Source organism: Pseudomonas sp. MLB6B (genome assembly GCF_054508135.1).
Window position 1 is genome coordinate 2,895,058 of sequence record NZ_CP199313.1, and the last position, 57,252, is coordinate 2,952,309.

The following is a 57,252-nucleotide window of genomic DNA, read 5'->3' on the forward strand; positions in this document are numbered from 1 at the left end:
AGCAGATGCGTGCCGCCGCCGGCCGCTTCGACTTCCTGCTGGATACCATCCCGGTCCAGCACGACCTCAATCCCTATCTGGAAACCCTGACCTTCGACGGTGTACACATTCTGGTCGGCCTGATCGAACCGATCGATCCACCGGTGCATGCCGCCAACCTGGTGCTCAAGCGCCGAGTGATCGCCGGTTCGCTGATCGGCGGCATCGCCGAAACCCAGGAAGTGCTGGACTTCTGCGCCGAGCACAACGTCAGCTGCGACATCGAGATGCTCGACATCCGCAACATCAACGAAGCCTACGAGCGCATGATTGCGGGCGACGTGAAGTACCGCTTCGTGATCGACATGGCTACCTTGAAAGCCTGATCGCACAGGCATGAAAAAGCCCGGGGCCATTACGGTGGCACCGGGCTTTTTGGGTTTTGGTCGACTCAGTTGGCTGCGAGCGGATCGTCCTGCGACAGAATGGCCTGGGCCAGTTCTTCGTCGCCGATCTGCAAGCCAGGGTTGGCCTGACGCACTTGCTGCAGGGCCGATTCGACGTAGGCACCGCGAATGGCGCCACCGCTGGCGACGAAGGCCGACAGGTCGTCGCGGGCCGGCAGGATGCGCTTGTCGTCCTTGAAGGTGGAGTAGAGCGACGCGGATACGCCGGCCGAAGTAGCGACGTCGCGACCATCGATACGGGCAAAGGCTGCGCCGGCAGGCAACAGAAGCATGAGAGCAGGAACGAGAATGAGCTTACGCATGGCGAAACCTCCGGAAGGAATAGGGGTGCCGAGAGTGGGCACGCCTTTTTGAGCGCCGAACGGGAGGTGAGTTCAACCGCCGTTGCCGTCCCAGGGTCGGCGTGTTAGAACCCCACCTGCCATTTGCCAGCCCGATGCCCCCATGCCTGCCATCACCCAAGCCAATAGAGCCCTGTTCGATCTCGATCTGCTGCGCGCTGTCGTGGTGGTCGCCGACTGCGGCAGCTTCACCACCGCGGCCGCGCGCCTGCATTCCACCCAATCGACCATCAGCCAGAAAGTCCGCCGCCTGGAAGACATGGTCGGCCACCGCTTGCTGGTACGTGGCAACCGCGACGTGCTGCCTACAGATGCCGGACAGACGTTGCTCGGTTACGCCCGGCACATGCTCGCGCTCAACGACCAGATGCTCGAAGCCCTGGCCGGCGTGCGGGTCGGTGTGACCGTGCGCCTGGGTGTGCCGGAAGATTTCGTCGGCGGGGCCACCACCACCGCCCTGGCGGCGTTCGCTCGGCAGCATGCGCAGGTCAAGCTCGAAGTCACCAGCGGCCTGTGCCGCGACCTCAGCCAGGCCTACGACAATGGCGAACTCGACCTGGTTCTGCTCAAGCAGCGGCGCAATGCCCGCGACAGCGTGGCGCGCTGGCCCGAGCGCCTGCAATGGGTCGACAGTGCCCACACACCGGCCTTCGGCCTCGACCCTGTGCCCTTGGTGACCTTTCCGCCGCGCGGGTTGTACCGCGACGACATGATCAACGCCCTGGAAGCCACGGGCCGTGCGTGGCGCATCAGCTTCACCAGCTCCAGCCTCAGCGGCCTGCAGGCGGCGGTGGCAGATGGCATGGGCATCAGCCTGCTGCCACCACGCGCCGCGACGGCCATGCACCGCGTGCTGGGCGTCGGGGAAGGGCTGCCCGAGGTGGACAGCTATGAGATCGTCCTGGTCCATCGCCCCACCGCCGACGTCATGGTCAAGGCCTTGGCCGAGGTGCTCGGCGATCTGCTGCAAGGCGCCGCCGGCTGATCCCGACCGCACCCCTCGGCCTGCGCAGGGTCCATCTGGAAGGTGCACGTGGCCAACGACGGGCTTCACAGCTTAGCTGGTCCATAAAACGGGCCTGACTGGCGTATGGCAGATCCTGGCCTTGACCCCCTCCGCCCAGCGCTGCGCAATCGCCATCGGGCGACACGACTCTTCGCATCGCCTGTTCAATCCCAAGGACGCCCCATGCTGCTCATCGAAAAGCTGCACAAAACCTATCCCACGGCGCAGGGCCCGTTGCCGGTGCTGCAAGGCGTCGATCTGCACCTCGACGCCCACAGCAGCCTGGCTTTGATGGGCGAGTCGGGAAGCGGCAAGAGCACCTTGCTGCACCTGATCGCCGGCCTGGACCGGGCCGACAGCGGGCGCATCCTCATCCACGGTCAGGCCCTCGATGCGCGCAGCGAAGCGGGGCTTGCGCAGTGGCGGCGCGAATCCATCGGCCTGGTGTTCCAGCAGTACAACCTCATCCCCAGCCTGGACGTGGCCAGTAACCTCAGCTTCCAGGCGCGCCTGGCCGAACGTCACGACCCCACCTGGGCTACCTATCTGGTCGAACGCCTGGGTCTGAGTACGCTGTTGCGGCGCTACCCCGAGCAGCTCTCGGGCGGGCAGCAGCAACGCGTGGCCATCGCCCGCGCGCTGGCCGGGCGTCCGGCGCTGTTGTTGGCCGACGAACCCACCGGCAGCCTCGACGAAGGCAGCAGCGAAGAAGTGCTGGCGCTGATGCTGCAATTGATCGAGGAGGCCGGCAGCAGCGTGCTGATGGTCACCCACAGCGAACGCCTGGCCGAGCGCTTGCAACTGCGTTGCCGCTTGCAGGCCGGACGGGTACTGCCCGAGCCGTGCCGATGAACGCCTTGCGCATCGCCCTGCACACGCTGCTCAGCCACTGGCGCCGGCACCGCCTGCAAGGGGTGAGCATCTTTCTCGGCCTGTGCCTGGCCACCACCTTGTGGACCGGCGTGCAGGCGCTCAACAGCCAGGCGCGCAGCGACTATGCGCGGGCCAGTGCGGTGCTGCGCACGGCCAGCCAGGTGCAACTGCTGGGGCGTACCCACGAGCGTTTCGACCAGAGCCTGTACGTACGCCTGCGCCTGCTCGGCTGGCCGGTCAGTCCGGTGCTGGAAGGGCGCGTCGCCCTGGCCGGCGACGCGCAACTGAGCGTACGCCTGATCGGTATCGAGCCGCTGAGCTTGCCCAGCGGCTTCAGCGTGGCCGGCACCCGCGCCGAAGGCTTCGACCTGCCGGCCTTCATCGGTGCTAACGGGCAGACCTGGATCGGCCCGGACACCTTGCGCCGGCTGAGACTGCGCGAGGGCGACGTCGCCAGCACCGCCGAGGGCATCCGCTTGCCACCCCTGCACGTGCAGGCGGGCCTGGCACCGGGCGTGGTGGTGGTCGACATCGGCCAGGCGCAGCGCATTCTGCAAGCGCCGGGGCAGGTCTCGCGGTTGTTGTTGGACGGTGCTGTACGGCCTTTGCCGAGCGAGTTCGAGGCGCAGCTGCGCGTGGCGCCCGCCGAAGACGACGGCGACTTGCAGCGTCTGACCGAAAGCTTCCACCTGAACCTCACGGCGCTAGGCCTGCTGGCATTCGTGGTGGGCCTGTTCATCGCCCACGCGGCCATCGGCTTGGCCTTGGAACAGCGGCGTGGCCTGACCCGCACCTTGCGCGCCTGTGGCATCAACCTGCGCACGGTGCTGGCCGCGCTGGCCCTCGAACTGGGGCTGTTCGCCGTGCTCGGCGGGCTGGCCGGCGTGGCGGGCGGCTACCTGTTGGCGGCCGCCTTGCTGCCTGATGTGGCCGCCAGCATGCGCGGCCTCTATGGCGCGCAAGTGGCCGGGCAATTGAGCCTGTCCCCGGCCTGGTGGGCCAGCGGCCTGCTGGTCAGCGTGGCCGGGGCGTTACTGGCCGGCATCAGCGCGGTCTGGCGTGCCGCGCGGCTACCGTTGCTGGCCTTGGCCCAGGCGCAGGCTTGGCGCCGGGCGCAGGGGCCATGGCTGCGTCGTCAGGCCTTGGCTGCGCTGGGGCTGGCGCTGGTCGCCGTCGGTTGCTGGGCGTGGGGGCAGGGGCTGCCCAGCGCTTTCACGTTGATGGCCTGCCTGATGCTGTCGGCGGCGCTGCTGCTGCCGCTGCTGCTCGATCGTCTGCTGGCGGGGCTGGCACGCTTGTGCAGGCGACCGCTGGCGCAGTGGTTCGTCGCCGACAGCCGGCAGCAGTTGCCTGCGCTGAGCCTGGCACTGATGGCGCTGCTGCTGGCCCTGGCCGCCAGCGTAGGCGTGGGCAGCATGACCGAAGGCTTTCGCCGCACCTTCACCGGGTGGCTAGACCAGCGCCTGTCCGCCGACCTGTACCTAACGCCGCGCGACAGCGAGCAGGCCGAGGCCATCGACCGCTGGCTGGCCGAGCAGCCCGGCGTGACCGCGCGCCTGCCTACCTGGCGCGCCGAACTGCGCCTGCAACAGTGGCCGGCGCAAGTGCAGGGGATCGTCGATGCACCTTGGTACAGCCGGCATTGGCCGCTTCTGTCGCAGCGTGACGATGCCTGGACGCAGTTGGCCGCCGGCACCGGGCTGATGCTCAGCGAGCAGTTGGCGCGACGTCTGCGCGTAGGGCTGGGCGGTAGCGTCGAGCTGCCCGTCGCGACCGGCGCCGACCCACGGCCGCTGACCGTAGTCGGGTTGTACGCCGACTACGGCAACCCCAAGGGCCATGTGCTGGTCGGCGCACCCTGGCTGCGCGCCCACGTGCCGCAAGCCAGCCTCAGCGGTATCGCCGTAGCCGTGGCGCCAGGGCAGCTCGGCACGCTGCAGGGGCAATTGCAGCAGCGCTTCGAACTGGGGCCGAGCCGCCTGGTGCAGCAGGCCACCTTGAAAGCCTGGTCGACCGAGGTGTTCAGCCGCACGTTCGCCGCCACCGCGGCGCTCAATACCCTGACCCTCGGCGTGGCAGGTCTGGCCCTGTTCATCAGCCTGCTGACCCTCGGCCAGAGCCGCCTTGGGCAACTGGCACCGCTGTGGGCATTGGGGGTAGGGCGCATGCGCCTGATCGGCCTGTCCCTTGGGCAAACGCTGCTCTTGGCCAGCCTCACCGTACTCCTGGCCATGCCCTTGGGGCTGTTGCTGGCCTGGTGCCTGGTGGCAGTGGTCAACGTGCAGGCGTTCGGCTGGCGCTTGCCGTTGATGATCTTCCCAGGGCAACTGCTGCAACTAGCAGGCCTTGGCCTGTTCACCAGCCTGGCGGCCAGCGCCTGGCCGCTCTGGCAACTGGCGCGTCGCCAGCCGGCCGACCTGTTGAGGACCTTCACCCATGAAGCGTGAATGCTGCCTGCTGCTGAGCCTGTTTTTGGCCGGATGCGACGCGCCCGAATCGACCCCGCGCAGCTACGCCGGCCTCGGCCAGGAAGCGGCCGCCTATACCCAAGTGCAACGTGGGGTCCCTCTGGTGTTCCCACGCGACCACGGCGCCCACGACGGCTTTCGCATCGAATGGTGGTACGTCACCGCCAACCTGCACGACGCCCAGGGCCGCGACTGGGGCGTGCAATGGACACTGTTCCGCTCGGCGCTGCGCCCAGGGGCGGTCGAGCCCGGCTGGAGCAGCGCCAACCTGTGGATGGCCCACGCCGCGTTGACCGGGCCTGGCGGGCACCAATCCAGCGAGCGTCTGGCCCGCGGCGGCATCGGCCAGGCCGGTGTGCAGACCGCGCCACTGCGAGCGTGGATCGACGACTGGGCGCTGACCGGCGATGCGCAGATCCGCGACCTGAACATGCGCGCCCAAGGGGAGGGGTTCGCCTACGACCTAAACCTCGCCAGCCAGAAACCCCTGGTGTTGCACGGCGACCATGGCTACAGCGAAAAGTCCGGCCAGGGCCAGGCGTCGTACTACTACAGCCAGCCGTTCTACCAGGTCAGCGGAGTCGTCGAGCGCGACGGCCAGCGCATCCCGGTTACCGGCAACGCCTGGCTCGACCGCGAGTGGAGCAGCCAACCGCTGGCGGCCGGGCAGTCGGGGTGGGACTGGTTCTCGCTGCACCTGGACGGCGGGGCCAAGCTGATGCTGTTCCAGGTGCGACAGGACCACGGCAAACCCTACCGCGCCGGCACCTGGATCGGCGCCGACGGCCAGAGCGAGCCCTTGCAGGGCGAGCAGATCCAGTTGACGCCGCAAACCTCCACGCGCCAGCGTGAAGGCCAAGTGGTACCGACCCAATGGCGCGTGCAGGTGCCGAGCAAACGACTGGACGTCCAAGTCCAGGCCTTGGAACCGCAGGCCTGGATGCACACTCGATTTCCTTACTGGGAGGGACCGGTGCGCATCGAGGGCAGTAGCGGCGGGCGCGGGTACCTGGAGATGACCGGTTACGCACCATCCGAATGATGCTTTCGGCATTCCCCATGGCGCGGCGAACATCGAAGCATGGCAATGCGCGCTTGGATCGACGCCGCCTGTCGGCTTACTATGAGTGAGCTTGAAGGCTACCAATGGTCAGGCTAATAGTTAGGCATTGCCAGGGGGGCGCCTATGCAACAACGTTTCGTCATCGTGCCGGCATTGCCCGTCGAAAAAGACATCCACAAACGTCGGGCTCGGGCGTGGGCCAGCCTGTGCAATCCGCGATTCGACCTGTACGACACCCTTGAGAAACAACGTCTGCCGCTGAGCCTGAAGGACCGGCCGGAAGCCGAGGCCGAATGCAGCCGGCGCAATTGCCTGGGCTGAGTTCGAGAGAAGTGAAGGGGCCACAACGCTCGATGGCGCGTTACCGCGAGGCAGACGGTCAACGCGTTGGAACCCCATAAAAGAACGCCCATACAGCCTGTGTATGGGCGTTCTTTTATGGGGTTCGCTTAGGGCGGCCGGGCCCCTCGCTCAGCCAGTCCATGCCGACGCGTCACAGCGCGTAATGCTTCAACTCCCGCGCAATCAGCAGCCGCTGGATCTCGCTCGACCCTTCATAGATCTGCGTGATGCGCGCATCGCGGTAATAGCGCTCGACCGGGTAGTCCTCCAGATAGCCATAGCCGCCATGCACCTGGATCGCCCTCGAACACACCCGCTCGGCCATTTCCGAAGCGAACAGCTTGGCTTGCGAGGCCTCGGACAAACAAGGCCTGCCGGCGCTGCGCAGGCGTGCGGCGTGGAGGATCAACAGGCGCGCGGCGTTGACCTGCACCTGCATGTCGGCCAGCAGGTTGGCGATGCTCTGGTGCTCGGCGATCGGCTTGCCGAACTGCACCCGCTCGCGGGCGTAGCCCAGCGCCGCCTCGAACGCCGCCCGGGCGATGCCCAGGGCCTGGGCGGCGATGCCGATGCGCCCGCCTTCGAGGTTGGAGAGGGCGATGGCCAGACCCTTGCCGCGCTCGCCGAGCAGGTTCGCCGCCGGGATGCGGCAGTCGTTCAGGCTGACTGCGCAAGTGTCGCTGGCGCGGATGCCCATCTTGTGTTCGCTGCGCTCGACATGGAAGCCGGGCGTGTCTGTAGGTACCAGAAAGGCCGACAGGCCCTTCTTGCCCAGCTCCGGGTCAGTCACGGCAAAGACGATGGCCAGGCCCGCACGACGCCCGTTGCTGACGAACTGTTTGGCGCCGTTGAGCACCCACTGGTCGCCCACGCGCTCGGCCCGGGTACGCAGGTTGTGCGCCTCGGAGCCAGCCTGGGGTTCGGTCAGGCAGAAGCAGCCGATGACCTCGCCGCTCGCCAGGCGCGCCAGCCAGGTGGCTTGCTGCTCGGCGTTGCCATGGGCCAGCAGCGGGCCGCAGCCCACCGAGTTGTGGATGCTCATCAGGGCGCCGGTGGCACCGTCGGCCACGGAGATTTCCTCTACCGCCAGGGCGTAAGCGACGTAGTCGGTGTAGCTGCCGCCTTGGGTATCGGGCACCACCATGCCGAGCAGGCCCAGCTCGCCCATCTGGCGCACCACGCCGTCGTCGATCCAGGCGGCCTTTTCCCAGGCCTGGGCATGCGGGGCGATCTCGTTGCGCGCGAAATCGCGCGCCATGTCGCGGATCATCACCTGCTCTTCGTTCAGTTCGATGTCATGCATGCGGGGCTCCGGGTCAAAGGCCTTCGAAGAATCGCGCCACCTGGGCGTCGGATACGGCTGCGGGGGTCGACGGGTTCCAGCGCGGCTGTTTGTCCTTGTCGATCAGCAGGGCACGCACGCCCTCGATGATGTCGCCGTGTTCGAACCACTGTCGATCAACGTGCAGCTCCTGGGCGAAGCACTGCTCCAGGGTCAGTTCGCGGCCGCGGCGCACCAGTTCCAAGGTCACCGCCATGGCCAGGGGCGAGCGGGTTTCCAGCAGGTCGGCGGTGGCCAGCGCCCAGGCATGGCTGTCGCCGAGGTTCACCGCGCGCAGTTGTTCGATGAACGCCGGCACGTCGGCCTGCGCGAAATAGTGGTCGATCGCCGGGCGCAGGGCCGCCAGCGGTGCGTCTTCCAGACGCTGCTGGCCGAGTTTGGCGAGTAGCCCTTGCAGGTCCTTGAGTGGGTAGCTGCCGAATTGCACACGGTCCAGACCAGCGTCCAGCTCGGCCAGGACGGCGCTGGGCAGGTACCAGTCGGCCAGCCCGCAGTACAGGGCGTCGGCCGCCTGGATCTGGTTGCCGGTGACGCCCAGATACACGCCCAACTGGCCGGGCAGGCGCGAAAGGAAATAGCTGCCGCCCACATCGGGGAAGTAACCTATGCCCACCTCGGGCATGCCCAAACGGCTGCGTTCGGTTACGACGCGAAGGTCGCAGGCCTGCGCCAGGCCCATGCCGCCACCGAGGGTGAAGCCGTCCATCAGCACCATCAAGGGCTTGGGGTAGCGGTGCAGGCACAGGTCGAGCGCGTATTCCTCTTCGAAGAACACCTCGTGCAAGGTGCTGCCGGCCTTGTAGCTGTCGTACAACGAGCGGATGTCGCCGCCGGCGCAGAAGCCTTTCGGGCCTTCGCCACGCAGCACCACGGCCAGCACCTGATCGTCATGGCGCCAGGTGTCGAGCTGGCGCTGCAGGCTGCGCACCATCTCCAGGGTCAGCGCGTTGAGGCCCTCGGGGCGGTTCAGGGTGAGGTGGCCGATGCGGTTGCGGACGCTCGCCAGCACTTGGGTGGCGGGCGGGATTGGGGCCTGTGCGGTCATCGCGATCTCCTTGCGGGGTTGTCGTTGTCCAGGAAGCGCTGCGCTACGCGGGGTCGGCCGATGCTGGCATGGGCAGAAGGCCCGGACAATCGGCAAATCTGCAGCGCGGTGCTGCATTTTTGCCGTGGCTCAGCTCGCACTCAGCACGCGTACGCGTAGGGGGTATGACAACGGTGAGGGGCCAATGACTGAGTAGGCCTGTAGGTGCAGCCTTTTGAAACGATGTTGCTCGATGTATAGCCCCATGGTGTTGAGCAGTCTAGAACACGACGTTAAGCCGATTCGTCAAGCGGCTTCTAGCTGGCTGTCGTTCAAGCGACCTGGCAGTTATGACAGTAGAGGAGTAGGGGCTGGCAGAGCACACTCGTCTAGGAAAGCACTAATTCGAATATGTCGGGAATGTCCTCATGAGTTCATTAAAACGTCCCTTCAAGACGCAGAGATTCTTTTTTCAAAACAATCGGCTGATATGTTCGTTGGGACCTATGCCTCGACGTCTACTAGGAGGCAATGGCCTCGCGCTCGCCGAGCTGGGCGAGAACACATTGTCAAGCCGGCTTCTGCAAACGGATGATGCGAAGACGCCTTTACTCAGCTACCCCGGAGACGTTCATCAGAATTATTCACCTTATGGTTTTCTGCATATAGCGCCCTCGGCATATCTTGTCGCTTACAGTGGGCGGCGACTCGATACGCTGTTGAATGCTTATGCGCTTGGCAACGGGCATCGGTTCTACAGTTCGGTGCTGATGCGATTTTTCCAGCCTGATGGGCACTCGCCTTTCGGCAAGGGCGGGCCCAACGCTTATAGCTATGGTCAAAACGATCCCATCAATAAGCACGATCCCACAGGGCAATGGTGGGAATGGTTGAGAAACAGTATCAATTGGCTAAAGGCTAGGTCCCCTCAAGTCGCCTTTTACACACCTCTATCAGCCGTAAATGATCAGGTGCTGTCAAGTCCGCATGTCTACGTCGCCGTACATAGAGCACCCACATCCCCTGCAAATGAGCCACTCGTAAGGTTTCGTATTCCATACTTGGAGGCGGCGGCTGATGTAGGTCGTTTGGTGACCAATTTTACGACCGATTTTGCGCAAGAGATTCAGGTTCTGTCTCGGTGGGGCGCAAGAGTTACCGTAGCAGGGGGCACAGGTCTTGTAGTAAATAACGGGCTACGCATGCTAGGCACGCCTGGCTTGGCAAGTTCAGCAGTTGCTCTCAGCGCCGAAGTCGCGATCCTAGGAATATGGGAAAGAGATACTTTTAGAGATGCAATTCGATACATTAGAGGGAGCGGCGGGAATATTCGTCAAGAACTTCAGTCCGTTTGATCGACGGACTTTATTCGACCCTCTGCTCGTTGAGGAGTTTATGACCCATGTCGTTTGATAATCGCGTCCGCTTTCATGTCAAGCTCAAGTCGGATAAATGGGCATTGCCTAGGCAACTCCAGCACACACGCGTCAACGGAGAGTGGCGGGACTTTTTATGATTGCTGGCTGCGCCCACGCCCGCGCAGCTTGAGCCACTGCCAACCGCGCACGGCGATGCCCAATGCAACCCCGCTCGGCCGCCAGCTGAAACAGCTCAAGCGCCAGTGCTCGATGAACCCCGTCTGCCGCTCGTGCAGTTGATGGCTGGAATTGTCCAGGCTTACCCGCGAGGCATCGATCCACGTCCAGCCTTCGTCCAGCCCCCAGTAGATCAGCGCTTCGAGCAGCACCCGGCCGCTGCCCAGGTCGCGGTGCTCGGGCAGGAAGGCCAGGTTGTAGTCGTAGAAACGCCCATCTTCGAGCAGGCCCAGGCGATAGCTGATGCAGCGTCCGTCCAGCTCCAACAGCACGGCACAGACCTGGCCCTGCTCGGCCAACGCGGTGAAGGCCTGGTACATCCACTGCCGGCGCTGTGCGCCGGAGAAGATGCCCACCGCGTCGTCGCCCTTCCAACTGGCGTCCTCCACCGCGCTGACCGCGTCGAGCAGCGCGTCGATGTTCGCCGCATCGGCCAGCACGCGGCGCTCCACTGCGCCGCAGGCAGCGATACGCTTGCGCGCCCGGCGCAATTTGTAGCGCGGGTCACCGCTGACTTCCTGGCGGTCGGCGGCGCTGATGCGGTGCACTGGCACGCGGCAGCTCAGACGCCGTTCGAAGGTCGAGCTGCGACGGGTCCAGCAGGTCAGCCAGGGCTCGTCGGCCGTCGCCGAGGACACTTCACTCAATTGCAGCAGCGCATGCGGCAGGCGCCGGCGGATACAGCGCAGTACCTGGCCGGCGGCTTGCACCGGCAACGCGTTCAGCAACCCGATACGGTCGCTCAACGGGTAGCCCAGGTGGCGCACCACCGCCACGCGTAGCGGGCCGAACGCCTCGCGGCCGCGCACCAGCGGCAGGCACAGGCGCAGCTCGCCTTCCGCGTAGCCCAGCAGCACCGCCAGTTCCTGGCCCGGTCCCAGCGCCTGGGCGGCGGCGCGCAGCCAGCCCAGATGGTTGAATGGCGTACTGCCGGCCACGCGCTGGCGCAGCGCTTCGTATTCGGTGGCAGGAAAGTCGGCCTCGCTCAGTGAATGGCACCAGCGCAGCTCCACGGCCATGCTCAGACCGCCGTCGCGGGAGGGGTGGCCGTGGGCTTGCGCAGCCAGTCCAGGCGCGAGCCGTGATAACGGCTCTGCCGGTAAAACTTGTAGCCGAACAGGTGGTACACGTGCTGGATGCGCCCTTGCTCGTGGTAGCCCATGCGCAAGTGCAAGCGCAACGCCGGGACGTTGTGCAGCGCACACACGTCGACCACCTTCACGCAACCCTGGGCACGCATCACCTGCCACAGGCACAGCTGCGCCTCGGTGGAAATCGGCGTGCCCCAGTAACGGCGTATCGACTCGCCGCCGAACTGGAAGAACTCGCCAGGTCCTACCGGGAACCAGCAGCCGAAGTGATGGCGGTCGTGGTAGTCGCGGGTGCTGCCCCAGACGAAAGCGCAGGCGTCGCCGTCCTCGTCCAGCCACATCAGCCCCACGTGGCCCTCGGCGGCCAGTTCGCGCATGGTCTGCACGCGGTCGCCGAAGTGCCGGGCGAAGGCAGACGCGTTGTGCACCGTGATGCGCTCCATGTGCAAGGGCGGCGCAGGCTTGGTGCTGTGCGGGGGCACGGGCGTCACCAGGTCGCGCTCCATCCACAGCAGTTGCTCATGGCGATAGACGAAGCGCCGCACGATGCCATTGACGGCGCCGCGCAGGCCTTTGCGCCGGACGTACTGCTCAAGAGTACTCAATGCAGAGATCATGGTGCCTCCAAGGCGGGGTAGGGGGTCGGGTTCATTGACCATCGGTCCAGGTCAGCGCGAACAGCGTGCGCCCGGCGAGGACAAGCCGCGCTTGCCCGTCCGTGCAGGTGAAGTTGGCGTCTCGCGGCTGCTGGTCGGGGCCGAACAGCTGCAAGGTGGCGCCACGGCAGGCCTTGCCCAGGTCGTCGACGCGCAGGTGCTGGGTACGGTCGGCCTTGTTGACGCCGAACAGGCTGCGCCGATCGCCGTCGGCCATGGCCAGGGCGTCCACTTCGAAACCGTCGTTGCCCAGCGCCAGCACGTGCGACAACCAGTGCCGCTGCATGAAGTGGTGCGCCAGGGCCACGGGCTTCGGCGTGAAACGACCACGGGCTTCGTCGACTTCGACCATGCCCTTGGGCCAGGCGGCTTCGTCGCCCAGGTGGAACCAGTTGAGCATGTCCAGCAGGCCATCGGCCGAAGCGTTGATAGCCACTGACGCCCACCACAGGCCGGCGAAATCGGTGTTCTGTTCATAAGGGCTGAGGTTCGAGCCGCTGGAAATGTTGGTCTGGTCGAGCAGCAGGGCCTTGCGCGGGCGGCCTTGGGCGTCAAGCCCGACCAGCTCGGCGGCCTGGCGCACCTGGGCACGGTAGATCCGCGTGGCCAGCAGATCGCGCACCATCCACTGGTGCCAGGCCAGCGCGTCGATCTGCTCGCCGTGGCTGGCCAGCAGGCGGCGCGCCCAGTCCAGGCCGATGCGTGCGGCGCTGTCTTCGTGCAGCGGGCCGTTGACCAGGTTGGAACTGGCCGGCATGGCGATGCGCACGCCGGCCTCGCGCGCACCGGGGTAGCGACGTACCTGGGCAGCCAGGATCTTGAAGTCGCGGGCATAGCGGGCGTAGTCGGGGTAGTTGAGGTTCGGCTCGTCGGCGAAGGCCACGTAGTGCAGCGCCTTGCCACCCAGCTCGACGCTGGTGGCGAGCCAGGCGTCGAGCCCCTCGCGGGTGTCGCTCTCCGGGTCGAGCACGGCGCGCCGTCCGCTGCCGGCCAGCAAGGTGATGTCCTGGGCGATGGGGTAGCGGTCCTGGTAGAAGCGGCGCATCGGACGCTCATAGCCGGGCTGGCGGCGCAGCACGTCGACAAAACTGTACCAACCGGTCGCCTGCGGTCGCACGACGTCGATGGCGGGGTAGCTGGCCTTCGGCGGCAACTGGTATGGCACGTTCACGCCCAGACTCGCGCTGCGCCCGAGTACCTTGCGGCCAACACGCAACGTCACTTGGCCGTCGGCCAGGGCCAGCGGGCCGAGGTGGTCGGCGCGTTGGGCGAACAGGTTGGCCGTGCCGTCCAGCCAGAACGCCGCCTTGCCGCGGCCGATCAGACGCAGGCGATAGGTGCGCGCTTGCTCGGCCACGGGCAGAGCCAGGCGGTCGAATTGCCAGTAGGCACGATAGGGTTTGAGCGGCAGTTCCTGAGCCTGTCCGTCGTCTAGCCGTTCGACGCGCAAGGCCCGTATCCCACCATGGAACTTGCCCGCGAGGCTTGCGTGTTCGCCGGCCTCGACGCGGAAGTACAGCACCGTGTTCGCAGGGGCCTGCACGCTGAAGTGCACCTTGGCCGGTGCGAACTGGGCGCGGGTGCTGGCATCGAGCGTGACACGGTAGCGTCGGAAGCTGTAGCCCGGCACTTCCAGTTGATAGGCGTGCTCGCTGGCGGCCAGCGGCCAGCGCTGCTCGCCGGAGGTTTGCGTGCGCTCGATATGGCGCTCGCCTTGCAAGTGCCCGTGGCCGTCGAGCAGGTAGAGGTATTCCTCAGCGGCATCGGCCTGCCAGGCCGGGCGCCAGTCGATGTCCAAGGTGTCGTTGCCAGACGGTTGCAGGTACAGGCTACCGTCGCGCAGGTCGCTCCAGGTCAGCGGCTCGGCCCGGCCTGGCCCGGCCAGGATGAGGGCGGCCAAGGCCAACAAGGTGCGCGGGCTCATGCCGGGCTCCGTTGCAGCATCCGCCGCAAGGGCGCTAAGTCGCTGGGCAGCACGATCAACGTGCGCCACGGCGAGACACCGCTGAGCCGGCAATACAGCGCCAGCATCATCACCGCCCCGGCCAGATAAGTCACCGACGAGGCCAGCGCCGCGCCGAGAATACCCAGCGCGGGAATCAGCAGCAGGTTCAGCGCCAGATTCAGCGCAGCGCCGATGCCCATGATCCACGACACCGCTCCTGGGCGGTTCTTGCCCAGCAGGTCGAGGCGCAGGATGCTCACATGGCTGACGCCAAGCAGCCCCGGCAGCAGGCCAAGCAGCGCCGGGTAGGCCGGCTGGTAGGCGCTGCCGAACAAGGTGACGATCAACCATTCGCCGACCAGCGCCATGCCCAGGCAGGCCAACAGCATGCTGGTGCAGGTCAGGCGCAGGGCCAGGGGGGTCAGCCGGCTCATCTCGGTCTCCTGGCGCAGCAGGCGTTTCATCAGCGGCGTGGTGACCGCTTCGGGCACGATGAACAACAGCTCGGCTGCCGCGGTGGCCATGGCGTACAGCCCCAGCGGGGCGCTGCCGAGCAGCGTGCCGACCAGCAGGAAGTCGCCACGCTGCATGGCCTGGCGAAACAGCATGTCGGGGTGGCTCTTGGCACTGTAGGCCAGCAGCTCGCGCTGGCCGCTGCGGTCCCAGCGCAGGCCGATGGGGTGGGCACGCCCCAGCCAATACAAGCCAAGTGCGACGAACAGGCCCAAACCGCCGAGCCAACTGAGCACCGCCGCTTCCAGAGCGGCGTCGCGCCACCACCACAGCAAACCGCCGAACAGCAGCAGCGGTACGAGCGATTCGAGCAGGCGCAGTGCGTTGTAGGTGCCAGTGGCGCCGGAAGCGTTGTGCAGGGTCAGCAGGGCGGTCTTGAGTACCGACAGCGGCACCGCCAGCAGCAACAGCCAAACCAGCAGCCCGAGTTGCGCGGTGGCCTCCAGGCGCGTGCCCAGCGCCTGGGCCAGGACGATGCTGAGCAAGGTCAGCAGGGTCGCCAGCAAGCAGCCGTACAGCAGCGCCTGGGTCAGCAGCAGGCCCATGCTGCGCTGCTTGGCCGCCTGGTAACCCAGGGCGGTGTTCAGGCCGCCGCAGCCGAGCGCGGCGATCAGGTCTGGCAGGGTGTTGAGCAAGGCGAACAGGCCACGCTCGCTGGGGCCGAGGATGCGCGCCAGCAAGATGTTGCGCGCCAGGCGCAGCACCAGCATGGCGAGGTTGGTGCCCAGGCTCAGCACCATGTGGCGCAGATAACCGTTGCCCTTCATCGACGCGCTCCCAGGCACATGCGCCACGCCAGCAGCGAAGGGTGGCGCGCGCTGCGTTGGCTGACCCCGATGCGCGGCAGCGCCAAGGGGTCATCCTTGGCCTGGTGGATCGCTGGGTGGGTGCCCAGGGCGAACGCATAGTCATGCGCCGCCAGACGCTGACGCACCCGTGCGTCATGGTCGCCGTTGGGGTAGCAGTACACCGGCAGCGGATGCGCACAGCCCCGTTGCAGCGCCGCACGGCTGCGCGCCAGTTCCGCGTCGAGGCTGGCATCGTCCAACTCCGGCAGCAGCGCGTGGCTGGCGCCATGGGGGCCGAAGCTGACCAGCCCCGATGCCTCCAGCTGGCGCACCTGAGGCCAGTCCAGTGCTTGCGGCAGCGATTCGGCCGGGCAGGTTTCGGTGAGCCGGTGCAGCACCGGGGACGGCAGCGCCTTGAGGCTTTGCAGATAATCCGCCAGGGCCTGGCTGCGCAGCGCCTGCGTAGGCGCGGCGAACACCGCCGTCGGGACCGGGCAGCCTTGTTCGCCCAGACGCTTGCGCAGCGCCATGCAGGGTGCCTGACCGTGGCTGCCCCACAGCGTTTCGCCCAGGCTTTCCCACCAGAAGCGCTGGCGGCTGCCGATGTAGTCGGTGGACAGAAAGATGCTCGCCGGTACCCGATGCTGGTTCAACAGGGGAAAGGCATGCAGCGCGTTGTCGCGCCAGCCGTCGTCGAAGGTCAGCGCCACGCGCGGTCGCTGTCCGGCCCGTGGCGGTCGTTCAGGGTCGAGCAGGCTCATCAGTGGCACGCAGTCGAAATGCTGGCGCAGCCAGCGCAACAGCCGGTCGAAGGCCTGCGGCCCGAGGCACAGCTCGTTGCGGTGCGGCAGCTCGGCGCTGGCGTCGTCGGCCAGCACTCGGTGCAGCATCAGGATCACCCCGCCACCGCGCAGTTGCAGGCGGCCCGCCGGCGAATTCAGGTACAGCCAACCACTGGCGCGTTTGAGGTGGGTCTTGATCGGCATGGCGAGTCCTCAGCGGGTCTGGTCGGGCGCCCATTGGGCGTAGCTGCGTCCACGCAGGAAGTGCCACAGCCCCAGGCTCATGCCCGCCGCCGTGACCAGCACGAAGGCGGCCAGGCGGAAAGGCTTGGGCAGGCGCTGGCGGCGGTCGAGCAATCCAGCCAGGGCGATGGCGTAGGCCAGCACCTGGGCGAGCAGCGCCAGACGGTAGAAGCCGCCAGCCTCGAGCAGCAGCAGGTTGCTCAACAGCAAGGGCAGCAACAGCACTGGCGCCAAGCGCCGGATCAGCTTGTGGCTGATCAGGGCGATGGCGTACAGGCCATGGCGGAAAGGGTCGAGCAGGCGGCGGCGGGCCTTGAGGCTGATCAGCCCGCCGACGGTGACGCGCTGTCGGCGGCTGAATTGGCGCCCGGCGTCCTCGGTGCCGTAGTCGACGGCGCGCGCTTGGTCCACATAGGCCACCTGCATGCCTGCCACCGGCGCGCAGGTGCTGATGAAGAAGTCGTCGTTGACCCGTGCGGGGATCGGTTGGTACAGCGCGCGGCGCAGTGCCTGCAAGGCGCCGTCGGCCGACACGCAACAGCCGGCGCGCTGTTCGAGACGGCGCAGCCAGGCCTCCTGGCGGCGATACAACGCTTCGCCATGGCTCAGGCCCTTGCCGCCCAGCGGGATGACCATGTTGCCGCCCGTGGCGCCCACCTGCGGGTCGGCGAAGGGCGCCAGGAGTGCAGCGAACGTACCGTCGAGCCACTGCACGTCGGCATCGGTGAATACCAGCACCTCCCCGCAGCAGTGCGCCACCGCCGTGTTGAGCGTGTCGTTCTTGCCTTGCCGAGGCAGGTCGAGCACCAGAATGCGCGGGTCGTCGAGGCTGCTGGCCAAGGCCACCGTACCGTCGCTGGAGCCGTCGCTGGCCACCACCACTTGCAGGCTGGCGAGCTCCACGCGTTGCGCCAGCAGGTTGCGCAATTTGGCCTTGATGTGCCGCGCCTCGTTGTGTGCGGCGATCACCACGCTGACGTGCAAGGGCACAGGCGACAGTGACGGCTGGCGTCTGCAGAACGGCCCGACCAGCACCAGCAACAGGGGGTAGCCCAGCCAGGCGAAGGCAGGCAAGGCCAGGCAGGTCCAGAAGATCGCTTCAGCCACGGGCGGGCCTCCTCGGGTAGCGGTTGCACAGGCTCAGCAGTACGGCGCCAGCGGCCACGCGCAGGCGCAGCCAGTGCAGGCCGCACAGTTGCAGGGTGAACAGCGGGTCGCGCTGGCGCAGGCTCTGGCGGATGCCGAGCGCCGCAGCCGGTAGCGCGCCGACGGCCAGCAGCGCCAAGGTCGGCGCTGGGTGGCCGCCCAGCAGCGCCAGCAGCGCCGCGAGGTCGCAGGCACCGGCAGCCAGCGCCAGCAGCGGAAAACGCCACAGCCGCAGGCTCGGCGCGTGCTGGCGCAGCAACTGCAAATGCCCGCCCTGGCGCCATAGCTCCTTGCCCAGCCATTCGCCCCAGCGACCTTCGAAGCCCCAGTGCAGCACGGCCGGCGCACGCACGCTGGTCAAGCGCGCGCCGGCCTGGGTCAGGCGCCAGGTGAAATCCTTGTCTTCGCCGGTGCTCAAGCGCTCGTCGAAGCCGCCGACCTGATCGAACCAGCGGCGCTGCATCAGCAGGTTCTGCGTGGTCAACCAGCGCACGTGCAGCGTGCCGCTGCGCCAGGTGCGGCGCTGCCAGGCCTGGGCATACCAGGGGGCCGTCGACGGCGTGTCGCAGGCCAGGGCGAAGACGTCGCCGCGCTGCTCTTTGTGCAGCTCCAACAGCCGCACCAGCCAGTGCGCGGGCACTTCCACGTCGGCGTCGAGGAACGCCAGCCACTGGCCCTGGCCGATGGCCGCGCCGCGGTTGCGCAGCGCACCGATGCTCAACCCCGGCAGCGCCAGCACCCGGGCGCCCAAGGCGCGGGCCAGGGCCGGGCCGTCGTCGCGCGAGCCGTTGTCGACCACGATCAGCTCGCAGACCAGCCCCGCCTGGGTGGCCGCCTCGCGCGCGGCTACCAGAGTGCGGGCGATGTGCCGGGCCTCGTCGAACATGGGGATGACGATGCTGATCCGGTTCATGCGCTGCGCTCCTCGCAGGCGTGTTCGGCCTCGCTGCGCAGCACGCTGGACAGCGCCAGCATGATCCACAGGTATTTGTGGTTCGGCGCGCTGAGAAACAGCAGGAACAGCCCGAGGGCGAGCATGCTCATGCTCAGGTGGGTCAGCAGGTCGGCGCGTGGCCGTTGCCCGGCCTCCAGCCACAGGCGGCGGGCTCGCCACAGGTTGCGCCAGGCCAGGACGATCATGGCGCAGAACAGAAGCCCGGCCGGGATGCCGGTTTCACTGAACAGCTCCAGGTAAGTGTTGTGCGCCTGGCGATAGAGGTTGCTCGCCTTGGCGTTGGGCGCAAAGCCGTTGGCGAAGCCCGTGGTGGCGTAGTGCAGTGGAAAGGTGCCGGGCCCGGCGCCGAGCAGCGGGTCGCTGCGGATCATCTCGCCACCGACCACGATGTACGAGGCGCGCCGGCCTAGGGACTCGTCGCGGTTGCCGCTGGCGCCTGCGCCGAGCAGCACCAGCGACTCGATGCGCTGCACGTAGCTCGCCGGCAGCAACGCCGCCGCCGTGGGCAGCAGCAGGGCCAGCCCCAGCACGACGAAGCCCAGGTGGCGCGGGCGGATGCGCGTCAGCCAGGCGCGGTAGTGCACCAGGGCGATCGCCAGGCTGGTCAGCACCACCACCAGCCCCGAGCGCGAGTCGGTCTTGGTCATGCCGGCCAGCAGCAGCCCCAGGCAGCCCAGCCACAGCAGCCTTTGCAGCCGGCCGCGGCTGTGCAGCAGCGCCCACAGCGCCAGCGGCACGGCCACGGCGATCAGCAGGGCGAACACGTTGGCGTCGTCCAGCAGGCCACGGGCGCGGCCCTGTTCCTGGAACCTGGCCGAGAGCACCGCCATCGCGCAGGTGACCGCCACGCTGAGGCTGACCACCTTGCACAGCATGCCCAGGTTGAGGTCGCGGCCGACCAGCAGGGTGATGGCGAACAAGACGAAGCCCACCGCCATGGTGCGCAGGTGGCCCAGCGACAGGCCGAGGTTGTCGCTTAGCAGCAGGCTCAACAGGTAGAAGCCGAGAAACGGCAGCAGCAGGCGCCACTGGTTGCTGCGCAGGCGTTCGGCCGGCAGCTGGCCGAGCAGCAGCTGTACCACCAGCACCAGCGCCAGGGACGCGCCGATCAGCTTGGCGCCGGTCAGTTCGCTGTCCTTGAACAGGCCTTCGAACGGCACCAGGGCAACGATCGCCAGCAGGCCCCAGGCCGGTTTGCGGTATAGCGCCAAGAGGCCCGCCAGGCCCAGCACCGTGCCCGGCGCCAGGTACGGCCAGGGGCTGGCCAGCAGGCCCAAGCTGAGCAGCGTCAGCAGGCCGATCAGCGACAGCGGCAGGATCATGGGCAGACCTCCAGGGATGCGTGCCGGTACACCCGCGCCCAATGCTGGGCCAGACTCGGCAAGTGGTGGTGCTGGCGCTGGCGTTGCCAGGCGCGGGCACTCAGTTCGGCGGCCTGGGCCGGGTCCAGCAGCAGGGCCTCGAGGTGCTCGCCCAGTTGCGCCACCGCCAGCGGCGGGGCCAACAGGCCACTCACGCCATGCTCGATGACATCGGGTATGCCGCCCACGGCGAAGGCCACCACCGGCACCCGTTGCTGCATCGCTTCGAGCAGGATCATCGGCGTGCCTTCGGTTCGTGAGCTGATCACCAACGCATCCAGACGGTCCATCCACGGCGCCATGTCGGCCTGAAAGCCGACCAGGCGGATGCGTGCGCCCAAGCCTGATGCGTCGATGCGTGTCTGCAAGGCCGTCCGTTGCGGGCCGTCGCCGATCATCACCGCGCACAATTTGGGCTGGCGCTGGCACAGCGGGATCATGCCATCGAGAAACAGATCGGGGCCTTTCTCCAGGCTCAGGCGGCCGACGTAGCCCACCTGCCAGCCCGCGCCGCTGCGCGCCCGCACAGCGCTAACTGTGGCTTCGGGCAGCCCGTTGGGAATGACCGCCAACTTGCCCGCCGCCACGCCGGCCGCTTGCAGCAGGCGGGCGATGCTGCCCGCCACGCAGACCACCTGGCCGACCGCAGCCGTACGGCACAGCCGCATGGACAGCCAGGTGTAGAGCCGCTGTTTGCGGCTGCTCGGGGTGAACCCGTGCTGGGTGCTGACCAGCGCCAAGCGCCACAGCGTCGCCGCCAGCCACGCCGTCAGCAGGCCGCGGAAATTGTGGCTGTTGAGCAGCGGCCGCTGCCCGCGAAGCTGGCCGACGAATGTTAATGCCGCAAGCAGCCGCGGACGGTTGGCGCAGGCCACGCCGGCAGCGCGGAAGCGCGCGAGCAGCGGTTCCGGCGCCCCGAGGAACAGCACCTGGTGTCGCCCCGGCGTGTTCAGGCAGTGGTCCAGCAGCATGCGCTCGGCGCCATAGAAACCACCGCTGCCCAGCAGGTGCAGCACCGGGCGTGCGGGAGCCTCGGCGCCGTTCAATTGCGCACCCAATGGGCCAGGCGCGGCAACGACCAGCGCCGATGCGGATTGCTCAGCACTGGGGCGTGGTCGTTGAGCACCAGCAGTACCGGCAGGTCGAGCTGTTGGGTGATCTGCGCCGGGTGCTTGAAGCGGCGGTCGAAGAACTCGCGCAGGTACACCAGCGCGACGGCCAGCAGCAGCCCGGTCAGCAGGCCGAACGGAATGATCAGGCCCGGGCGTGGGAAGGCCGGCTCGGTCGGTTCGTACGGCGCGCTGAGGATGCGCGCGTTGGACTGCTCGGCACTGAGCTGGCGTTCGCCGCGGGCTTCCTCGAAGCGCTGGGTGTAGGTGAAGAAGGCCTTGTGCAGCGCATCGATCTCGGTATCTAGCTGGCGCGACTGGCTCTGGGTCTGCTGCAACTGATGCACCCGCGCTTTGTAGTCGGCGATGCGCTGGGTCTTCTGTTCGATCACCCCCTGCACCACGGCCAGGTCCTTTTCCCGCTCCTGGATGCGGTTGGCCACCACCTTGAGGAACTGCTGGCGCGACTTGGCGATCTGCTCGCGCTGCACCAGCATCTGCTCGCTGCCGGGCTGGAACACCGACAGGTCGTTGTTGTAAGCCAGCAACTGGTTGCTCAGCTGCTGGCCCAACTGGCGCACCTCGCGGTCTTCGAAGGCCACGTTTTCGTTGTCGTTAGTGGTGGTGAAGGTGAAGGGGAAGGCGTAGTCGCGCACGTTGGCGTTGCGTGCGGCGGCCAGGCTGGTCTTGAGGTAGGCCAGCCACTGGCTGCCTTGCAACAGACGGTCGCGGTACTGGTTGAGCGCCTGCTCCTCGGTGTTGATGGCATTCAAGCGGAAGGTGATCTCTTCGCGGGGGTCGGACGAACCGATGCCCTGCAGCATCGCTAGCCGCCTCTGCTCCAGGTCGCTGATGCGCGTCTGGTAGTGCAGTTTCTTCTGCTCGTAGAAGGTTTCCGGCAGCTCGTTCGATTGCAGGTCCTGGCGGTTGCGCAGGTAGTTGTCGAGCAGGCGCTGGACCAGCAGGGTGCCCAGTTGCGGATCGGGGGTGGCGTAGCTCACCGAGACCACGTTGGAGCCGGGCAGGGTCTCGACCGTGAGGTACTTGATGGCGTCCTCGGTGAGGTTGTCCAGCTCGGTGTCGCGCACCGGGTCGACCTCCAGGCCCATCCAGGTCCGCAACGGATTGACCAGGTGCTCGCGCAACGGGTTGACCACGCCGGTGCGCAGCGGCGTCAGCACGAAACGTTGCAGCAAGGTCGGCGGCACGTCGTAGCGACCCTCGGCGCGCAACTGGGCGATGGTTTCGCGGATCAGCGCTGGCGAGCGCAGGATGGTGCTCTCGGTCTCCATGTCCGACAGGGTCGGTGGCACGAACTTGTCGCTCTCTTGCAGCAGCGCGCTGTTGCCATCGCTTTGCGAGAGCTTTTTCGACTGCACGATGACTTCGGCATTGATCTCGAAGGTCTGCTTGAGCACCAGCGGCAACAACAGCGCCACCACGGCGAAGACCAGGAACACCCGCTTGACCGTGCGCCGGTTGGCGAACAGCGCCCGCAGGCATTCATGCACATAGTTTTCTTTGCGGTTCATGTCCATGCCCCTGGTTGATCAGTCTTCGTTTTTGTTGTCGACGCGGTAGCCGAAGCTGAACCCCACGCCCTGGAACAGCACCACGTCGGCCAGTTGCCGGGCCAGGTCACCGGCGCTGGCGAGCTTGGTCTTGGGCACGTAGAGCATGTCGTCGGGTTGCAGGTAGGCCACCTGCGCGGCGCTGGCGTCCAGGGCCTTGTCGATGTCGTAGGGCATGGCCTGCACCTGGTTGCCGGTGCGGCGCAGGATCATCACCGAGTCGAGCCGGGCCTTGAGGTTGGGACCGCGGGCCAGGGTCAGGGCTTCGAGCACCGAGATCGGCCGGCGGATCGGGTAGGCGCCCGGTTGCGCCACCTCGCCGAGCACGAAGATCTCGTTGGCGGCGGTGGACTTGAGCATCACATCGACGCTCATGCGCCCCGGCAGGTCGGCGTAGCGCCTGTTGAGGTAGGCCTGCAACTGCGAGACGGTCATGCCCTGGAGCGCCACCGCGCCGATTTCCGGAAAGCTCGCCTGGCCGTCGGTGCCGACGGTGATTTCGCGGCTCAGGCCCGTGGCCGGGTGGTTGAGGGCGCTCTTGAGGTCCTGCTCGCTGCTGTTGGCACTGAGCACCTGCACCGACAGCTGGTCGCGGTTGGGCTGGAACAGGCTCTTGTTGCGGTAGGCCTGCTGGATGGTGCGGCGGGCTTCGTCGGCCGTCTGCCCGGCGATGTTGACCGAAGTGTTGGCGCGCGGCAGCTCGATGCTGCCGTCTGGCAGCACCAGCTGGTTGCCGTTGAGCGAGGCGGCCGAGAGGTAGCTCAGGCTGACGTTGTCGCCGGGCTGGATGCGGTAGGCGCCGGCGCCGGTGGTGCTGACGTGGAAGATCACGTCGAGCACGTCCTGCGGGCGCAGCACCTGCTCGCGGCGCGGCAATTCGCTTTCCTGGGCGTTGGCCGGGGCGGCGGTGAGGATCTGCACCGGCATCTGCCGGGTGTGCTGGCTGGCGCACCCGGCGAGGGTCAGCAGGCACAGGACAAGCGTTGGGTAATTCATGGCGAACTCCTGGGTGCGGGCCTAGAGGTGGTCGTACAGCCATTTGGGCATGTAGTACTTGCGCTTGTTGAACACGCTGCCGATGACCGTCGCGCCGGCCTGGACCAGGCGCTGCACGGTGGCGTGGGCCACCTCCAAACGGGTCTGCTCGGCGGTGACCACCAGGATCACGCCATCGACCAGGCTGCCGAGCACCAGGCTGTCGGCACTGGCGTACACCGCCTGGCCGTCGATCACCACGAACCGGTAGCGCTGGCCGAGCTGGGCCAGCAGCGCGCGCAGCCGTTCGGGGTCCAGCCGTTGGCGGCCGCGGCGGTAGGTGCCCGCCGGCAGCAGGTCGAACGGCTGGTCGGGCAGGTGCAGCAGGCTTTCCTGCACGAGCGGCGGAGCATCGGCGTCGAACAGCAGGTCGCTGAAGCCGCGCAGTTTGCCTGCGCCCAACTGCTGGCTGAGGTTGTTGCCGTTCGGACTGCTGTCGACCAGCAGCACCTCGCCTGCGCTCATCAACGCCAGTTGGCTGGCCAGGGCCAGGGCGCTGGTGCTGGTGCCGCTGCCGGCGTTGGCGGCGGTCAGCAGCAGGGTGCGCTGACCGAGGTCGAGCACCGTGGCGGCCAGGTTGGTTTCGCTGGGGGTGGCGATGCTCAGGCTGCGCGATGTGGAACCGTCCATCTCAATGTGCTCCGTGGCCGGTGAAGACGATGAAGGGAGTCTTGAGCAGGATCTTCAGGTCCAGCATCAGGCTCTGTTGGTTGATGTAGTGCAGGTCGAGCGCGACGCGCTGGTCGAAGTCGATGTCGCTGCGCCCGGAGATCTGCCAGAGGCCGGTCATGCCGGGGTAGACCGACAGCCGCGCGAGGTGGCTGGCGTGGTAGCGCTGGGCGCCGAACGACGTGGGCCGTGGGCCGACCAGGCGCATGTCGCCCAGCACCACATTGATCAGGTTGGGCAGCTCGTCCAGGCTGCTGCGCCGCAGCCAGCCGCCCACCGAGGTGACGCGGGGATCGCGGTCGAGCTTGAAGTCGATGGAGTGGGCACCGTGCTTGTTGAGGTGGCGCAGCGACTCCTTCAGGGCTTCGGCGTCGGCGACCATGGTGCGGAACTTGAACATGCCGAAGCTGCGCCCGCGGTAGCCGGTGCGGCGTTGCACGAAAAACACCGGGCCCGGGCTGGAGCGCTTGACCAGCACGGCCAGCACCAGCAACAGCGGCGCCAGTACGGCCAGCAGCAGCGCAGCGGCCAGGCACGACCACACCCGATTGGTACGCGACAGGGTCCAGGGCCGCCCGCCCGGACGCCCACGCAGCCAGCCGCGGCCCTGCTTGTGGATCGCCGCGTCGATGCGCTGGCGGTGTTCGGGGTCCAGGCGCTTGTCTTGCCCCAGGGGCGCCGCGGCGATGTCGCTCGATAGGTCGCTCATGACACTCTCCGTCGATCCGCCTTCCCGCGCGCACGGCTGTGCGGCGACGGGCTGTGCGAGTAATGGCTCCTGAACCAGGCGACGAAGCGTTCGAGCCCTTCGTCCAGGGAAATTTGCGGGATGAAGCCGGTGACCTGGGCCAGGTCGCTGGCATCGGCGCAGGTGCTCAGCACATCGCCCGGCTGCAGCGGCAGCAGCTCGATGTGCGCGGAGCATTGCAAGTGCTTTTCCAGCAACGTCACGTAATCGAGCAGTTGCACCGGGCGCTGCCCGCCAATGTTGTACAGCCGCCACGGCGCGTGGCTGCTGGCGGGGTCGGCCGCATGGGCGTTCCAGCCGGGATTGGCTTGCGGGGGCTTGGGCATCAGCCGCACCAGGCTTTCGACGATGTCGTCGATGTAGGTGAAGTCGCGCTCGTGACGGCCTTGATTGAACAGCTGGATCGACCGGCTTTCGCTGATGGCGCGGGCGAACAGCATCGGCGACATGTCCGGGCGGCCCCAGGGGCCGTACACGGTGAAAAAGCGCAGGCCGCTGCAGGGCACCCCGTACAGGTGGCTGTAGCTGTGGGCCATGGCCTCGTTGGCCTTCTTGGTGGCAGCGTACAGCGACAGCGGGTGGTCGACGCCGTCCTGCACGCGGTACGGGGTGCGCTGGTTGGCGCCGTAGACCGAGCTGGACGAGGCGTACAGCAAGTGCTTGACCGGCACCCGTCGGCAGCCTTCGAGGACATTGAGGAAGCCGGCCAGGTTGCTGTCGAGGTAGGCGTGCGGATTTTGCAGCGAGTAACGCACACCGGCCTGGGCCGCCAGGTGGATCACCACGTCCGGGCGCTGGCTGGCGAACAGGCTGGCCATGCCGTCGCGGTCGGCGAGGTCGAGGCTGTCGAGGGTCAGCCGGCCGATGGACTTGCCGTTGATCACATTGCTGCTGGCTTCGCGGCGCACCCATTGCACGCGGGCATGCTTGAGGGCCGGGTCGTAGTAGTCGTTGAAGTTGTCGATGCCGTGTACGTCGTACCCGTCGGTCAACAGCCGCAGGCAGGTATGGGCGCCGATGAAGCCGGCCACGCCGGTCACCAGCACCTTCATGACGCGCTCGCCTGGGCCGGCACCTGGCGCAGACCGATGCCGCTGTAGCGCAGGCCGTGGCCGGCCAACTGCGCCGGGTCGTAGAGGTTGCGCCCATCGACGATCAGGCGCGCCCGCAGTTTGCTGGCGAGCAGGGCGAAGTCGACTACGCGGAAGTGCTTCCATTCGGTGCAGATCACCAGCGCATCGGCGTCCTGCAGGGTGTCGTCGCGGGTCGCGCACAGGTGCAGGTCCTGGCGATAACCGTACAGCCGTCGGCACTCGTCCATGGCCTGGGGGTCGTAGGCGCGCACGCTGGCGCCTTCGGCCCATAAGGCTTCGATCAGGTAGCGGCTGGGCGCTTCGCGCATGTCGTCGGTGTTGGGCTTGAAGGCCAGGCCCCACACGGCGATCGAGGCCCCCTCGAGCGGTCGGCCGAGCTGCTGGGTGAGTTTGGCGAAGAGCAGGCGGCGCTGTTGGTCGTTGACGTCGCTGACGCTTTGCAACAGGTGCAGAGGCATGCCGTTGGCATGCGCGCTGTGCAGCAGCGCACGGATGTCCTTGGGGAAGCACGAGCCGCCGAAACCGCAGCCGGGGTAGATGAAGTGGTAGCCGATGCGCGGGTCGGCGCCGATGCCGCGGCGCACCGCTTCGATGTCGGCGCCCAGGCATTCGCTGAGGTTGGCCAGCTCGTTCATGAAGCTGATGCGGGTGGCGAGCATGGCGTTGGCGGCGTACTTGGTCAGCTCGGCGCTGCGGTTGTCCATGAACATGAGCTTTTCGCGGCTGCGGCTGAACGGCGCGTACAGCTCGCCGAGCCGTTCGCCGACCTGCGGGTCGTCGCTGCCCACCACGATACGGTCCGGGCGCATGCAGTCGGCCAACGCGCTGCCTTCCTTGAGGAATTCGGGGTTGGAGACCACGCTGACGCGCAGCGCCTCCTTGCCCAGGCGCTGCAACTCTTCCAGTGCCAGCGCGCGTACCTGGTCGGCGGTGCCCACCGGCACCGTAGACTTGATGATCAGCGTGCGGTCGGCCTGCATCAGGGCCGTGATTTGCCGAGTCACGTCGAGCACGTGGCTGAGGTCGGCCGAGCCGTCTTCGTCGGGCGGGGTGCCGACGGCGATGAACAGCAGCTCGGCATGGGCCACCGCGTCGCTGGCCTGGGTGCTGAACGACAGGCGCCCGGCGCGCAGGTTGTCGTCCAGCAAATCCGACAAGCCTGGCTCGCTGATCGGCGGTACGCCGTGGCGCAGCTGTTCGATCTTGTGCGCGTCGACATCCACGCACAACACGCGGTGGCCTACGTCGGCCAACGCGACGGCCTGGATCAGGCCCACATAGCCAGTACCGAAAACGCTTACATCCATACCGGCGCGCCTCAAGGAGTGAGTGAGGGTAGTGAAACGGTGTGAAAGGGGTATAGCGCAGCGTGGGGAAAATGCGTCAAAGCAATGGCATGTATCGTTGAATTTACAGCCCCTAATGACGCGGCACTTGGCCATCAAACCCTTTTATATCCGTTACTTAGCGCGACAATTCAATGTCACAAATTTTTTAATATTCTGATGAACGGTGTAAGTCATTGATAAAGTTCGTTTACTGTTCATAGATTCTGATGAAGGGAGATCCATTTTTCGTCAGAAAACGGCATCTTGGGATCGACGTAAATTTGACGTTCACCGCCTTGTGGTTTGCGTAAGGGGTGCTAGGGTTCAAGCGAATCCCCTGATTGGAGTGCCCCGGATCATGCGTGCCTGGCTCAAACTGCTGCTGGTCGCGGCATATTTGGCGTCGTTTCACGGTTATTACCGCGAGCGGCTCGAAGCGCTCGGCCTGGGCTTGCCGCTGGCGATGTTTCTCGTCCTGTTCGGCGTGCTGGCGGGTGCGTTGGTGCTCGGTGCCTGGACCCGTCCTGTGCTGGTGCGTTGGGGCCTGGCCTTGGCGTTCGCCCTGAGCGCGGCGATGTTCGATGCCTATACGCACATCACCCAGGGCTATCTGACCTACAGCGCGTTCGTGTCGATGGCGTATGCCGGCGGCTTCGTCGACGAGGCGCTGCAGCAGTACGGTGCGGCCATCGGCCTGGCCGCGGCCAAGGCCTCGTTGCTGCTGCTCGGTGTCGGCCTGCGCCCGCCTGCCACGCCGCGCCTACCGCGTGGGTTGCCAGTGGCGGCGCCAGCGCTGGCGCTGCTGTTGCTGATCGGCGTGTTGTTCGTGCGCGCCGGGGAGGGCGCGCGGGGCTTGCCAGTGATGTACACGCCGCTGGCGTACCTGGCCCTGTTCGGCTACGAAAGCCTCAACGACAGCGTAGGGCCACGTCAGCCCGTGGGCCTCGCCCGGCCTGGCGCGGTGGCGGCGCGGCATATCGTGCTGGTGATCGACGAAAGCATCGCCGGCAACTATCTGGACATCAACACGCCGGGCGGGGTCGACAGCCACCTGGGCGGGCGCCTGTCGGGCGCCGAGCTGTTCAACTTCGGCTACGCCGCCTCGGCGGCCAATTGCAGTGCCGACACCAACGTCACCTTGCGCTATGGCGGCACCCGCGCCGATTACTTGCGCATCAACGCCACGCAACCGTCGATCTGGCAATACGCCAAGGCCGCAGGGCTACGCACGGTCTACCTCGACGGGCAGCGTACCGGCGGCGCCCTGCAGAACCTGATGACCCGCGACGAACAGCGCGACATCGACCAGTTCGTGCAATTCGACGACACGCCGGTGCAGCAGCGCGACATGGCAGCCGTGGCGCAACTGGTGCAACTGCTGCACAGCCCCACACCGCAACTGATCGTGCTGAACAAGATCGGCGCGCATTTTCCCGTACACGACAAATACCCCGACGCCTTCATGCGCTACACCCCAGCGCTCCCGCGCGGGCGCTTCCTGGACGTCGCCGACACGGGCGAGCGGGCCGGTTTCGCGGGCGGCGCGCAGGATTGGCAGCGTTACCGCAACGCCTATCGCAATACCTTGCTGTGGAACGTCGGGGAGTTCTTCCGACGCCTCCTGAGCCAAGCCGATCTGAGCGATGCGGTGCTGATCTACACCTCCGACCACGGACAGGACCTGCATCAGCGCGGCAATCCTGGGCTCAATACCCATTGCGGCAGCGATCCACAGGCTGAGGAGGGCCTGGTGCCGCTGCTGGTATTGCAAGGTCAGGGTTTGAGCACGCTCGACTGGCAGGCGCACCTGGCGCAGAACCGCAATGGCTCGAGCCACTACAACATCTTTCCGACCTTGCTGTTGCTGATGGGCTACGAGCGGCAGGCGGTCATCGCACAGTACGGACAGCCCCTGGACGAGGCGACCCATGACCCCTTCACCTTCAACGCCCGTTACAACGCGCGTCTGGGCGCCAAGCCGGATTTTCGTTTCATCGATGTGAAGGGGTTGGCCGAGCCGGATGCTGCACAGGACCAGTAAAGGCAGGCATCCGCTGATGCTGGCCTACGGTGATAGGCGCCATCTGTCTCTCACCTACCGCCGACTGGCCGCCCTGGTTCAGGCGCTGTTAGGCACCTGACTGAAATCGATCGGAGCCATCGGGGCTGCTGCCATCGCGGCTAAAGCCGCTCCAGCATGAGCGCGGTCGTCCGAAAGGCCTGGCTACGCCTAACCGGTCGCACCCAACACCGTATCCACTGCATTCCGCTACACGAAAACCAGCTCGAACGGCTGCAGCAGGCAGTCGAGCAACGTGGAAGGCACAACCGGAGGGCGGCCTTCGTCGCTGTTAAGTTGGCTGACATGGGCATGAATCGCCTGGCGTTTGCGCGCCAAGCGGGCCTCGTCGATTTGCAGGCGCCGCGCGCGCTCCCAAGGCAGGCGCGGGTCGTCCGGGCCGGCCCAGTGCCAGGCCCAGACCGGCACTTCGACCAGTTGCGCGCCGCGCGCTTGCGCCGCTTGTGCGCCGGCGCGACCTACCGCTTCGTGATCGGTGTGGCCATCGCCGCGCCAGGTCACCATCAGCACGTCGCCGGGCTTGAGCAGTTGGCTGAGGTGGTTGACCAGGTACGCCTCGTCGCGTTGCACACCGCCGTCCTTGAGGTTCAAGCGGCGCCAGTCGAGGCGGTTGAGGTCCAGGTTCAGCGCTTGCAGGGCATGGCGGCTCTCCAGCGGACGCTGATGGCGCAGCCGGCGCTCGCTCCACTGGCTGGAGTCGGGATGGCTGCCTTCGCCATCGGTGGCCGAGATCAGCACCAGATCGTCTTCGCGGCCGTGGAAGCCAGCCAGGAGGCCCCCGGCCATGAGGATTTCGTCGTCCGGATGCGGCGCGACCAGCACCAGTCGACGGCCTGGTGGGCACAGCTGCTGCGGGTCGGTCCAGACCGCGCGGGCCAGGTGCGCGCAATGTTGCCACTGCTGCCACGGCGTACCACCGCTGGCTTGGATCAGATTTTCATCGTGCATGGGGCGGGGCTCCTGGGCAGACGACGCGGCGGCGAACCTCGGCTTGCGCGGGGGCGCGAGCATGCAGCCAGCCTAGGGTGTCGTGGTTGAGAGGCCGCCACGAGCGCCGGAGTTCAACCCCAGCGCACGACCTGCCATTTGCGCAGAGCCGTCGATCGTGTGGAATTTTGCCCCTCGCGCCCGATCCCAGTAGCGTGCCCGCCGGTCTCTCGAGGAACTGCCGCTCCATGGATTCGATCACCCAAGCCCTGTTGGGCGCTGCATTGCAAGGCTCGCTCCTGGGCCGCATCCAGGGCCGCCGCGCGTTGGCCTATGGCGCGGCACTGGCCACGGTGCCGGATCTGGACGTGTTCGTGCATTACGCCGATCCGGTCTCGCAGATGACCTTCCACCGGGGCTTTTCCCATTCGCTGTTCATGCTGACCGGCCTTGCCGTCGTACTCACCGCAGTGGTGATGGCGTTGGCCCGCTGGCGCTGGCCGGACCACGGCTACCGCTGGCCTCGGCTGTTGCTGACGTTCTGGCTGGTGCTGGTCACCCATCCGCTGCTCGATGCCTTCACCGTGTACGGCACGCAACTGCTCTGGCCGCTACAGGTGACGCCGCAGAGCTGGGCAGGGGTGTTCATCGTCGACCCGGTGTACAGCGTGCCGTTGCTGCTGACGGTGCTGTACGCCGCCGTGGTCGGGCTCGGTGAGCGGGCGCGTCGCCTGCTCGCCGCGGCGTTGGTGTTCGGCGCGCTGTACCTGGGCTTCGGGGTCGGCGCACGCCTGCTCACCGAGCAGCGCTTCGCCGCCGCGCTGGACGCGCAAGGCATCGCCCACGAGCGCGTGCGCGCCGTGCCGATGGCGTTCAACACCTTCATCTGGCGCGTGCTGGCGACCACCCCCGACGGACAGTACTACGAAGGCGTCAGCAGCCTGTTCGACCATGCGCCGCCCGAGATGCAGCGTCAGCCGCTGCACCTGGAGGCGGCGCAGCCGCTGGCCGGTGTGGCGCTGTACGAGCGCCTGCGCTGGTTCACCGACGACTGGCTGCGCTACGACGTGATCGGCGACGCGCTGGTGGTCAGCGACCTGCGCATGGGTACGCCGAGCGATTACAACTTCCGTTTCGTCATGGCCCGGCGCGATGCCCAAGGGCAGTGGCAGGCGGTGCAGCCGTCGCGCTGGCGCGGTAGCCATGCCGGCGGTCTGGTCGACCGGCAGATGCTGGCGCTGATGTGGCGGCGGATCTTCAGCCAAACGCCGCCTTTGCCGCTGGCGGCATGGCAGGCGCTTGGCGTTGAAGGTGATGCCGCGCGCTGAGCGTAGAGAAAGGCGTGGGACCACGGTCGATCGCAGATTGCCTGCGCCTAATGGCACGATGTGCGTGGAGGGCGCACACCGTGAAACCGGTGCGCGCCTGGAACCGGGCGGCGACCGTGGCCTGCTGGCAATGCCTTGCCTTGGAAGGCGGGTTACGGCGCGCATGCCTTGAACCACGGCAGCGCGCTTTGCACCTTAGCGGCAGTTGCCGGCCTTCTTGTAACCCTGCGCCTGGGCCTGGGCTTCGGACTCGAAGCTGACGCGGTTTTTCGCCGCCACTTTGTCGTAGCTCGGGCAGCCGCTGGGCAGGTGGTAGAGGTGGCTGTTGCTGTTGCCGACGATGCTGCCGTGGCTGGCCTGGGCTTTGGCCACGGGCGCGGTCGGAGGCTTGCTGGCAGCGGCGGAGGCGGCGGGCAGCGCACTCACCAGGCCGTCGCCTACCGGCCGATAGCCCTGGGTCCACTGCCGTGCGCCGCTGACGAAGGGGTTGCCGTGGCCCATGATCGCGGCGATGCGGCGGTCACGCTCCTTCTCCCAGGCATTGACCGGGAACTGTTTGTCCCAGGCCATCAGCAGACGCTGTTGCTGGTTGGACATGTTCAGCTTGTAGCGATCGAACATGTAGAACGTGGTGCGTGCCACCAGGCCCTTGACCTCGTCGCGGGGCTCGGCGGTGCGCTCCTTGAAGTCGATGCGGGTCTTGCACTGGCCGTACTGGGGCGCCACGCCCGAGGTCATGCCGTAGTTGAAGTTGCTGCGGTCGCCGTTCACCTCGCCGACGGCGGGGTAGAGGTTGAACAGGTTGGCTTCCATGGCACGGAAGACCGGATCGTTATCGACGCACTGCTTGCGCCCACCGTTTTGCCAGCACTGGCGCTGGTGGCCGAAGGTCCAGGCCGGCACGATGTGTTCCCATTCGGTGCGTTCGGCGCGGTTGGCCTGCTTGCGTGTGGCGTAGCCGCAGGAGGCGGCGTCGATGCGCCCACCTGACTTGCCCACCCACTCCCACTTGCAGCCGCAATACAACTCGCCCATGGCGCTTTTGGCCTGGTCGAGGTAGACCTTCTGCTTGGCCACTACCTTGGCTTCGGTGAAGGTATCCGGAGGGCTTGCGAAAGTGGGAAAAGCGACGGCGAATGTAAGGCTTAACGCAGATAACAGCTTGATCATGGTCGAAAAGGGGTCAGAAAAAGGAGGGCGCGCATTATAGACATGCCTTGGCGCCACAACCCATCTTGGAAACATTCCCGTCCAAGCGCTCCATCTGCCGTACGCACCTACTGCGCAGTGTCGATGCTCACCACCACCGACATCCCTGGGCGCAAGCGCTGCGCGTCCGCCTGGTCGGGATCGACCTTGATGCGCACCGGAATGCGCTGGGCGATCTTGACGAAGTTGCCGGTCGCGTTGTCGGCCTGCAGCAAGGCGAACTCCGAGCCGGTGGCCGGGGCGATCTGCTCGATGTGGCCGTACAGCTTGCGGTGGTTGAGCGCATCGACCGTAAAGCTCGCCGCCTGGCCCACGCGCACATCGGCCATCTGCGTCTCTTTCATGTTGGCGATCACCCACAAGGTGTCGGGCACCAGTGCCATGAGTTGGGCGCCCGAGTTCACATAGGCGCCCAGGCGCGTGCCGATCTGCCCGAGCTGCCCGTCGCGCGGGGCCACTACGCGGGTGTTGTCCAGATCGATGCGCGCCAGTTCCACGCTGGCCTTGGCGTTTTCCACTGCGGCTTCCAAGGAGGCGCGGTTGACGATCACCGATTGCAGGTCTTCGCGGGCGATGGCCAGCGCCGCCTTGGCTTGGGCCAGGCTGGCCTGGGCGGCGGCCGCAGCGGCGCGGGTGACGTCGAACTCACGGCGCGATACCGAGCCGTCGCTGACCAGCGCCTGGTTGCGGCGCAGGTCGGCCTTGGCCTTGTCGCCCTGGGCCGCGGCGTCGGCGATGGCCGCCTGACGCTGAGCGATGGTGGCTTCGGCGCTACGGCGCTGTTGCAGGTTGTTGGCCAGCGCGGCCTCCTGTTGCCGCTGTTGGGCGATGGCCTGGGCCAGACGCTGGCGGTAGATGCGGTCGTCCAGGCGCACCAGCAGGTCGCCGGCCTTGACGAACTGGAAGTCGTGCACCGGCACTTCGACGATGTAACCGGCCAGCTGCGGGCCGATGGTCGTGACCTGGCCTTTGACCAAGGCGTTCTCGGTGCTCTCGATGGGGCTGCTGAACGGCGGCAGGCGCCAGGCATACAGCACCAGCAGCACGCCGGCCAAAGCGATGCCGGCGAAGACCAGGGCCGACAACAGGCGCACCCGCCGACCGCGCGAGGGGCTGGCCGCTTCGCTGGGCGGCGCTTTGCCTTCCGGGGTCTCGGCCAGGGCGGTGGTGGTGGTCGACGGTGTTTCTTGCTGGGTCATTGGCTCGTGGCACCGGCAGTGGAGGGGGAGGAAGGGGCGCGGCGGGTCGAGTACCAGACCCACAGGCTGCGCAGGCTGATCCACAGCAGGGTCAGGATCGCGACCCCGCCGATCAGCATGAACACATCGTTATAGGCCAGCACGTTGGCCTCGCGGGTGGCCGCGTTGGCCAGCAAGCGCGTGCCGACTTCGGTACGCAGCGCCGGGTCGGCGAACTGCCCGGCATAGCTGGCGCCGCCGCTCTGCACCCGCGCGGCCACCAGCGGGTCGAAGGCGCTCAGGCGTTCGGTGATCTGGCTGGAATGGAACTTCTCCCGCCAGATCTGGAAAGTGCCCAACAGCGCCGCACCGATCAGGCCGCCCAGGTTGTTGCAGATCCCGAACAGCACCGAGAAACTCACCAGATTGCGTGGGTTGGCGCGCACGTGGCTGATGCCCAGCACCATGCACGGGCCGAGGAAGAAGGTGCCGCCGAAGGCGAGCAGGAACTGGCTGAAATACATCTGCGCCGGACGCGTGAGGTTGTTCGAGGTGCTGTCCATGAACGAACCGACGGCCATGGCCGCCACCGAGATGGACAGCGGCCAGATCAGGTGCGCCGGGTTGATGGTCAAGGCGCTGGTCGCAAGCCCCGCCACCGCGCCGAGCAGCATGATCGCGTACAGCGAGCGCATCTGCTCGCTGCCCATGTTCAGCGCTTGCAGAAAGCCCACCGCGCCGGTGGACTGTTCCGAGCTGACCATGCGGATCAGGATCACGCATAGCCCCAGGCGAATGACCGCCGCGCTGCCCAGCCAGCGGGTCATCAGTAACGGATTGCGGCGGTTGTGCTCGATGGCCAAGCCCGCGCAGATCAGCGCGATGGACGCGGCCAGGGCGGCGCCGACCCAGGGCGTCTCCAACCACCACTCGATACGCCCCAACGACAGCGCCGCGCAGAGCAGGGCAGTGCCGCCGGCCATCAGCGAAAAGGTGAGGAAATCCAGCGGCTCGAAGGTCTTGAAACGGTCGCCGGGCGGCAGTTTGAGCATCAGCACACAACCCAGCGCGGTAATCGCCAGACCCAGCTCGAACAGGTACAGACCGCGCCATTCGGCGATCTGCAGCAAGTCTTCGGAGAACACCCGCGCCAGCGGCAGGGCCAACTGCGAGGCGCCCAGGCCCAGCACCATGGCGCGCAGGCGCCACTTGGCCGGGAACGCCTGGATCATGTAGTACAGCCCCAACGAACTCAGCGCCGCACCGACCATGCCGTGGGCCGCGCGTACGGCGATGGCGGAATTGAGGTCGTTGACGAACAGGTGGGCGAAGGTCACCAGCGCGTACAGCACCAGAAACACCTCGGTGAAAGCGCGCAAGCCGAATTCCTGACGGAATTTCACCAGCAGCAGGTTCATCGACACGTTGGTCATCACGTAGGCGGCCGGCAACCAGGCCATCTCGGCGCTGGTCGCACCCAGCGCGCCTTGCAGGAACAACAGGTTGGCGGTGACCAGCGCGTTGCCCAGCCCACCGGTGATGGCCACCAGCAGCCCGACCAGGCCATAGGCCAGGCGCTTGCTCGGCGCATGCAAAGGCGTGGAAGGCGAGCCGGGCAGCACCGGGCGTTCGTGCTCTTGCCACTGGCGGGGGGCGTACTTGTCCATGGCGGGTCTGCGCGGTGTGTGAGGCGTTGGCTGAAGTCTAATGGACTGACGGGCGGGGGAAAAATTCTGTCACGGGCGGTCGTCAGTCCGTGGCGAAACCTTTGTCAGCAGAGGGGTAAGCCTGATGATCAGAAGACAGCTAACGCTCAAGTGAGCGCCGCGCGCTGTTATGAAGCGCAGTACACAGTCGATGAGTTCGAAACTGGATGAACCGGGCGAACATCAGGCCAAAGCACCGTCTCGCATGCAGCAATGTGCAAGAGACGGCGCATTTCGAAAACGGATGAGCGGAACCGCCTCTTACTTGGGCATCGACCAAGGCTGCAAGTCGTAGCCCTTGCTATTGAGTTCGGCACGCACTTCTTCGATCAGTCGGCCCCATTGCGCAAGGTCGGAATAGGTGCGCGACGACACTTGCTTGCCGCCGATGCGCGTGTTGGTCCGGTCGATCACCGCCAGGCTCAGCTCTCCGGTACCGTTAGGCGCATCCCAGGCTACACACTGGAAAGGCTCGAAAGCGTGGTCGGCGATCAGCAGTGCTTCGTTGACACGGAGCGGGGCGTTCATGGGTAGCTCTCTCTTGGTTCCTGTACTGCGAATAGGTGTCCGCACGGTAGTTCGAATCGGCTGCTACTGGGCGGGGTTACTGGTAGTGATGCGCGCCGCCAGCCACGGAGTCACACCTTTTTCAAAAAACTTTTCGCCGCAGCCGCCGCGGGCATTTTCACTGCGCGCCCGTGTGACGCGATCGAATTTGGAAAATTCCCCGACCCATGATTGGCCGGGCATCTGACAGACCAACGGTCGTAGGACATCGTCAATTAATTGCTACTTTTAATCAGGCGTCGCAACCGATTGTTTCCGTTGGAAAACCATAAACCGACGCCAAGGGATGGCCATGCTTGACACTGCGTCACTGCGTCGCTTGCTCATCGTCGACCCGTGCGATGACTGCCACCGGCTGCTGCCGGATTTGCTCGCCGCTGGATGGGATGTCAGCACGTCGGCCCTGGAGCAAGCGCGCGAGCAACCGTGCGATGTGGGCGTGTTGCGCCTGCGCGCCGCGCACCTGCGCGATCCTGTCGCAGTCAAAGAACTGATCAAGCGCAGCGATACGGAGTGGATCGCCGTGCTCAGCACTGAAGAACTGCGTCTGCACAATGTGGGCGACTTCGTCTGCGAATGGTTCTTCGACTTTCATACCCTGCCGTTCGACGCGGCCCGCGTGCTGGTCACGCTGGGCCGTGCCTACGGCATGGCGCGTCTGCGCGGCAAAAGCGCGCCTTCGCTCGAACTGCCCGATGACCAACTGCTCGGCGACAGCCGGCCGATTCGCGAACTGCGCAGGCTGCTGGGCAAGCTGGCGTCCGCCGACGCGCCCGTGCTGATCCGTGGCGAAAGCGGCACCGGCAAGGCGCTGGTGGCAAAGACCTTGCATCGTCAGTCGCAACGCCGCAGTGGGCCGTTCGTGGCGGTCAACTGCGCGGCCATTCCCGAGCACCTGCTGCAAGCCGAGTTGTTCGGGCAGGTGCCGGGCGCCCCGGCCGACGCGCACCCGCGTCAGATCGGGCGCATCGAAGCGGCACAAGGTGGCACGCTGTTTCTCGGTGCCATTAGCGCGTTACCGCTGGGCCTGCAGGCCGACCTGTTACGCGTGCTTCAGGAAAAACACCTCGAATCGCTCGCCGTGGACGTGCGGCTGTTGACGGCCACCGACAGCGATCTGGTGCAGGCTGTCGAACGCGGGAGTTTCCGTGACGACCTCTATCGGCAGCTCAATGCCCTGCACGTCGAGATCGCGCCGCTGCGTGCCCGGCACGGCGACCTGGCCCTGTTGGCCGACCATTTCGCGCGGTTCTATGGCCTGGAAACCGGACGCCGCCCGCGCTCGTTCAGCGACAGCGCCTTGGCGGCGATGGCCCGGCACGATTGGCCCGGCAACGTACGCGAGCTGGGCCACCGGGTGCGACGCGGGTTGGTGTTGGCCGAGGGGCGGCAGATCGAAGCCCAGGACTTGGGCCTAGAGGCCAGCGCACAGGATGCGCAACCGCTCGGCACCCTGGAGGACTACAAACACCGCGCTGAGCGTCAGGCGCTGCGCGATGTGCTCGATCGCCACAGCAACAACTTCAGCCTGGCCGCGCGGGTGCTGGGCGTGTCGCGTCCGACTTTCTATCGCCTGTTGCGCAAACACCAGATGCGCTGACCCGCACGCGGCTGCGTGGGGCAGGGACGTGGGGTATGATGCCTGCCCCTTCCCGCAGCGAGGCTCTATCGCCATGCCCCTGAACGCCGAACAGTTGAGCGAATTCCGCGCCTTCGCCGAAACGCTGGCCGATGCCGCCGCCGACGCGATCCAGCCGTACTTCCGGGCGGGCCTGGCGGTAGAGGACAAAGGCGGGCGGCTGTACGACCCGGTCACCGTGGCCGACAAGGCCGCCGAAGAGGCCATGCGCGCGCTGATCCAGGCGCAGTATCCGAGCCACGGTATCCTTGGCGAAGAGCACGGCGTGGCCCAGGGCAGCAGCCCGCTGACCTGGGTGCTCGACCCTATCGACGGCACGCGTGCCTTCATCACCGGTCTGCCGCTGTGGGGCACGTTGATCGCCTTGAACGATGGCAAGCGCCCGGTGCTGGGGGTGATGAACCAGCCCTTCACCGGCGAGCGCTTCATCGGCACCGGCGACAGCGCCTGGCTCGGCGAACGTCGTCTGCGCACCCGGGCCTGCGCGAGCCTAGGCGCCGCCTCGCTGATGTGCACCACTCCCGACATGTTCGAGGGGGCCCAGCAAAAAGCGGCGTTCGAGCGGGTGGCCGGCAAGGTCCGCATGCTGCGCTACGGCGGCGACTGCTACGCCTATTGCATGCTGGCCAGCGGCTTCGTCGACGTGATCGTGGAGGCGAGCCTGCAGCCTTACGACGTTCAGGCGTTGATGCCCATTATCGAAGGCGCGGGTGGCATCATGACCGCCTGGGACGGTGGCTCGGCACAGAACGGCGGCTGTGTGGTGGCCTGTGGCGATCCGGCCTTGCATGCGCAGGTGCTGGCGCTGTTGCAGGGCGCGAAGTGACGACGGCCTCTCGCCTGCCGACCTGAGCCCCCGACAGCCTCCAGAACCGGCCGACACCCAGGCTTCACGTCGGCCCGGCAATCGAGCGCATAACGGTGCCTTGGCCCGTACGCCAGGCATGGGCACCGCACTTTTCCCCTCTCTAGGGTTCTATGTCTGGCCAGGCCGCACCGACCCCCGGTGCCGCCACCCGATATCGACTAGGTCCCGATGCCCGTTCGCAAACACCTGTCAGCGTCCTGTCTGCTGTTGTGCCTGCTCGCCAGCCTGAGCGGCTGTGCCCGCGACCAAGGCCGCGACATCCTCCATCAATTGAGTGACGGCAAACCCAGCGAGCTGTTCCAGACCAGCGTCGACCGCATGGCCACGCTGTCGATGCGCGACAACCTCGACAGCCTTTACCTGCTGATGAACAAGCTCTACCAGCGCAACCCCAACCAGTGGAAACAGTCCGGCTACCTCGACGCCGCCACCGCCGAACGACAGATCCGCCAGGCCATCGAGCAGGGTCAACCCCTGGCGCAACTGGGCCAGCGTCGCGACCTGGCGGCCCTGAGCTATGCGCTGGACCCCGAGTTCCGTGGCGACCGCGTCGGCGCGTTCATCTATGCCATCGGCAGCATGCTGATCACCGCCCATGGCGGGCGCACCGAATTCTTCGTCACCGACACCATCGATCCGCTGTTCGTCAACAACGCCGCGCGCAACATCGAGAAGGCCACCTGGATGCTCGGTCAGCGGCAAGACGCCCAAGGCGTGCTGCTGCTGTTTTCCAACGAGATTTCCGAAGCCGGCAGCAACCTCAGTTTCGCCGTGGAGTTCGGCAAGATCGTCGCACGCCTCGACCTGATGGCGCAGATGCTCGACGAGCGTTACCGGCGTATCGGCCTGAACTACGCGCAGAGCCTGCTGCTGATGAACTTCCTGCCGGTGCAGTGAGGAAGGGGTAGACTGGCGGCAGTTCCCTGGCAGCCTGTAGGCACGGGCCTTGGTCGCCCCAGTTGAAACCCTTCCACCGAGGTCCCCCTTTGGCGTTACAGCAGGGCTTTCTCCTGACCCGGCACTGGTACGACACCGCGCAAGGCACGGTGCTCGAGTTCTGGCTGGCCACCGACCAAGGACCGCGCTGCGTGCGCCTGGCGCCGCAGCCCTCGGTGGCGTTCGTCGCCGAAGCCAACCGTGCGCAGGCGCAGGCGCTGATCGCCGGCGAAGCGGGCGTGGAACTACGTCCTCTGGCCCTGCGCGATTTCGACCAGCGCCCGGTGCTGGGCCTGTACTGCACCCAGTACCGCCAATTGCTGCACCTGGAAAAACGCCTGCGCGCCGCAGGCATCGAGGTGTTCGAGGCCGACATCAAGCCCCCGGACCGCTACCTGATGGAGCGCTTCATCACCGCCGGCGTGTCCTTCACTGGCCAGCCCGACGCCCAGGGTGTGCTGTGCGACGCGCAGCTCAAACCGGCTCCCGACTACCGCCCGGCGCTGCGCCTGGCGTCGCTGGACATCGAAACCACCGAGCGCGGCGAGTTGTACAGCATCGCCGTGGAGGGTTGCGGCCAGCGCCAGGTGTACATGCTCGGCCCGGCCAATGGACCGGACGAGCCGCAGGATTTCGACCTGACCTACTGCGCGACCCGCGCCGAACTGATCACCTCGCTCAACGATTGGCTGGCACGCCACGACCCGGACGCGATCATCGGCTGGAACGTGGTGCAGTTCGACCTGCGCGTGTTGCAGACCCAGGCCGACAAGCACCAGGTGAAACTCTACCTGGGCCGCGACGGCCAGCCGATGACCCTGCGCGAAAACGACAGCCGCAGCCACTTTTTCGCCGCTGCGGCCGGACGCCTGTTGATCGACGGCATCGAAGGCCTGCGCTCGGCAACCTGGAATTTCCCTTCCTTCAGCCTGGAAAACGTTTCCCAGACTCTGCTCGGCGAGGGCAAGGCGATCGCCACCCCCTATTCGCGCATGGGCGAGATCAACCGCATGTTCGCCGAGGACAAGCCGGCGTTGGCCCGCTACAACCTCAAGGACTGCGAGCTGGTCACACGGATCTTCGCCCACACCGGCCTGTTGGCGTTTCTGCTGGAGCGCGCCAGCGTCACGGGCCTGGCGGCCGACCGCAGCGGCGGCTCGGTGGCAGCGTTCTCCCACCTGTACCTGCCCTTGATGCACCGCCAGGGTTTCGTGGCGCCGAACACCAGCGGTCGCGCCGAGCAGAACAGCCCGGGCGGTTTCGTCATGGATTCGCGGCCAGGCTTGTACGCCTCGGTGCTGGTGCTGGACTACAAAAGCCTGTACCCGTCGATCATCCGCACCTTTCTCATCGATCCGGTGGGCTTGGTGCAAGGGCTGCACCAGCCGGACGACGCGCATTCGGTCGAAGGCTTCTGCGGCGCGCGCTTTTCGCGCACGCAACACTGCCTACCGGCGATCGTCGAGCGCGTGTGGCGGGGCAGGGAGCAGGCCAAGCGCGACGGCAACGCGCCGTTGTCGCAGGCGCTGAAGATCATCATGAACGCCTTCTACGGCGTGCTCGGCACCAACGGCTGCCGCTTCTTCGATACGCGCCTGACTTCGTCGATCACCCTGCGCGGGCACCAGATCATGCGCCAGACCCGCGCGCTGATCGAAGCCCGTGGCTATGAGGTGATCTATGGCGACACCGACTCTACCTTCGTCTGGCTCAAGGGCGCACACAGCCAGGACGCCCCCGCGGCCATCGGCCGCTCGCTGGTGGGCGAGGTCAACCAGTGGTGGCGCCAGCACCTGGCCGACACCCTGCAGCTGGACAGCGCCCTGGAGTTGCAATTCGAGACCCATTACCAGCGCTTTCTGATGCCCACCATCCGCGGCGCCGACGAAGGCAGCAAGAAACGCTATGCCGGGCTGGTGCAGCGCGACGACGGTGAATTCCAGGTGATCTACAAGGGCCTGGAGTCGGTGCGCAGCGACTGGTCGCCGCTGGCCCAGCAATTCCAGCAAGGGCTCTACGGGCGGATCTTTCGCGACGAGCCCTACCACGACTACGTGCGCGACTACGTGCGCAGCACCCTGGCCGGCGAGCTGGACGCGCAGTTGGTGTACCGCAAGCGCTTGCGCCGCCCGCTCGACGACTACCAGCGCAACGTCCCGCCCCACGTGCGTGCGGCGCGCCTGGCCGATGCCGCCAGCGCCGCCCTGGGGCGGGCGCGGCACTACCACAAGGGCGGTCGCTGGATCAGCTACGTGATGACCGTGGCCGGGCCCGAGCCCCTCGAAACCCTGCGTTCGGCGCCGGACTACGACCATTACCTGGATCGCCAGTTGAAGCCTGTGGCCGACGCCATCCTGCCTTTCGTCGATGATGACTTCGCTGCCCTGGTCGGTCGGCAGATGCCGCTGTTCTGAGTGACATAAGCACCGCAGCCGTCCCAGGCACCGCCGCTAGCCTTTCCTCTTTTTCTCAGAAGAGGGCAGGAGCATGCCGACCAACACGCCATCGACCGTCAGCCAGGCGGCGCGCTATCAGGACGAGCTGATTCAGAACGCGCTCCCGGCATGGCTGCGTAAAGCCAGCGCGGCGCAAATCGAACTACTGCGCGAAGCCAGCGCGCTGAGCCTGTACTGGCGCGAACGCTGGCAGCACGTATTGAGCCAGTTGCAAGGCATCGAGGCGTTCTGCCGGCCGCGTCTGCAACAGGCGCTGCGCGCGCAGTGGCCACAGATCGACGAAGCCTCAATGCTCTGGCGCAAAGGCGAACGCGAGCCAGTGATCACTTCCCAGCCGATCGGCTATCCGGTCACCGCGGCGGTCTACCGCACACAGCCTTTACTAGAAGCGGCGTTGGCCAACTTTACTGCCGAACAGGCCGAACCTGGGGGCATGCTCGTTGGCAATCGCTTGCAAGGCCCATCGGAACCCGAGGCACAGTTGCCGGACGCCGCAGCCTTCGCCGGTTTTTGCCGCACGCTGGACCTTGGCGGCCAGTACCAACGGCACCTGCACGAGGTACTGGAAACCCTACCCGACGATAGCCCCGAACCGCACTCGATACTGGCCAGGCATCTGCGCTATGCCTTGCTGGTTGAGGTTCATCGTGCCTGGATCGAGGGGCACGTGGATGGGTTCGGGCACAGTCTGCTGAGCGATGTATGCAATCTCCACATGCCCCTGGCCGGGGGCGACCCACAGCTGCAGGTCGGAAGGCTGCGCCTGCTGGGCCATACCCTGGAGCGCATCGTCGTGGTGGACGGCCAGAATTTTCCGGGGTACGCCGACGGCAGCTCGATACACGGCGTCTGGGTGTACATCCCCGGCGACCCGCACGGCGTGTTGCGAGGCTATGAGAGCCTGCGTCACTTCGCCAATGACCTGGGCATGCTTCTACGCACGCCCGAGTACCAACGATTCTTCGCCCGCTTCGTACGGCGGCGGGACAGTCAGCGCTTCTTCTCGGCAGTCATCGAGGGTTATGCAGGGGTCGGCGACCTGGCCAATATCCGCCTCGACGAACGCGTGATGGCCTGCACCACACCGGTGTTCGATGCGCTGGCGCAGGCACAGATCGAGCAGATCAAGGACGATGCGCGCATGATTGCCGTGCCCGTGGTCGATATCGACCTGGACGTACAGCGCGAACACGATCAGCGCCTGGCCGCCGAAGGGTGGACCCTGCTGAACCTGGCCGGGCTGTTCATTCCGGCACTGGGCGTTACGCTGCTGGCGGTGACGGCGTGGGAGTTGCTCGATCAAACCTACCTGGGCATCGCGGCTTGGCGGCAGGGCGAACACACCGAAGCCATGCACCACCTGCTCGACGTCGCCGCGCAGGTCGCCACACTGGCGGTGGTGGGTGGCGCAGGCGCATTGGCTGCCAAGGCCTGGTCCAGGTCGGAGTGGGTCGACAGCCTTTTGCCACAGACCTTGGGCGATGGCCAAGTACGCCTGGGCGTGCCGCGCATCGACGTCTTACGCACCCCGTTGCCGGCCCAGGCGGTGCGTGACGAGCACGGCTTGTACCAGCTTGGCGAACAGCGCTGGGTGGAGCTCGACGGCGAACATTACCCCGTGAGCCGTGCCGATGAAGATCAGCCTTGGGCGTTGCACACGGCGGACGGTGCGGTCCATCCGCTTAGCGACAACGGCGCCGGCGCCTGGCGGCTATGGCACGAAACGCCTGGCCGATGGGCCGAACCGCGTTACCTTTTCCGTCGGCTGGCGCTGACCTCGACCGCTCTCGACGACGAGGCGATAGACCTCGTGCTGCACGCTACCGACATCGACGCCGACACGCTGCGCGCGCTGAACGTCCGTGGCCAAACGATCGATGCCCTGCTGCTGGACAGTCTCGAGCGGGTCGCGCTGGATACGCGCCTGCGCACCTTGATCAAGCAATTGCGCGGTGGCGAGGTCGTCGGTGATGCGAGTCTGCTTGCCCAGGTGCGGGCCTTGCCTGAAGCCGCCGAACTGAGCGACCAGGCCTTGGCCGAGCATCTGTGGCAAGCACGGCGCGAGGTCTTCAGCCGATTTCTGCACGCCCAGCAAGCGCCCGCATCCGCTGCTGCCCAGGTGCTGTCGCGTGATTTTCCCGGTTTGACTCGGCGTGCGGCGCAAGCCTTGGTCGATACCGGCAGCGTCACCGAGCGCGAGCTGCTCGACAGCGGCCGCGTCCCCTTGAGGATGGCCCTTGCCGCCCGGCGCAGCCTGCGCCGGATACGGGTGGCCAAGGCCTATGAAAGTCTTTGGATCGACGCGCCACAAGGCCTCGACCTCGCGCGCTTGACCATGGCGCTGAGCCAACGTCTGCCAGGCGTTGCCGAGCGGATCGCCTGGCGCCTGTTCGAAGGCGGTCGCGCTGGCGCACCCGTGTGGAGCAGCGCAACGGCGCACGAGGCGCGCCAGCTCGATCTGGTGCTGACCGAAAGCGGCTTCGAGCTGTTCGATGCGCAAGGTGCCCGGCTGTCTGCCGCGCCAGGCGAATTGTTCGAAACCCTCGCCACGGGCTTCGACGACGCCCAGCGGCAGGCGCTGGGTGTCGCCGAGCCGTTGGCGCACAATTGGCGGGTGCTGGTCGCGCGCCAAGCGATGATGGACCGTGAGTCATTGCCAAGCCTGTTGGGCCAGCGCCCGGAAGAAGGTTGGTTCCGCCTGCCGACGCGTTTGGCCGACGGTGGTCTGGGCTACCCGCTCAGCGGTCGTGGCCGACGCGTCGCGCCAGCGAGCTTGGGCGCGCGGGTGCGCAGGTTCTATCCGCTGATGAATGACCAGCAGGTCGAGATCTGGGCCCAACAGATCCGCGACAGCGGGCAACAAGTCGAGCAAGTGCTTACGCAATTGGATACCCAAATACGATCCCTGCAGAGGTCGCTGCGCCGCTGGGTGAGGGCGGGGACCGGTATCCTGGTGCGTAACGATCGCCACCGCTTCGCCGACCATCTGCTGGCCGCCTGGCGACGCCTGACGCCCCATCTTTTTCCCGGCAACCAGCATGCTCAGGGGTATCACTTGCGCTTGCGCAGCATCTATTTGCCAGTGCTGCCGCGCCTGTCGGCCGAGGTCAGCTTTGCCCACGTCCATACCCTGTCATTGCAGCAGGTGGGGCTGCACGACATCGAAGCCGACTTTCTCGCGCGTTTTCCGCAACTGCGCGTGCTGGAACTCGACGGCAACATACTGCGTCGGATTCCGCGCGGTCTGGACCAGCTCACCGCATTGCGCGAACTGTCGCTCGACAGCAACGAGATCAACCTCGACGACGAACAGGTCGAGCGCTTGGCTGGCATGCGGCACCTGCAACTGCTCAGTCTGGCGGACAATCCATTGCGCAGGAGCTTCTCGGTGCGCGACATGGCCGATCTGCGCTACCTGAATCTGTCGCATACCGAGCAAACCCGTCTGCCGCCCGGGTTGCTGGGGCGGGCAGGCACAACTGTCGCGGACTTGCGCCACAACCACATCCGCACGCTGCCCGACGCTTATTTCAACGTACCGCAGTGGGTGAACCAGCGGGTCTTGCTGGACGACAATCCGTTGGACGCGGCGACCATGGCCCGCTTCGAGGGCTGGGGCGACGCAGGTGCCGCAGCAGCGCCCACGGTGACTGCGGCCACGACGCCCGCCGAGGCTGAGGCCGCTGCGGCCGCCGTACGCGATGCCTGGTTGTTGCAGCTGCCCGAGCAGCCACAGCTGGAGCGCGCGGCGCTGTGGGAAGAACTACGCGCGCGCGATGGCGCTCAAGGGCTGTTCGATCTGCTGGACCGTCTTCGGCAGACCGCCGATTTCCATCATCATGAGGCTGGATTGGGCATGCGGGTATGGACCCTGCTCGACGCGCTTCATGCCCATGCCGATCTCGCCGAGGAAGTGTTCGCATTGGCCAACTTGCCGTTGACCTGCCAGGACAGCGCGGCGTTGTCCTTCAGTAGCCTGGAGCTGCATCTGCTGGTGTGGCGCGCCTTGCGTGAGGCGCACGCCAGCGCAAGGTCGCAGGAGCAGGCATTGATCCGTCTGGGCCGCCAATTGTGGCGCCTTGATGAGGTCGAACGCATCGCGCTGCGTGACCTCGAGGCGCGACAGGCCGACGGCGCCAATCCAGACCAGATCGAGGTGGTGCTGGCGTATCGGGTAGGCTTGCGCGAAGCGCTGGATTTGCCAGCACAACCTCAGGACATGCTGTTCGCTGCGGTTTCCGGCGTTGATTCGGCACGTCTGGAGCAAGCCCGGTTAGAGGTGTTGGCGGCCGAAGATCAGGAGGTGCGGGTGCAGTCCCTGGCACAACGTGACTTCTGGCGGACCTGGCTGGAGCGTCACTACGGCGATCGTTTCGAGGCCATGGACGCCTCATTCCAGGCACGCCTGGCGGAGCTGATGGAGCAAGCCGAAGCCGGCGCGAGCGCCGAAAGCGAATACCTCAGCCAAATGAATACTGTGCGCGACGAGCGCGAGGCAAGCCGTACAGCATTGATCTTGACCCTCACCGAGGAGATCCTTGACGCCCACGCCGCACAGTGAGCCACATCTGGCAAAGTCCGGGGTCTTTACACACAAGACCCTGGACTATGCTGCTGGATAACGTGGGAAATTTCCTATTTCTTGTAGTCCTGATCCAAAGCTGGAGGTTACCCTCTCTGTCATCCGCGGTAACCGCGGCTGACTCAACTCGCTGATCCGGACTGTCCAGGCGGTTCGTCGCTACTCGAATCAACAAGGAGATGCCCATGCTCGTCAGATCCCTGACCCTCGCCACCTTGCTCTGCGCCGCCAGTCCGCTGCTGGCCGCCGACAGCGATGCCCCCCTGGCCAAGGAGCTGGGCAAGGCGCGCCCCTTGGTGGTGATCGCCCCCAGCTCGGCTGACCCGACCCTGCGCGAACTGAGCCAGGCCAGCAAGGATTCGACCACCGAAGCAGGCTTCAAGGAACGCAACCTGGTGCTCTACAGCGTGGCCAACATGATGGGCATGCGCGAGGACAAGCACCTCGAACAGCAGGCCACCATGGCCTTGATTCGCGAGCTGAAGCTGGGCGCCAGCAAAGGCACGCGGGTGATCCTGATCGGCAAGGACGGCGAGCGGCACGTGCTCAGGGACGGCGAAAGCACCGAGCCGCTCGACGCGCAAGCGGTGTTCAAAGCCGTGGACGAGTTGCCGGCCAGCGAGAAAGCCGTCACCGCGCCCGAACCTGTGGCTGCTGCGCCAGCCGTGGGCAAGCCTGCGGGCAAGGACGGCAAACCGGTCAAGCCCACCAAACCTGCTGCTCCACCCAAGCCGCTCGAAGACTGACCCCTGCGGGCCTTTTTACGCGCGCAATCGCCGCGTAAGAAGGCCCGTGCTCAGCGCCGAGGGTCGAACGCTTCGCGCAGCGCCTCGCCGATGAACACCAGTAACGCCAGAATCAGCGCCAAGACAAAAAACGCCGTGAACCCCAGCCAGGGCGCTTCCAGATGCTGCTTGCCCTGGGCCACCAGCTCGCCCAGCGAGGCGCTGCCGGCGGGCATGCCGAAGCCAAGGAAGTCCAGCGCCGTCAAGGTGGTGATGGCACCGGTCAGCATGAACGGCATGAAGGTCAGCGTGGCGCTCAGGGCATTGGGCAGGATGTGCCGCACCATCACCTGAAGGTCCGACAGCCCCAGCGCGCGGGCCGCCTTGACGTACTCCAGGTTACGCCCGCGGAGGAATTCGGCGCGCACCACGTCCACCAGGCCCAGCCAGGAGAAAAGCGCCATGATTCCCAGCAGCCACCAGAAGTTCGGCTCCACGAAGCCGCTGAGGATGATCAACAGGTACAGCACCGGCAGCCCCGACCACACTTCCAGCAGGCGCTGGCCGAGCAGGTCGACCCAGCCGCCATGGTAGCCCTGCAAGGCACCGGCGGCGATGCCGACCACCACGCTGATGGCGGTCAGGGCGAAGGCGAACAGCAGGGACACCCGCGTGCCATACAGCACCCGCGCCAGCACGTCGCGACCCTGGTCGTCGGTGCCGAGCCAGTTGTCGGCACTGGGCGGGCTGGGGGTCGGCACTTGCAAGTCGTAGTTGGGGGTGTCGGCGCTGAAGGGAATCGGTGCGAACAGCATCCAGCCGCCCTGGTCGGCGATCAACTGGCGCACGTACTGGCTGCGGTAGTCGGGCTGGAACGGCAACTCGCCGCCGAACTGCCGCTCGCTGTAGCGCTTGAGCGCGGGCACGTACAGCTCGCCGTGGTAGCCCAGCAGCAGCGGCTTGTCGTTGGCCACCAGTTCGGCGCCCAGGCTGAGCAGCAACAGGCCGCTGAACAGCCACAACGACCACCAGCCGCGGCGATGGCCGCGAAAGCGTTGCAGGCGCCGGCGCGTCATGGGCGACACCATCAGTGCGCCCTCGCGTCGAAGTCGATGCGCGGGTCGAGCACGGTGTAGGCCAGGTCTCCGATCAGCCGAATCAACAGGCCGGCGAGGGTGAAGATGAACAGGCTGCCGAACACCACCGGATAGTCGCGCGACACTGCCGCGTCGAAGCTCATGCGGCCGATGCCGTCGAGCGAGAAGATCACTTCGATCAGCAGAGAGCCTGCGAAGAACACCGTGATCAGCGCCTGGGGCAGGCCGGCCACCACCAGCAGCATGGCGTTGCGCAGCACATGGCCGTACAGCACCCGCCGTTCGCTGAGGCCCTTGGCCCGCGCCGTGACCACATACTGGCGGGCGATTTCGTCGAGCACGGCGTTCTTGGTCAGCAGGGTCAGGGTCGCAAAGCCACCGATGACCAAGGCTGCCACCGGCAGCACCAAGTGCCAGAAATAATCCGCGACTTTGCCCAGCAGGCTGAGTTGATCGAAGTCTTCCGACACCAGCCCGCGCACTGGAAACCAGTTGAGCGACGTGCCGCCGGCGAACAGCACGATCAAGAGCAATGCGAACAGAAACGAGGGCAGGGCATAGCCGACGACTATCAGCAGGCTGCTCCAGGCATCGAAGCGGCTGCCATGGCGGACCGCCTTGCGAATGCCTAGCGGGATCGACACCAAGTAAGTGATGAGCGTCGCCCACAGGCCGAGCGAAAGCGTCACCGGCAGCTTGTCGAGGATCAGGTCGGTGACCTTGGCGCCGCGAAAGAAGCTCTCGCCGAAGTCCAGCCGGGCGTACTGGGTGAGCATCAGCCACAGGCGTTCGGGCGCCGACTTGTCGAAGCCGTACTGGCGCTTGATGTCGTCCGATAACTTAGGGTCCAGCCCACGGCTGGCGCGCGACTCGCCGCGCAGCACGTCGGCGCTGGCGCCTGCCGCACCGCCAGCACCGACTCCTTGCAAACGCGCCACGGCCTGCTCGACGGGGCCGCCGGGTGCGGCCTGGATGATGGCGAAGTTCACCAGCAGAATCGCCAGCAGGGTCGGGACGATCAGCAGCAGGCGCCGCAACAGGTAGGTGGTCATGGACGGTTCTCGCGGCGCTCGGCCATTTGCGCGTTGGTCAAGGGCGTGCGGCTGACTTCCCACCAGGCGTCCAGCCCTTCGTCGTACAAGGCTGGATGCTCGGGCTGGCCGAAGCGGTTCCACCAGACCGTCGAGCTGCCTGGTGGGTAGTAGTTGGGAATCCAGTAGTAGTTCCACTGCAACACCCGGTCCAGGGCATGGGCGTGGCGCAGCATGTCGGCTTCGCTGCTGGCGCGCACCAGGCCGTGCAGCAGCCGGTCCACGGCGGGGTCGCGCAGCACCATGAGGTTGTTCGAACCGGGGTCGGTGGCGGCGGCCGAGCCGAAATAGTTGAGCAGGTCGGCGCCCGGCGACAGGCTGACCGGGTAGCCGGACACCACCATGTCGTAATCGCGAGCCATCAGCCGATTGACGTACTGCGCGGGGTCGACGTTGCGGATGTCGAGGGTCACGCCGATTTGCGCCAGGTTGCGCTTCCACGGCAGCAGCATGCGTTCCAGGCCCGCCTGGCCATTGAGGAAGGTGAAGCGCAAGGGTTCGCCCTGGGCATCCACCAAGTGGTCGCCCTCGACCCGCCAGCCGGCGCTCTGCAACAGTGCCAGGGCCTGCAACTGTTGCGGCCGCACCAGGCCGCTGCCATCGCTGACCGGCGCCACGAACACGCGCTCGAACACCTCGTCCGGCACGTGCCCACGCAAGGGTTCGAGCAGTTGCCGCTCGGCGGCATCGGGCAACGCCCGCGCTGCCAGGGGCGTGTTGGAGAACACGCTCTGCTGGCGGATGTACAGCTGGCGCATCATCTGCCGGTTGCTCCATTCGAAATCCCACAGCAGCGCCAGCGCCTGGCGGGTGCGACGGTCTTGGAACACCGGTTTGCTCAGATTGAACACAAAGCCCTGGGCCACTTGCGGCTTGCCTGGGCCCAGGTGCGCGCGTTGCAGGCGCCCGTCGTCGAGCTGCGCACCTTGGTAGCCGATGGTGTAGGCGGTGGCGGAGAACTCGCGGTTGTAGTCGTAACCGCCGCCCTTGAGCACCTGACGGGCCACTTCGGTGTCGCTGAAGTACTCCACGCGCAATCGGTCGAAGTTGTAGCGCCCGCGGTTGACCGGCAGGTCCTTGGCCCACCACTGCGTGTCGCGCTCGAAGGTGATGCTGCGGCCGTTGTCGACCTTGGCGATGCGGTACGGTCCGCTACCCACCGGTGCGCTGAAGCCGGCACCGTTGGCGAAGTCGCGCTGCTGCCAGTCGTGTTCGGGCAGCACCGGCAGGCTGGCCACGTCCAGAGGCAGGGTGCGGCCGTGGCCGGGGGCGAAGTCGAAGCGCACATGGTGCGCGTCTTCCACCGTCACCTGGGTGACGTCGGCGAACTGCGTGCGGTAGGTCAGGCTGCCCTGGCGTGTCAGCGTATCGAAGGAGAAGCGCACGTCTTCGGCGCGCACCGGCCGGCCATCGGCGAAGGTCGCGCGTGGGTCGAGCTCGACGCGCAGCCAGGCGTCCTCCGGGCCGCGCTCCAGGCTGCGGGCGATCAGGCCGTAGACGGTGTAGGGCTCGTCTTGCGAACGCACGGCGAGGGGCGCGTACAGCCAGCCATCGACTTCGCTGACGCCGATGCCCTTGTCGATGTACGGCAGGATGTGGTCGAACTGCCCCAGATTGGTCGCAGAGCGTCGCAGGCTGCCACCCTTGGGCGCATCCGCATTGACGTAGTCGAAGTGGCTGAAGTTGGCGGGGTAACGCGGCGTTTGGCCGTAGACGGTGAGGGCGTGGCTGGGGGCTGCGAGGGCGGGCAGGGCGGCCGCGCCGAGCAGGCAGGCCGCAAGCCAGAGCTTGCAGCGCTGCCAGGCCAGCCGCTGAAAAGGGCGACGGGCCAATTCAGGTTCAGTCCTGACGGCTGGTGACTTCCAGCAGGTGGTAGCCGAACTGGGTCTTGACCGGGCCCTGCACGACGTTGATCGGTGCGCTGAAGACCACGGTGTCGAATTCCTTGACCATCTGGCCCGGGCCGAACGAGCCCAGGTCACCGCCTTGGCGGCTGGAAGGGCAGCTGGAGTTGTCTTTGGCAACCTGGGCGAAATCGGCGCCGGCTTCGATCTGTGTTTTCAATTCGTTGCACTTGGCTTCGTCGGAAACCAGGATGTGGCGGGCGGTGGCTTTGGCCATGGGAAGTACTCCTTTGAATAAAGCGCCAGCCTAACTCAGTGCGTGGGATATGTCTTCCAGATAGGTAAGTCGATTCAGCAAGCGTCGAGCCAACGCCCGCCGTGCAGCCAGCGCATCGCGCGTATACTGCGCGGCGGTAAACGGGATGGAGCCTGCGTGGTATGTGGAACAAATGGTCAAAAACCGCCCTGATGCTTTCGCCCCTGCTGACAGTGGCTGGGCTGGTGGCGTGGCACCTGGGTTGGTTCCAGGAAGAGCAAGTGCTGCGTGGCTATCAACTGGCTGTCGAGGTGGATGGCCAACGCTACGCAACATTCGGGTTGCTGGCGGGCGAGACCGCCATCAGCGAGCGGACCGGGCATTTCTTCTGCCAGATCGAAGACCTCGACGAGTTGATTCAGTTGGCTCAGGGTGACGTCCAACTCGAACGCGGCGGCGACAACCCGTACCTGCAAGGTTCGGTGCGTTACTTGGCGGCCCCGCGCTACGTCCGCCGCACCGAGCACTACCGCAACGCGGCGCAGAGCGACGCCCGCTACCAGTTGCTGAATGAGCAGGGGCAAGTGGTGTACCACTTCACCCCGGACAGCGACGACCCGTACGCGAGGACACTGGTCAATGTCGGCATGGTGCGCTCCTCGGGCGGGCGCGGCGGCTCGGTGATCGAAGACGAATACCTGGACGCCACACGCCTGTTGCGCGAGAAATTCGGCGTGCGGCTCACGTTCTTCAAGGACGAAGCGGCCAAGCTGGTCACGTTGTCGTCCCAGCCTGTGGCCTCGCCGCGGGCGCCGGCGTCGCCGACACCCTGATCGGGCTTACAGCCGCTGCGCCGCCTCACGCAGCAGTCGCTCGGTCGCATCCCAGCCCAGACAGCCATCGGTGATCGAAACGCCGTACTGCAAGGTTCCTTTGCCCAGCGACTGCGCGCCCTCGAATAGATGGCCTTCGAGCATCATGCCCACCACCGAGCGGTCGCCCTCCAGACGCTGGCGCAACACCGCGTCGAACACTGCGGGCTGGCGCGCCGGGTCCTTGCCGCTGTTGGCATGGCTGCAATCGACCACGATCCGCGGCATCAAGCCTGCTTTGCCCAAACCCTGGCGCGCCTGCGCCAGGTGTTCGGCGCTGTAGTTCGGCCCGCTGTGGCCACCGCGCAGCACCAGGTGGGTATCAGGGTTGCCGAGGGTCTCGACGATGGCCGGATGGCCCTGCGCGTCGATGCCGAAGTGGCGGTGCGGGTGGGCGGCGCTGCGCATGGCGTCGCAGGCGATGGCGACGCCGCCGTCGGTGCCGTTCTTGAAGCCCACGGGCAAGCCCAGACCGCTGACCAGTTCGCGGTGGATCTGCGACTCGGTGGTCCGCGCGCCGATGGCGGCCCAGCTCAGCAGGTCGTCGAAGTAGCCGGCGGCCAAGGGTTGCAGCACCTCGTTGGCCAGCGGCAGGCCGCGTTGCAGCAGGCCCAGCATCAACTCGCGCGACAGCGTCAGACCCGCATGCATGTCGTCGCTGCCGTCCAGGTGCGGATCGTAGGCCAGGCCTTTCCAACCCACGGTGGTGCGCGGTTTTTCCACGTAGGCGCGCATCACCAGCAGCAGCTTGTCGTCGACTTCGGCGGCCAGCGCTTGCAAGCGCTCGGCGTATTCCAGCGCCGCGCGCGGGTCGTGCAGCGAGCACGGACCGAGGATCACCAGCAGGCGCTCGTCGCGGCCGTCGAGAATGGCGCGGATGGCGTGGCGGTGCCGGTCGACTTGCATGGCGAGGTCATGGGGCAGGGGCAGTTGCTGCTTGAGCTGGTGCGTACTGGGCAGGCGGCGGCTGAGGGCGCTGTTGGCGGCCTGGGCCTGGGCGGGCTGTTGGGACTGCGATGGGGACTGGGTCAGGGCAAGGGTGGCACGGGGCATGATGATCTTCCTGAAGCGCGCGGCGGGCGCTGGCCCGCGACGTCGGCGCTAGTGGTGTGTTCGACAGGTTGTTCGCAATGTTCGACGCGGAGTCGTGCCACCTGGGACGGACCGATCGGAGGCGGCAGGCTGGCCCGAACGGGATTGGCTAAATCGCCAGGCGAGGGTGCAAGGGCGGTAATAGTCGACGTGGTGCATGGTGGTGTCCTTGGATGAGTTGAAATGTGCGGGCTTGAAAACGCAAAACCCCCGGGCGGGAGGCCGACCGGGGGTTTGAGTATTCTCAGGTTCGGCGGCCCCTCGAGAGTGGGCGCCGTGGTGGGTATCAGCGGCGCCTAGTGGCTAAACCAATACCCGAAGTAATAGCTGGAGACCGACACGCAACCAGGCACCGCCGGACGCTTAGGGCGACCGCTGGCAAGGCTCTGGATGTGAAGGGGTGTGTGCATGTCGTACTCCGTGAATGGTCCCGAGCTTACTGCACGGGTGGGTGGCGGTTCAATGGCTTTGTCAGGGTTTTTCTCACAAATACCGTCGACGTAGGTACAGGTTGAAATCGATTTGGCCTGTATTCGACAGGGGCTTGGTTGGCGCTAGCGACTGTCGGCATGCGTTGGAAGTCCGGCAACTTGATCTGCGGCGCTTGGGAGTGCTTGGGGGAGCGCCTACTGCTTGCCCTCGACGGCCCGACCAAGGGCCGCGCGAAGTGCTGCACATTTTTTTGCTCGCCATGGTTTTGCGACATCCTCTTCACGGCATTTTCACCTATGGCTTGGCACAGTGAAGCCACATCCGTGAAACACTTAGCCCGCCCTCCCCAGCGGGCTTTTCTTTGCCTGGCGTTTACGGCCAAGGCAAATTCTCCGCTGCCCAGGTTGCGCCAAGCGAAACGGCTCAAATAGGATGCCCAGGATTTTCTACAGGGACCGACAGTGGACTTCCTCAGCACCTATCTCCCCATTCTGGCCCCAATCGCCATGGTGTTGGGCCTGTACGGCCTGATCCGTTGCATCGGCCGGGCGCGGCGCCTGATTTTCCCCGAACTCAGCGTTCGATTTCCGGCCAGTGCCCAGCCGCTGACCGTCGCCATTCCGACGCCTGGCCGCTATGTAATCAACGTGGTCATTCCGCCCATGACCTTCCTGACGGGCGTAGCGCACTTTTCTGCCAAGTTCCGAGTCGTGGCGTTGCAGAGCGGCGCTTCCCTGGAATACCGGTCCTATGGCCGTTCTTTGCTTCACCTGTTTGAGGTGGACAGAACCGACATGTCGGGAAAGAAGTCGATGCCGCTCGGCGCGTTCGACTGTGCCGCGCCCGGTGAGGTCGCCATCACCTGCTTGAACCCGGACAGCATCCGCGCCAATTACGCGCTTGAAGTATCCCCATATGTGTCGCCGTTGAGCCTGTTCGCTGTGGTTCTGCCGACCATCGCGTCGGCGGCTATGACCATCGGCGGGTTCGTGCTGTCGATCCTGGCCTGGAGTGGAAATCTTTGAGTGTCGTCCCGTTAGCGTCGGCGGCGCCCTCGCAGGCATTCCATCCGATCGACCTGGGGGCCTATTCCAGATCCCCCGGATGGGTTGGGCATTTCGATGCGAAACAGGGCACGAACCGCAGAGTGGCGGCACAGGCCGCCAACGAGCACTTGGTGAATTACCTGGAGCGCCATCCCCAGCCCATCACGGTAGGTACCTCGCTGGTCACGCCGTATACCGAGAGGCAGTTGCGCGGACTCGGATACAAGGCCGGCGAAGCCCGTCACCTTTACGCACAAGCCGTCAACCGCACGGGGCTCATCACTTGCCTGAGTCCATCCCAGGCGCGCGTAGCGTCGGACCTGCGCCACGTCGCAGTATCCAGCCATGGGCTGGAGGGGCTGCTGGCGGTGGCCTATTCGATCATGGCGATGAATGTGTTGCATGGCGGTTTTCAAGGGCATTTCTTCGTCGCCTTCGAGCACAGCGGGCTGGTGGTCTATCCCCATGACGATTGCGGTTACGGAGTTTTCGAGGGCCACGACCGCGCCGCGAGCCGGACGTTTCTAGCCGGGGTGGATGCCGAACGTTTCGACCTGTGCGTGAGCGGGTAAGGCTCCGGCACCCTGGTCAAATCACCTTCACCGCCCGCCCGATGAACTGTATCGGCCCGGTCGGCCGCCCGGTCGGCGAGCCGCCGGCCTGCTCCAGCGTCAGTTCGAACAACTGGTCGGCCTCCAGCGGCGGCAAGCGCTCCACCGGCACCTGGGCCCGCTCGCCCGGCTGCACCAGGCCCAACGACACCGGCGCCTTCCAGCGGTCCACCTTGGTCCAGAACTGCAGCACCTTGCCTGTGGGCACCTCGACCGGCTCCAGCGGGATCAGTTGCAGGCTACGGGTGTTGCTGGCCTGCACCACCCAGCCTGCCGCGCGGTCGCTGGGCGCTGCGAGCACCACCACATAAGTGCTCGGCGCCGGCGAGGAGAACCACAGCATCACCGCCAGCAGCGCGCTGGTGAAGGCGCCCGCACCGGCCAGGCCTTGCCACAGCACCAGACGCTGCCACCAGCGCGGTGTCTGGGCGGGCGGGGCAAAGCCATCGAGGCTGCGGGCGATCCGTTCCCAGACCGCGGCACTGGGCGCGACGGGTGGGGCGAGGGCGTCAAGCGCCTGCAAACGCGTCTGCCAGGCTTCGACCGCCTCACGCAGGGGCAGGTCATGGTCGAGGCGGCTGGCCACCACTGCGCGCTGTGCGCCGGGCAGGGTGCCCAGCACGTACTCGCCCGCCAGCTGATCGAGGTCGTCCGGGCGTTGGGGGTCGGTTTCACGGTTCATCCCATGCACTCCCGCAGCGCACTCAGGCTGCGTTTGATCCAGGCCTTGACGGTACCCAGCGGCGCATCCACCAGCTGGGCGATCTGACGGTGGCTGCACCCTTCGACATAGGCGTGCAGCACACAGGCACGACGCACCGGGTCGAGCGCGTCCAGACAGTGGTAGATGCGTCCCGAGGCGAGGTACGTATCGACCGTCTGCCAGTGCTCGGCGTCCGTACGCAGGCTGTCGAGCTGGTCGGTGTCCAGTGGCGTATCGCGTTGCCCATCGCGCACGTGGTTCAAGGCCAAGTGGCGGACCACGCTGTAGATCCAGCCGGGCGCCGAACCACGGCTGGCGTCGAAGCTGCCGGCGCGGGTCCAGATGCGTACGAAGCCGTCGTGCAGAACGTCTTCGGCGCTGGCGGTGTCGCGCGTAATGCGCCGGGCCACGCCCAGCAGACGCGCGCCTTCGTGGTCGTACAGGGCCTGCAGGGCGCGGCGGTCGCCACGGGC

Annotated in this window: 48 protein-coding genes (2 of these 48 cut by a window edge); 18 read left to right on the forward strand and 30 right to left on the reverse strand. The window is 66.3% G+C overall.

Annotated features, from left to right (window positions below; translation table 11 throughout):
• Positions 1-365, forward strand: the end of a protein-coding gene (locus ACSMEV_RS12970; protein ID WP_459205500.1) for an NAD(P)-dependent alcohol dehydrogenase. Its footprint begins 688 nt before the window's first position; only the last 365 of its 1,053 coding nucleotides appear in the window; its start codon lies beyond the left edge, outside the window; the stop codon is at positions 363-365.
• Between the two features lie 65 nt (positions 366-430).
• Here the strand turns inward: ACSMEV_RS12970 and ACSMEV_RS12975 are convergent, their stop codons facing one another.
• Complete coding sequence (locus ACSMEV_RS12975) at positions 431-748, reverse strand: DUF2388 domain-containing protein (protein WP_459205501.1); 318 nt, start codon at positions 746-748, stop codon at positions 431-433.
• A gap of 142 nt (positions 749-890) precedes the next feature.
• Here ACSMEV_RS12975 and ACSMEV_RS12980 point away from each other — a divergent pair, with 142 nt between their 5' ends.
• The 5 genes from ACSMEV_RS12980 (at position 891) to ACSMEV_RS13000 (ending at position 6,518) form a co-directional block, all read left to right on the forward strand.
• Positions 891-1,772: a LysR substrate-binding domain-containing protein gene (locus ACSMEV_RS12980; protein WP_459205502.1), complete on the forward strand. Its 882-nt coding sequence runs from the start codon at positions 891-893 to the stop codon at positions 1,770-1,772.
• 204 nt (positions 1,773-1,976) lie between these two features.
• Positions 1,977-2,645 (forward strand): ABC transporter ATP-binding protein, encoded by a 669-nt coding sequence (locus ACSMEV_RS12985; protein WP_459205503.1) that lies wholly within the window; start codon positions 1,977-1,979, stop codon positions 2,643-2,645.
• A complete protein-coding gene (locus ACSMEV_RS12990) occupies positions 2,642-5,113 on the forward strand; it encodes an ABC transporter permease (protein ID WP_459205504.1) in 2,472 nt (823 codons plus the stop codon). The genes ACSMEV_RS12985 and ACSMEV_RS12990 overlap by 4 nt, the downstream gene beginning before the upstream one ends.
• A complete protein-coding gene (locus ACSMEV_RS12995) occupies positions 5,103-6,176 on the forward strand; it encodes a lipocalin-like domain-containing protein (RefSeq protein ID WP_459205505.1) in 1,074 nt (357 codons plus the stop codon). The genes ACSMEV_RS12990 and ACSMEV_RS12995 overlap by 11 nt, the downstream gene beginning before the upstream one ends.
• Before the next feature lie 144 nt (positions 6,177-6,320).
• Entirely contained in the window at positions 6,321-6,518 is a 198-nt protein-coding gene (locus ACSMEV_RS13000) for a hypothetical protein (protein WP_296267810.1), read from the forward strand.
• 172 nt (positions 6,519-6,690) lie between these two features.
• On the opposite strand, the gene ACSMEV_RS13005 is transcribed toward ACSMEV_RS13000, so the two are convergent.
• Together ACSMEV_RS13005 and ACSMEV_RS13010 are read right to left on the reverse strand one after the other, a co-directional pair.
• Positions 6,691-7,842 (reverse strand): acyl-CoA dehydrogenase family protein, encoded by a 1,152-nt coding sequence (locus ACSMEV_RS13005; RefSeq protein WP_459205506.1) that lies wholly within the window; start codon positions 7,840-7,842, stop codon positions 6,691-6,693.
• A gap of 13 nt (positions 7,843-7,855) precedes the next feature.
• A complete protein-coding gene (locus ACSMEV_RS13010; protein WP_459205507.1) occupies positions 7,856-8,926 on the reverse strand; it encodes an enoyl-CoA hydratase/isomerase family protein in 1,071 nt (356 codons plus the stop codon).
• A 407-nt stretch (positions 8,927-9,333) separates the two neighbouring features.
• Here ACSMEV_RS13010 and ACSMEV_RS13015 point away from each other — a divergent pair, with 407 nt between their 5' ends.
• Positions 9,334-10,260, forward strand: coding sequence for an RHS repeat-associated core domain-containing protein (locus ACSMEV_RS13015; protein WP_459205508.1), 927 nt, complete (start codon positions 9,334-9,336; stop codon positions 10,258-10,260).
• A gap of 155 nt (positions 10,261-10,415) precedes the next feature.
• On the opposite strand, the gene ACSMEV_RS13020 is transcribed toward ACSMEV_RS13015, so the two are convergent.
• From ACSMEV_RS13020 to ACSMEV_RS13090, 15 genes are read right to left on the reverse strand one after another with little or no spacing between them, the layout of a single operon-like run.
• On the reverse strand, positions 10,416-11,519 hold the full coding sequence (locus ACSMEV_RS13020) for a GNAT family N-acetyltransferase (protein ID WP_459205509.1): 1,104 nt from the start codon (positions 11,517-11,519) through the stop codon (positions 10,416-10,418).
• 2 nt (positions 11,520-11,521) lie between these two features.
• Positions 11,522-12,205, reverse strand: a complete 684-nt coding sequence (locus ACSMEV_RS13025) for an N-acetyltransferase (protein ID WP_459208342.1) — start codon at positions 12,203-12,205, stop codon at positions 11,522-11,524.
• Between the two features lie 34 nt (positions 12,206-12,239).
• Positions 12,240-14,171, reverse strand: a complete 1,932-nt coding sequence (locus ACSMEV_RS13030) for a hypothetical protein (protein WP_459205510.1) — start codon at positions 14,169-14,171, stop codon at positions 12,240-12,242.
• Entirely contained in the window at positions 14,168-15,472 is a 1,305-nt protein-coding gene (locus ACSMEV_RS13035; RefSeq protein WP_459205511.1) for a lipopolysaccharide biosynthesis protein, read from the reverse strand. The genes ACSMEV_RS13030 and ACSMEV_RS13035 overlap by 4 nt, the downstream gene beginning before the upstream one ends.
• Entirely contained in the window at positions 15,469-16,479 is a 1,011-nt protein-coding gene (locus ACSMEV_RS13040) for a polysaccharide deacetylase family protein (RefSeq protein WP_459205512.1), read from the reverse strand. The genes ACSMEV_RS13035 and ACSMEV_RS13040 overlap by 4 nt, the downstream gene beginning before the upstream one ends.
• A gap of 9 nt (positions 16,480-16,488) precedes the next feature.
• Complete coding sequence (locus ACSMEV_RS13045; RefSeq protein WP_459205513.1) at positions 16,489-17,625, reverse strand: glycosyltransferase; 1,137 nt, start codon at positions 17,623-17,625, stop codon at positions 16,489-16,491.
• A complete protein-coding gene (locus tag ACSMEV_RS13050) occupies positions 17,618-18,577 on the reverse strand; it encodes a glycosyltransferase family 2 protein (RefSeq protein WP_459205514.1) in 960 nt (319 codons plus the stop codon). The genes ACSMEV_RS13045 and ACSMEV_RS13050 overlap by 8 nt, the downstream gene beginning before the upstream one ends.
• A complete protein-coding gene (locus tag ACSMEV_RS13055; protein ID WP_459205515.1) occupies positions 18,574-19,941 on the reverse strand; it encodes an O-antigen ligase family protein in 1,368 nt (455 codons plus the stop codon). The genes ACSMEV_RS13050 and ACSMEV_RS13055 overlap by 4 nt, the downstream gene beginning before the upstream one ends.
• Positions 19,938-21,026 (reverse strand): glycosyltransferase family 4 protein, encoded by a 1,089-nt coding sequence (locus tag ACSMEV_RS13060; protein WP_459205516.1) that lies wholly within the window; start codon positions 21,024-21,026, stop codon positions 19,938-19,940. The genes ACSMEV_RS13055 and ACSMEV_RS13060 overlap by 4 nt, the downstream gene beginning before the upstream one ends.
• Complete coding sequence (locus ACSMEV_RS13065; RefSeq protein ID WP_459205517.1) at positions 21,023-22,621, reverse strand: GumC family protein; 1,599 nt, start codon at positions 22,619-22,621, stop codon at positions 21,023-21,025. Before ACSMEV_RS13065 ends, ACSMEV_RS13060 begins: the two co-directional genes overlap by 4 nt.
• An 18-nt stretch (positions 22,622-22,639) precedes the next feature.
• Entirely contained in the window at positions 22,640-23,656 is a 1,017-nt protein-coding gene (locus ACSMEV_RS13070; RefSeq protein WP_459205518.1) for a polysaccharide biosynthesis/export family protein, read from the reverse strand.
• Positions 23,657-23,677: 21 nt separating this feature from the next.
• Positions 23,678-24,325, reverse strand: a complete 648-nt coding sequence (locus tag ACSMEV_RS13075; RefSeq protein WP_459205519.1) for a CpsD/CapB family tyrosine-protein kinase — start codon at positions 24,323-24,325, stop codon at positions 23,678-23,680.
• Position 24,326: 1 nt separating this feature from the next.
• On the reverse strand, positions 24,327-25,073 hold the full coding sequence (locus tag ACSMEV_RS13080) for a sugar transferase (RefSeq protein ID WP_459205520.1): 747 nt from the start codon (positions 25,071-25,073) through the stop codon (positions 24,327-24,329).
• Positions 25,070-26,164, reverse strand: a complete 1,095-nt coding sequence (locus ACSMEV_RS13085) for an NAD-dependent epimerase (protein ID WP_459205521.1) — start codon at positions 26,162-26,164, stop codon at positions 25,070-25,072. Before ACSMEV_RS13085 ends, ACSMEV_RS13080 begins: the two co-directional genes overlap by 4 nt.
• Positions 26,161-27,513, reverse strand: a complete 1,353-nt coding sequence (locus ACSMEV_RS13090) for a UDP-glucose dehydrogenase family protein (RefSeq protein WP_459205522.1) — start codon at positions 27,511-27,513, stop codon at positions 26,161-26,163. The genes ACSMEV_RS13085 and ACSMEV_RS13090 overlap by 4 nt, the downstream gene beginning before the upstream one ends.
• A 379-nt stretch (positions 27,514-27,892) precedes the next feature.
• Here ACSMEV_RS13090 and ACSMEV_RS13095 point away from each other — a divergent pair, with 379 nt between their 5' ends.
• Positions 27,893-29,575: a sulfatase-like hydrolase/transferase gene (locus ACSMEV_RS13095; RefSeq protein ID WP_459205523.1), complete on the forward strand. Its 1,683-nt coding sequence runs from the start codon at positions 27,893-27,895 to the stop codon at positions 29,573-29,575.
• Positions 29,576-29,803: 228 nt separating this feature from the next.
• Here the strand turns inward: ACSMEV_RS13095 and ACSMEV_RS13100 are convergent, their stop codons facing one another.
• The gene (locus ACSMEV_RS13100; RefSeq protein ID WP_459205524.1) at positions 29,804-30,562 is read right to left on the reverse strand and encodes a PIG-L deacetylase family protein; all 759 of its coding nucleotides are present in this window, start codon (positions 30,560-30,562) and stop codon (positions 29,804-29,806) included.
• A gap of 227 nt (positions 30,563-30,789) precedes the next feature.
• Between ACSMEV_RS13100 and ACSMEV_RS13105 the strand changes: the two genes are divergently transcribed.
• Positions 30,790-31,869: a metal-dependent hydrolase gene (locus ACSMEV_RS13105; RefSeq protein WP_459205525.1), complete on the forward strand. Its 1,080-nt coding sequence runs from the start codon at positions 30,790-30,792 to the stop codon at positions 31,867-31,869.
• Between the two features lie 195 nt (positions 31,870-32,064).
• Here the strand turns inward: ACSMEV_RS13105 and ACSMEV_RS13110 are convergent, their stop codons facing one another.
• From ACSMEV_RS13110 to ACSMEV_RS13125, 4 genes are all read right to left on the reverse strand, one after another.
• On the reverse strand, positions 32,065-33,039 hold the full coding sequence (locus ACSMEV_RS13110; RefSeq protein ID WP_459205526.1) for an endonuclease: 975 nt from the start codon (positions 33,037-33,039) through the stop codon (positions 32,065-32,067).
• Between the two features lie 107 nt (positions 33,040-33,146).
• Positions 33,147-34,277, reverse strand: coding sequence for an HlyD family secretion protein (locus ACSMEV_RS13115; RefSeq protein WP_459205527.1), 1,131 nt, complete (start codon positions 34,275-34,277; stop codon positions 33,147-33,149).
• Positions 34,274-35,923, reverse strand: coding sequence for an MFS transporter (locus ACSMEV_RS13120; protein WP_459205528.1), 1,650 nt, complete (start codon positions 35,921-35,923; stop codon positions 34,274-34,276). Before ACSMEV_RS13120 ends, ACSMEV_RS13115 begins: the two co-directional genes overlap by 4 nt.
• Positions 35,924-36,223: 300 nt before the next feature.
• Positions 36,224-36,490 (reverse strand): hypothetical protein, encoded by a 267-nt coding sequence (locus ACSMEV_RS13125; RefSeq protein WP_459205529.1) that lies wholly within the window; start codon positions 36,488-36,490, stop codon positions 36,224-36,226.
• 331 nt (positions 36,491-36,821) lie between these two features.
• Between ACSMEV_RS13125 and ACSMEV_RS13130 the strand changes: the two genes are divergently transcribed.
• The 6 genes from ACSMEV_RS13130 (at position 36,822) to ACSMEV_RS13155 (ending at position 47,756) form a co-directional block, all read left to right on the forward strand.
• On the forward strand, positions 36,822-38,129 hold the full coding sequence (locus tag ACSMEV_RS13130) for a sigma-54-dependent transcriptional regulator (protein ID WP_459205530.1): 1,308 nt from the start codon (positions 36,822-36,824) through the stop codon (positions 38,127-38,129).
• A 73-nt stretch (positions 38,130-38,202) separates the two neighbouring features.
• Complete coding sequence (hisN, locus tag ACSMEV_RS13135; RefSeq protein ID WP_459205531.1) at positions 38,203-38,994, forward strand: histidinol-phosphatase; 792 nt, start codon at positions 38,203-38,205, stop codon at positions 38,992-38,994.
• A gap of 210 nt (positions 38,995-39,204) precedes the next feature.
• On the forward strand, positions 39,205-39,933 hold the full coding sequence (locus ACSMEV_RS13140) for a hypothetical protein (RefSeq protein WP_459205532.1): 729 nt from the start codon (positions 39,205-39,207) through the stop codon (positions 39,931-39,933).
• Positions 39,934-40,022: 89 nt separating this feature from the next.
• Positions 40,023-42,386, forward strand: coding sequence for a DNA polymerase II (locus tag ACSMEV_RS13145; RefSeq protein WP_459205533.1), 2,364 nt, complete (start codon positions 40,023-40,025; stop codon positions 42,384-42,386).
• A gap of 73 nt (positions 42,387-42,459) precedes the next feature.
• Positions 42,460-46,989 carry an NEL-type E3 ubiquitin ligase domain-containing protein gene (locus ACSMEV_RS13150; protein WP_459205534.1) on the forward strand — a complete coding sequence of 1,510 codons (4,530 nt, stop codon included), beginning with the start codon at positions 42,460-42,462 and terminating at the stop codon, positions 46,987-46,989.
• Between the two features lie 206 nt (positions 46,990-47,195).
• Positions 47,196-47,756, forward strand: coding sequence for a DUF4174 domain-containing protein (locus ACSMEV_RS13155; protein WP_459205535.1), 561 nt, complete (start codon positions 47,196-47,198; stop codon positions 47,754-47,756).
• Positions 47,757-47,806: 50 nt separating this feature from the next.
• Here the strand turns inward: ACSMEV_RS13155 and ACSMEV_RS13160 are convergent, their stop codons facing one another.
• The 4 genes from ACSMEV_RS13160 to ACSMEV_RS13175 all read right to left on the reverse strand — a co-directional run bounded on the left by ACSMEV_RS13160 (position 47,807) and on the right by ACSMEV_RS13175 (position 52,044).
• Entirely contained in the window at positions 47,807-48,823 is a 1,017-nt protein-coding gene (locus tag ACSMEV_RS13160) for an ABC transporter permease (RefSeq protein ID WP_459205536.1), read from the reverse strand.
• On the reverse strand, positions 48,823-49,884 hold the full coding sequence (locus tag ACSMEV_RS13165) for a microcin C ABC transporter permease YejB (RefSeq protein ID WP_459205537.1): 1,062 nt from the start codon (positions 49,882-49,884) through the stop codon (positions 48,823-48,825). Before ACSMEV_RS13165 ends, ACSMEV_RS13160 begins: the two co-directional genes overlap by 1 nt.
• The gene (locus tag ACSMEV_RS13170; RefSeq protein ID WP_459208343.1) at positions 49,881-51,692 is read right to left on the reverse strand and encodes an extracellular solute-binding protein; all 1,812 of its coding nucleotides are present in this window, start codon (positions 51,690-51,692) and stop codon (positions 49,881-49,883) included. Before ACSMEV_RS13170 ends, ACSMEV_RS13165 begins: the two co-directional genes overlap by 4 nt.
• Positions 51,693-51,762: 70 nt before the next feature.
• Complete coding sequence (locus ACSMEV_RS13175) at positions 51,763-52,044, reverse strand: peptidylprolyl isomerase (protein WP_459205538.1); 282 nt, start codon at positions 52,042-52,044, stop codon at positions 51,763-51,765.
• 191 nt (positions 52,045-52,235) lie between these two features.
• Between ACSMEV_RS13175 and ACSMEV_RS13180 the strand changes: the two genes are divergently transcribed.
• Positions 52,236-52,856: a hypothetical protein gene (locus ACSMEV_RS13180; RefSeq protein ID WP_459205539.1), complete on the forward strand. Its 621-nt coding sequence runs from the start codon at positions 52,236-52,238 to the stop codon at positions 52,854-52,856.
• Positions 52,857-52,862: 6 nt separating this feature from the next.
• Here ACSMEV_RS13180 and ACSMEV_RS13185 read toward each other — a convergent pair whose 3' ends face one another.
• Positions 52,863-53,948 carry a 3-deoxy-7-phosphoheptulonate synthase gene (locus ACSMEV_RS13185; RefSeq protein ID WP_459205540.1) on the reverse strand — a complete coding sequence of 362 codons (1,086 nt, stop codon included), beginning with the start codon at positions 53,946-53,948 and terminating at the stop codon, positions 52,863-52,865.
• Between the two features lie 932 nt (positions 53,949-54,880).
• On the opposite strand from ACSMEV_RS13185, the gene ACSMEV_RS13190 reads away from it, so the two are divergent.
• Together ACSMEV_RS13190 and ACSMEV_RS13195 are read left to right on the forward strand one after the other, a co-directional pair.
• The gene (locus ACSMEV_RS13190; protein ID WP_459205541.1) at positions 54,881-55,444 is read left to right on the forward strand and encodes a hypothetical protein; all 564 of its coding nucleotides are present in this window, start codon (positions 54,881-54,883) and stop codon (positions 55,442-55,444) included.
• Complete coding sequence (locus tag ACSMEV_RS13195; protein WP_459205542.1) at positions 55,441-56,037, forward strand: hypothetical protein; 597 nt, start codon at positions 55,441-55,443, stop codon at positions 56,035-56,037. Before ACSMEV_RS13190 ends, ACSMEV_RS13195 begins: the two co-directional genes overlap by 4 nt.
• A gap of 16 nt (positions 56,038-56,053) precedes the next feature.
• Here the strand turns inward: ACSMEV_RS13195 and ACSMEV_RS13200 are convergent, their stop codons facing one another.
• Positions 56,054-56,758: an anti-sigma factor gene (locus tag ACSMEV_RS13200; protein WP_459205543.1), complete on the reverse strand. Its 705-nt coding sequence runs from the start codon at positions 56,756-56,758 to the stop codon at positions 56,054-56,056.
• Positions 56,755-57,252, reverse strand: partial view of a sigma-70 family RNA polymerase sigma factor gene (locus ACSMEV_RS13205; protein ID WP_459205544.1) — the 3' portion only. 51 nt of this gene lie beyond the right edge of the window; only the last 498 of its 549 coding nucleotides appear in the window; its start codon lies beyond the right edge, outside the window; it ends in the stop codon at positions 56,755-56,757. The genes ACSMEV_RS13200 and ACSMEV_RS13205 overlap by 4 nt, the downstream gene beginning before the upstream one ends.

Bases quoted from the DNA above. Each gene is read 5' to 3' on its own strand.
- ACSMEV_RS13160 (WP_459205536.1), bottom strand. From the start codon at position 48,823: ATGGTGTCGCCCATGACGCGCCGGCGCCTGCAACGCTTTCGCGGCCAT.
- ACSMEV_RS13040 (WP_459205512.1), bottom strand. From the start codon at position 16,479: ATGCCGATCAAGACCCACCTCAAACGCGCCAGTGGTTGGCTGTACCTG.
- ACSMEV_RS13055 (WP_459205515.1), bottom strand. From the start codon at position 19,941: ATGATCCTGCCGCTGTCGCTGATCGGCCTGCTGACGCTGCTCAGCTTG.
- ACSMEV_RS13110 (WP_459205526.1), bottom strand. From the start codon at position 33,039: ATGATCAAGCTGTTATCTGCGTTAAGCCTTACATTCGCCGTCGCTTTT.
- ACSMEV_RS13030 (WP_459205510.1), bottom strand. From the start codon at position 14,171: ATGAGCCCGCGCACCTTGTTGGCCTTGGCCGCCCTCATCCTGGCCGGG.
- ACSMEV_RS13020 (WP_459205509.1), bottom strand. From the start codon at position 11,519: ATGGCCGTGGAGCTGCGCTGGTGCCATTCACTGAGCGAGGCCGACTTT.
- ACSMEV_RS13050 (WP_459205514.1), bottom strand. From the start codon at position 18,577: ATGAACCGGATCAGCATCGTCATCCCCATGTTCGACGAGGCCCGGCAC.
- ACSMEV_RS13100 (WP_459205524.1), bottom strand. From the start codon at position 30,562: ATGCACGATGAAAATCTGATCCAAGCCAGCGGTGGTACGCCGTGGCAG.
- ACSMEV_RS13125 (WP_459205529.1), bottom strand. From the start codon at position 36,490: ATGAACGCCCCGCTCCGTGTCAACGAAGCACTGCTGATCGCCGACCAC.
- ACSMEV_RS13000 (WP_296267810.1), top strand. From the start codon at position 6,321: ATGCAACAACGTTTCGTCATCGTGCCGGCATTGCCCGTCGAAAAAGAC.
- ACSMEV_RS13115 (WP_459205527.1), bottom strand. From the start codon at position 34,277: ATGACCCAGCAAGAAACACCGTCGACCACCACCACCGCCCTGGCCGAG.
- ACSMEV_RS12995 (WP_459205505.1), top strand. From the start codon at position 5,103: ATGAAGCGTGAATGCTGCCTGCTGCTGAGCCTGTTTTTGGCCGGATGC.
- ACSMEV_RS13185 (WP_459205540.1), bottom strand. From the start codon at position 53,948: ATGCCCCGTGCCACCCTTGCCCTGACCCAGTCCCCATCGCAGTCCCAA.
- ACSMEV_RS13015 (WP_459205508.1), top strand. From the start codon at position 9,334: ATGAGTTCATTAAAACGTCCCTTCAAGACGCAGAGATTCTTTTTTCAA.
- ACSMEV_RS13090 (WP_459205522.1), bottom strand. From the start codon at position 27,513: ATGGATGTAAGCGTTTTCGGTACTGGCTATGTGGGCCTGATCCAGGCC.
- ACSMEV_RS13150 (WP_459205534.1), top strand. From the start codon at position 42,460: ATGCCGACCAACACGCCATCGACCGTCAGCCAGGCGGCGCGCTATCAG.
- ACSMEV_RS12985 (WP_459205503.1), top strand. From the start codon at position 1,977: ATGCTGCTCATCGAAAAGCTGCACAAAACCTATCCCACGGCGCAGGGC.
- ACSMEV_RS13010 (WP_459205507.1), bottom strand. From the start codon at position 8,926: ATGACCGCACAGGCCCCAATCCCGCCCGCCACCCAAGTGCTGGCGAGC.
- ACSMEV_RS13180 (WP_459205539.1), top strand. From the start codon at position 52,236: ATGCTTTCGCCCCTGCTGACAGTGGCTGGGCTGGTGGCGTGGCACCTG.
- ACSMEV_RS13200 (WP_459205543.1), bottom strand. From the start codon at position 56,758: ATGAACCGTGAAACCGACCCCCAACGCCCGGACGACCTCGATCAGCTG.
- ACSMEV_RS13140 (WP_459205532.1), top strand. From the start codon at position 39,205: ATGCCCGTTCGCAAACACCTGTCAGCGTCCTGTCTGCTGTTGTGCCTG.
- ACSMEV_RS13005 (WP_459205506.1), bottom strand. From the start codon at position 7,842: ATGCATGACATCGAACTGAACGAAGAGCAGGTGATGATCCGCGACATG.
- ACSMEV_RS13065 (WP_459205517.1), bottom strand. From the start codon at position 22,621: ATGAACCGCAAAGAAAACTATGTGCATGAATGCCTGCGGGCGCTGTTC.
- ACSMEV_RS13085 (WP_459205521.1), bottom strand. From the start codon at position 26,164: ATGAAGGTGCTGGTGACCGGCGTGGCCGGCTTCATCGGCGCCCATACC.
- ACSMEV_RS13120 (WP_459205528.1), bottom strand. From the start codon at position 35,923: ATGGACAAGTACGCCCCCCGCCAGTGGCAAGAGCACGAACGCCCGGTG.
- ACSMEV_RS12975 (WP_459205501.1), bottom strand. From the start codon at position 748: ATGCGTAAGCTCATTCTCGTTCCTGCTCTCATGCTTCTGTTGCCTGCC.
- hisN (WP_459205531.1), top strand. From the start codon at position 38,203: ATGCCCCTGAACGCCGAACAGTTGAGCGAATTCCGCGCCTTCGCCGAA.
- ACSMEV_RS13095 (WP_459205523.1), top strand. From the start codon at position 27,893: ATGCGTGCCTGGCTCAAACTGCTGCTGGTCGCGGCATATTTGGCGTCG.
- ACSMEV_RS13175 (WP_459205538.1), bottom strand. From the start codon at position 52,044: ATGGCCAAAGCCACCGCCCGCCACATCCTGGTTTCCGACGAAGCCAAG.
- ACSMEV_RS13070 (WP_459205518.1), bottom strand. From the start codon at position 23,656: ATGAATTACCCAACGCTTGTCCTGTGCCTGCTGACCCTCGCCGGGTGC.
- ACSMEV_RS13075 (WP_459205519.1), bottom strand. From the start codon at position 24,325: ATGGACGGTTCCACATCGCGCAGCCTGAGCATCGCCACCCCCAGCGAA.
- ACSMEV_RS12980 (WP_459205502.1), top strand. From the start codon at position 891: ATGCCTGCCATCACCCAAGCCAATAGAGCCCTGTTCGATCTCGATCTG.
- ACSMEV_RS13130 (WP_459205530.1), top strand. From the start codon at position 36,822: ATGCTTGACACTGCGTCACTGCGTCGCTTGCTCATCGTCGACCCGTGC.
- ACSMEV_RS13165 (WP_459205537.1), bottom strand. From the start codon at position 49,884: ATGACCACCTACCTGTTGCGGCGCCTGCTGCTGATCGTCCCGACCCTG.
- ACSMEV_RS12990 (WP_459205504.1), top strand. From the start codon at position 2,642: ATGAACGCCTTGCGCATCGCCCTGCACACGCTGCTCAGCCACTGGCGC.
- ACSMEV_RS13080 (WP_459205520.1), bottom strand. From the start codon at position 25,073: ATGAGCGACCTATCGAGCGACATCGCCGCGGCGCCCCTGGGGCAAGAC.
- ACSMEV_RS13035 (WP_459205511.1), bottom strand. From the start codon at position 15,472: ATGAAGGGCAACGGTTATCTGCGCCACATGGTGCTGAGCCTGGGCACC.
- ACSMEV_RS13155 (WP_459205535.1), top strand. From the start codon at position 47,196: ATGCTCGTCAGATCCCTGACCCTCGCCACCTTGCTCTGCGCCGCCAGT.
- ACSMEV_RS13105 (WP_459205525.1), top strand. From the start codon at position 30,790: ATGGATTCGATCACCCAAGCCCTGTTGGGCGCTGCATTGCAAGGCTCG.